This is a genomic window from Clostridium vincentii, assembly GCF_002995745.1.
Classification (GTDB): domain Bacteria; phylum Bacillota; class Clostridia; order Clostridiales; family Clostridiaceae; genus Clostridium; species Clostridium vincentii.
In genome coordinates, this window is record NZ_PVXQ01000003.1 from 1 (window position 1) to 57,671 (window position 57,671).

Genomic DNA, 57,671 nt, shown 5'->3' on the forward strand with positions numbered 1-57,671 from the left:
ATTCGTTAGCCTAACAAGCAAATATCAAAAGATACATTAATTTCTAATGAACCGCCGTGTACCGAACGGTATGCACGGTGGTGTGAGAGGACGCTAAATAAAATAATTATTTAGCTCCTACTCGATTAAATTAAATTTTTTCTTTTGTAGAAATCCATTCTTTAACTTGGGGAGTTAAACACTCAGTAGTTTCAGAATTAATCTGTGATACAAATAAAAAATCATCAGCATTCACAAAAACTTTAAGCTTTTCAAGAATTTTTGCTGAGGATAGTGCAGTATGTAAAAGAAAACTCTCAGGCATAAAGTGAGCCCAAGCGCCTAGAGAATGAATTTCTCCAATTAGTCTAGAATCATCACGACCACCACAACCACAATCTTCGTCATGTTCGTGTGTATTGTCCTCACAACCACAATTTTCATCGTGTTCATGTGCTTCTTCTTTTAAAAAGTAACTTACTAAATATACTGACATAGTGACACCGCCTTTTTGTTTATAAATCTAATAGTACAGGAATTGAGGGATAAATACAATTATTAAATTTGGCAGATATTTTAATTTCATAATTGCTTTAATAAGTAAGGTAATAATTAATTATTAGAAATAGAAAAGAGGAGAGTAGGTTCATAAAAAGAGAAAATGCATATTTATATATAGATAGGCTAAAATTAGGCTAGTAAAAATAAAAAATAAGGAGATTAATATGAGAGGTATAGATGTATCAAATCATAATGGAATAATTGATTTCACAAGGGTAAGAAATAGTGGAATTGAATTAGTTTATATGAAGGCAACAGAAGGAACCACTTATCAAGACTCCTTTCTAGATAGGAATTATAATGGTGCCATCGGAGCTAATATGATGGTAGGATTTTATCATTTTCTAGCAGGGACAAGCCTTCCAGAAACGCAGGCAGAAAATTTTTATAACCAGATAAAAAATAAGGTTAGTGCCTTAAAACCTTCACTTGATTTAGAAGTGAGTGGATTTGATGTGATTAATTATGCATTAAGATTCATAAAAAGATTTGAAGCGTTAAGCAATTTGCCAATAGTAATATATTCATCTCCATACTTTATAAATGCTAACCTTGACAGTAGGTTAGCAAAATACCCCTTGTGGGTTGCCCATTATGGAGTTATGACTCCAATGAAAAATAATATTTGGGGTACAAGTCATGTTGGACATCAATATACTGAGACAGGGCGAGTAGATGGTGTAAATGGATACTGTGATTTAAATAATTTTTATTCTGGGATTTTTGTGTCTGATACTAGAATAGAAAATCCATCAAAATCAGACTATAGTTCAATAGTGAGAGAGTTGCAAAATCAAATAAATTTACAAGGGTTTGGAAATGTTGCAGTAGATGGTATTGCTGGAAATGAGGCTTTAAGTCATGTACCTACATTAAGATTTGGAGCTCAAGGTGGTATAACAAAAGCAATGCAAATGCTTATTAATGAATATGGATATGCATTAATACCGGATGGTATTTTTGGACAGAACACAAGAAATGCAGTAATAGCTTTTCAGGGTAGTAAAGGCTTAATTCAGGATGGAATAGTGGGGCCAAATACTTGGAGTAAACTATTACAATTATAATAATAAAAAAACAACTCTGAAAAGAGTTGTTTTTTTAAAATAGAAATTATCTTCTTTTAGTAGCTACTTCTACATTAACTCGTCTGTTATTAATTTTGTTTCCAGAACAATTATCTAATACTGCATCAGAAACGTCATTAGAAACTGTAACAAATGAGAAGCTTTCAAGTATATCGATCTTTGTAACCTTATGGCCTTCGATATTAGCCTTTTCAGTAATGTAGTCAACTAAGTTTTTAGTAGTTAAGTCATCTCTCTTACCTATAGAGAAGAATAATCTTACATCGTCTATATTATCCTTATCCCTATCGCGACTATCCCTAGCATCTCTATCTCTGTTATCTCTATCTCTAGAATCTCTACTGAATCTATCTCTGCTACTTCTACTATCTCTATCTCTACTGTCTCTGTTATCTCTAAAATCTCTAGTAGGAGCTGGAGATTCCATTTGATCATGAGTATAATTAAAACTCATTTCTTTATCAAATTGCATCTTCATCATAGCTGCAACTACATCAACTGGAGCGTAGTTAACACAAATTTCATCAGCAAGTTTTGTATATTTTGAAAAATCGCCTTCTATTAAAACTTTTTCAATTTCATCAGTTTTTGAAGTAAATTTTGATTCCAAAATTTGTTCAACTGTTGGTATAGGCATTTTAGTAATTATACCTTTTGTAACATTTCTAATTTGTCTAAGCATTGATTGCTCTCTTGGAGTAATGAAAGAATAAGCAGTACCTTTTCTGTTAGCTCTACCAGTTCTACCAACTCTATGTACATAAGATTCAACATCTTGAGTAATGTCATAGTTTATAACATGAGTTATTCCTTCAACATCAATACCTCTAGCAGCAACATCAGTTGCAATTAAAAAGCTTAAAGAACCTTCTTTAAATCTTTTTAGAGTTCTCATTCTATGAAGTTGAGACATATCTCCATGCATACCTTCAGCTACATAATTTCTAGCTTGAAGTCCTTCAACTAATTCATCAACACCCTTTTTAGTTCTACAAAAGATAATTGCAGCATTTGGTGTATCATAGTCTAATACTCTACAAAGAGCCTCAAACTTATTTCTTTGATTAACTTCAAAGAAACCTTGAGTTATAGTTGAAACAGTCATTGAAACCTTTTTAATTGCAACTATTTTAGGATCTGGCTTCATGTATCTTTTAGCTAATTTTTGAATTTGTGGTGGCATTGTAGCAGAGAAAAGCATTGTTTGTCTTTCTTTAGGTAATTGCTTTATTACTTCTTCAATGTCTTCTATAAATCCCATGTTTAACATTTCATCAGCTTCGTCTAATACTAAGAATTGAGCATTTCCTAATAGGAGAGCCTTTCTTCTTATAAGGTCTAATATTCTACCAGGAGTACCGACAACTACGTCAACACCTCTTTTTAATTCTCTAAGTTGCTTTTGAATAGAGTCTCCGCCGTAGAATGGTAATACTGTAATCTTTTCATATTTAGAAAGTTTATTTAAATCTTCATAAACTTGAATTGCAAGTTCTCTAGTTGGAGCCAAGACGATTGCCCCTACATTACCAGTCTTAACTAGGTTGTTTAATAAAGAACAACCAAAAGCAGCTGTTTTACCAGTTCCGGTTTGAGCTTGAGCAATTAAATCATGGCCCTCTATAGCTAAAGGAATAGCCTCAGCTTGGATTTGTGACGGATACTCGAATCCTAAATCCTCGATTGCTCTTAATATTTCAGGTTTTAAATTTAAATCTTTGAATGTAATTTTTTCCATGTATAGTTCCCTTCGTTATGTATCTGCTAAAAAATTTATATATTAATATTAATATTAACATTTTCAATTAATATATATTCGCACTAACTGTATAAGTATATATCAATTTGAGGAATAATGCAAAGAATTTTAATTAGTTAAGCTTTTGTAATTAATAAGAATGCTGCTAAAATAGGCATTTATTTCCATGGAGAGGCATCTGAGGGCATTCTCCAATCTCCACGTGGTGATAGGGATATGCTTCCTACTTTAGGACCATCAGGAAGCGCACTTCTCTTAAATTGTTGAGTGAAAAATCTCCACATGAATTTATCAAGCCACTTTTCTATTTCTTCATTAGTATAGTCATCCTTAAAGGCTTCCTTAGATAAAAATAAAATTCTTTCCTTAGAAGAACCATGTTTAATAAAGTGATATAGGAAGAAATCATGAAGTTCGTATGGCCCTATGATATCCTCAGTTTTTTGAGTGATATTTCCTTTAGCATCCTTTGGAAGAAGCTCTGGACTTACAGGAGTATCTAAAATATCAAGCAATGTATCAGTAACTTCTTTAGAGGATTCTTTTTCAGCTACATATCTAACAAGATATCTAACTAAGCTTTTTGGAATAGAAGGATTCACAGAATACATGGACATATGGTCTCCGTTATATGTGCACCATCCAAGGGCAAGTTCTGATAAATCACCTGTCCCTATAAGCAGTCCACCCTCTTTATTAGCTAAATCCATAAGAATTTGAGTTCTTTCGCGAGCCTGAACATTTTCATAGGTTACATCATGGATATTCTTATCATGTCCAATATCCTCAAAGTGCAAAAGGGCAGCAGGAACAATGTTAATTTCTCTTAAATCACAGCCAAGTTCCCTGCAAAGTGCTAGGGCGTTATTATAAGTTCTATCAGTAGTTCCAAATCCAGGCATAGTAATTGCAATTATATTCTCCTTAGGATAATTTAAAAGTTTAAAGGTTTTAACAATTACAAGTAGTGCAAGAGTAGAATCAAGCCCCCCAGAGATTCCAATTACGGCCTTTTTAATACCAGTATGCTCAAATCTTTTAGCTAATGCAGAAGCTTGAATACTGAAAATTTCCCTGGACCGTAGCTCTCTTTCATGTTGATTTGATGGTACAAAGGGGTGTTTATCAATTATTCTGTCAAAGTTTTTAATTTTAGTGTCATCATAGGCAAAATTAATTATTTTAGGTTCCATATTAACCATTTTAGAAGAATCTCTAAAGCTTAGGTTTTTCATTCTTTCGGAATTTAGTTTAAATACATCTATTAAAGAATAGATTATTTCATTATCTCTTTGAAATCTTTCATTTTCTTTTAATATTCCACCATTCTCACTAATTAGCAAATGTCCGCTAAATAATAAATCAGTAGTAGATTCATGAACACCAGCAGAAGAATATATATAAGCAGAAATTGAACGAGCACTCTGATTTTTAATTAAATCACGTCTGTAATCTGCCTTACTTACGAGCTCATTTGAGGCAGAAAGGTTTCCAATTATATTAGCACCCATTAGAGATAAATAGGAACTAGGCGGTATAGTTACCCAAAGGTCTTCGCATAATTCAAAGCCGTAATTAAAGTCATTACAGGAGAAGATTAAGTTTGTTCCAAAATTTATATCTTTTTGAAATGAAAGGTTAACCAATTTATCTGTCATTCCTAACCCTTCTGTAAACCAGCGCTTTTCGTAAAATTCACTATAATTAGGTATATAGGACTTAGGAACTATTCCAAGAATCTTTCCTTTAAATAATATGTAAGCACAGTTATATAAGGTGCTTTTATGAAGAAGAGGTGCTCCTACAGCAATAAGTGTGTCTAAGTCCTTAGTTCTTAGAAGTAATTCTTCTATTCCTTCTGTTGAACGTTTTAGTAGTGTATCTTGTAAAAATAAATCGCTACATGTATAAGAGGTTATACATAGCTCAGGAAAAACTATAAGTTTTGCTCCGTTAGATGAAGCTTCTTTTGCACAGATTATTATATTTGAAAGATTATATTCAACGTCTGAAACCTTAGTTACAGGACAAGCAGATGCTACTTTTATAAAGTTCATAAATTATTTCAACTCCATTTTATATAATTTTAATTTTAGTATTTGATTTTAGTATGCTATATAAACATAATAAGATTAAAATATTAGAAAATCAATGAAAAGAAGAGATAGTTAATGATAAACTGGTTAAAGGGTGTATAATAACTCTTAATGACGTAATTTAAAACTTTTTTAATATGCAATATAATGGTAAAATGTATTTACAGTCAATAAAAGACTGAAAAGAATTTATTTTAAGTGGTATAATAACAATATATAACACATAAAAGAGAAATGAGGGGAGGGGATTTAGAATGGGAATACTTTTGTTTTGGTTAGTTTTATCAATAGGAGCTATACTTATTGATATATTTACAAGTGCTTTTCTTTTTGTATGGTTCGCTATTGGAGGTTTTGCAGCTATAGCTGGAGGTCTAGCAGGATTAGAATTTCCGGCACAGTTAGGGATATTCATTGTAGTTAGCATAATTTCAATCTCTATAGGTTATCCTTTAGCCAAGAAGAAATTTAAAAATACTATTAGCATACCTCTAATGGAAGAGACTTATATAGGAAAGATATTTTTAGCACAAGAGGATATAGATAAGACATTAAGGTTTAAAGTTGGAGGAGTCTATTGGACAGGAAAAAATGATGGAGCTAAGATAAACAAAGGAGAAAAATTTAAGGTACTAGGAATAGAAGGAAATAAATTGTTAATTGAAGGAATAAGGGAGGAATAAAAAATGGATACTAGTTTAGTTAAGTTAATTATTGGAGTAGTCGTAGTAATACTAATACTAATAATATTATTAGCTTCAGTAAAGGTTGTTAACACAGGAAATTTATATGTAGTAGAGCGTCTTGGAAAGTTTGATAGAATATTACAGCCAGGGTGGCATCTTATGATTCCTTTTGTGGATTTTGTAAGAAGAAAGATTTCAACTAAGCAACAAATAATGGACGTCCCACCACAATCAGTTATTACAAAAGATAATGTTAGAATTTCAGTAGATAACGTAATTTTCTTTAAACTTATGAACGCTAACGATGCTGTATATAATATTGAAGACTTTAGATCAGGTATTGTTTATTCAGCAACTACTAATGTAAGAAATATCATTGGTAACATGACTTTAGATGAAGTATTATCAGGAAGAGATACAATAAATAAAAATCTTTTAAATATTTTAGATGATGTTACAGATGCCTATGGTATTAAAATTCTTTCAGTAGAAATTAAAAATATAATACCACCAGGTGAAATACAACAAGCTATGGAAAAGCAAATGAGGGCAGAAAGAGATAAGAGAGCAATGATTCTTCAAGCTGAAGGTATAAGACAATCTCAAATAGAAAAAGCTGAAGGAGAAAAGAAATCAAAAATTCTTGAAGCTGAAGCTCAAAAAGAATCTCAAATAAGAAGATCAGAAGGATTAAAGGAAGCTCAATTACTTGAAGCTGAAGGTAAAGCAAAGGCTATAGAAGCAATTGCAATTGCAGAATCGGAAGCTATTAGAAAAATTAATAGAGCTATTATAGAATCTGGAACAGATGAAAGAGTTATAGCTTTAAAGCAAGTTGAAGCCTTGAAAGAAATGGCTAAAAACCCTGCGAATAAGCTTATATTACCTAATGAAACATTATCTTCACTTGGAAGTATTGCTGCTATTGCAGAAATGCTTAAGGGCAAAGTTTAATAGGAATACTTAACATGTTTTGGCCCTACAGAATTATCTGTAGGGCCAATTTTTAATTTAGTTGTCTATACAGATAAACAACAAAGTATTAGTATAATATATACTAATAAATATATATATATAATATCTAACAGAAAGGAAGATGAAAAACTATGTATCCAATTAAATTTGAAAACATATATTATGAAAAAATATGGGGTGGAAGAGATTTAGAGAGCTTTAGAAAAAACCTTCCAGATGGAGATATTGGAGAGAGCTGGGATATAGCATGTCATCCAAATGGCACAGGTATTGTAGCTAATGGAGAATTCAAAGGGAAAAATCTTAAGGAACTTATAGAGCAAGAGGGTAAGGCACTTTTAGGAAATAGTTATAATGGAGAAGATTTTCCATTATTAGTTAAGCTTATAAATTCTAAAGATAAATTATCAGTTCAAGTTCATCCAAATGATGAATATGCGAAAAAATATGAGAATTCCTTTGGTAAAACAGAGGCCTGGTATGTTGTGGATGCAAAACCTAGATCTTTTTTAATAGTAGGCACAAAGGATTGTAATAAAGAAACTTTTAAAAAGGCAATAGAAGAGGGAAAGACAGAGGATTATTTAAATAAGATAGAAGTTAAAAAAGGAGATTCTTTCCTAATAAATAGTGGGCTTGTTCATGCAATATGTGAAGGGGTAATTATAGCTGAAATTCAACAAAATAGTGATATTACTTATAGAATATATGATTATGGCAGACCAAGAGAAATTCATGTAGAGAAGTCTTTAGAGGTAATTGACTTTGATTTAAAAGCTATTAATTCTAGTAAGAAAGAATTAGAAAAGTTTGATGGCTATGATAAGGGTATATTATGCAAAAGTGATTATTTTAGTATAGAAAAATATGTTATTGCTAAGGACGTTGAAGAGGAAAGTGATAAGGATAGATTCTTTATATTTACTTGTGTTGATGGAGAAGGAGAGATAATCTCAAGTAATAACTTTAAGGAGAAAATATATAAAGGTGATAGTATACTGATACCTGCAACTTTGGGTAAATATACAATCAAGGGGAAGTTAACTTTGTTAAAAAGTTATGTTTAATATAAGAAGAAATAAAGATTAAAGCATGGGGTTTTGTTGCCCTATGCTTTATTTTTTTATTTCAAATTATTTCCTACAGGATCATGGACAACGGTTTTTACCTTCTTGAATAGTAATGTATATTATTTTCATGAGATTTACTTATGGAATATTCATATATTCTTCCATTTGTTAAATATCCAGTGTTCTCAAACTGCAAAACTAAAGGTTTACCTGACAGGTTTAATAATTTACTTTCCTCAAGAGTTAATTTTATAGCACTTATATTTTTTATTCCATGACTTATTTTAAAGTCATATTGAGATTCTATAAAGCTAAGAAGACTAGCTTCACAATCTGTTCTTGTAAGGTTAGGAAATAGAGAATAAGGCATATATATTTCTTCGATATGATAAGGAATGTTTTTAATATAACGTACCCTTAGTATAGACCATACATTAGCAGCTTTCTCTATTTTAAGAGTCTTAGTTAGTTTGTCCGAGGCTTTTATTAGATTTAGTTTAATAATCTTTGAGCTAATACTTTCAGAAGTATAGAAGTCAGAAAGGGAAGATAAAAAGAATATATCATTATCAAAGGAGGAAAAATCATTAACATAGGATGACCCATGACTATCTTTAATCAAATAACCTCTTTCTAATAAATATCCTATGACCTTTCTAATAGTATGTCTATTACATTCATATTTAGCTGATAATTGGGACTCAGATTGCATATAAGAATCTACTGGAATTTCTCCAGAAGTGATTTTTTCAATTAAGGTAGCAATAATTTCTTTGCTTTTCAACTTGGTTTTCCTCCCGCCTATAGATGATGATTTGAGTATATCATACAAAAAAATAATATTGTATAGACAGATAGTATCTTTTAAATTAAAGGATGTATAATAAGGAAGAGTGTATTAGGTTATTTATAAGGAGGAAGATAAAAATGGGAAATGTTATTGGTATAGATATTGGAGGAACAAACTTAAGAGCGGCAATTTTAGATGAAAAGCATAATTTAATTACTAAGTTTAAGATGGACAATGAAGTTGCAATGGGTCCTGAATATAATTTGGGTAAATTGATAGCAAAGATAGATAATGAGTGGAATGATTTTAAGGTTAAGGCTATAGGGATAGGATGCCCAGGACCTTTAGATATAAGAAATGGAATTATAATTAATCCACCAAATTTAAAGGGATGGGAAGGTTTTGAAATAAAAAAGTATTTTGAAAAACATTTTAAACTTCCAGTTGCAGTAAATAATGATGCTAATGTAGCGGCTTATAGTGAAGCTAAAGTAGGATCAGCTGCAGGGGCTGAAAGTGTATATTATATAACATTATCTACAGGGGTTGGGGGAGGATTCATTTATAAAGATGAAATAATAAGTGGATTTAATAGTATTGCTGCAGAAGTATGTAATATGATAATTAATGAAGATGACTATAGCCATTCAGGTTTAAATAAAGGTGGATTAGAAGGGCAATGTAGTGGCATAGCCATTGCTAGAGTTGCAAGTGAAAAATTGGGAGTAGCTGTTAGTACAAAATATGTTTTTGAAGAAGCTGAAAGAGGAAATAAGTTTTGTCAATATATCTTAAATAATTGGACAATTAATGTAGCAAAGGCCATTGCAAATATAATAGTTACAGTTGATCCAGAGGTAATAGTTTTAGGTGGATCAGTAATTTTAAACAATAGAAGTTATTTATCTAAAATAATTGAAGAAGTTAAGTTACGGGTATTTGAAGGTGCAAATATCCAGATAAAGATAGCTGAAATAGGTGAGGATACTGGACTTATTGGGGCAGGTCTTTTAGCTGCATCATTATAATGAAAATAATTATATAAGTATAAAATAGGCTCAACCAAAATTGGTTGAGCCTATTTTATTATTTCTCAAAAACAGAAATAACTTCACTTAAATCATTCATTTTCTTATAGACAAGCCCTAAAGTATCAACAGGTGCCTCTACTAAATCCTGAATAAAAATGACAGGTATATTAGCATTATGAGCTGCCAAAATTCCATTTATAGAATCCTCTAATACAAAAGCTTCGGTAGTTTTAGCACCAGCATTATCTAAAGCCTTTAAGAAAACATCTGGACTAGGCTTTCCGTTTTCAATTTCATCACCACAAACTGAATAATCAAAATAATGTAGTACATTAGATAGAGAAAGAAGATTCTCCATAACATTTCTGTGACTTGATGTAGCAACAGCCTTTTTTATTCCAGCCTTTGTTAAGTAATCAAGAAGATCAACAAGACCTTTTTTTACGGCAATACCTTCTACTGAGACTATCCTCGCCTTTTCTTTCTTTGCATCATTTAAAAAGTCTTTTATAGGAAAATCAGAACCATAAGTCTCAAGCATAATAGAGCTAATAGAAGCTTCTGTAGTTCCTATAAAATTTCTATAAAATTCAAAGTTAAAATCACAATTGTAATTCTTTTTAACAGCATCCCAAGCCTTCCATGCAATTATTTCTGAATCTAGCATTAGACCATCCATATCGAATATAACAAGTTTTATATTATTCATAGTAGTTGTATTCCTCCTCATTTGTATTTGTCTTTTAATTATAGCAGAAAAATCTTAATGAGTTGACAGAAATAAATAATAGAGTTATTATAATTTTAATAAATTGAATTGAATGCAATTAAATAAAAATATATACATATGAGAAGAGTTTAATTATAAATGTTTATAACTTATGATAAGAAGGAGATGAATATATGAGTAAATATGAGTCGATAAAATTAGAAAATCAAATGTGTTTTTCTCTTTATGCAGCATCAAGAGAAATAATAAAATTGTATAAACCAATCTTAGATAAGTACAATCTTACATATACCCAATACATAGCAATGCTTGTCCTTTGGGAGAGGGAGAAGGCATCAGTAAAGGATATAGGTAAGTACCTACATTTAGATTCTGGAACATTGACACCACTTTTAAAAAAACTTGAAGTTATGGAGTTAATCAAAAGATATAGAGATGTAAATGATGATAGAGTAGTAATCGCTGAAGTCACAGAAAAGGGCTTTAGATTAAAAGATAAAATATTAGAAGTTCCAGAAGAAATTTTTTGCAAAGTAAATTTTCCTATGGAAAAAGCTATTGAACTTAAAAAATTATTAGATGAATTATTAGAACTACAATAATATTCATTTTTAATGGTATGCGAGAATAATATAAATATTTTATTATAAATGAAAAGAGAGTGATAGTATGCCAAAGGTAGGAATGAGAATTATAAAATCTGCAATAGTAGTTTTTATTTGTTTTTTGATATATTTTATACGTGAAGACGGAATGCCGTTTTATTCGGCTATTGCAGGAATATTATGTATGCAACAATATTTATCCAATAGTTTAAAAGCAGCTGGGAATAGAACTATTGGTACAATAATTGGAGGAGCCTTTGGAATGTTGATTTTAGTAATTGAAAGGACATTTATTCCAGAGGGAATGCCTATAGTAGAATATTTTCTGATTTCTATAGCTATTATTCCATTAATCTATCTAACTATATTAATTGAAAAACAGGCGATTTCATATATTGCATGTGTAGTATTCTTGAGTGTAACTGTAATTCATGGAGTAGATGTTAGTCCCTTTTTCTTTACAATAAACAGAATTCTTGATACTCTTATTGGTATTTTTGTATCCTTAGGAGTTAATAGCTTTCAATTTCCTAAGAAAAAAAATCCTAATATATTATTTGTTAGTGATCTAGACGATACATTATTAAATTCTAAGGGAGAAATAAGCCCATACTCAAAAGTTAAATTAAATCAGATGATAAGAAAAGGTGCACAGATTACCATATCTTCTACAAGAACAGCAGCAACGCTAATACCTCTAATGAAAGATGTAGATATTAAATTGCCTCTTATTACAATGAATGGGGCAGCTTTATATAATATTAAAAAAAAGATTTATATTAATTGTAAAAATATAAATTCTCTAGTAGCACGAAAAGTTCTTGATATATTTAAACAGTATGGATTAAATGTATTTGTTCATTCAATTATTAATGATATCGTACATATATATTATGATGATTTTACTAATTCAGTTGAGGAGGAATATTATCATTTAGTTAAAACTTTGCCACTTAAGAATTATATTTATGGGGAATTGCCTAAAAATAAAAAAATAGTTTATTTTAGAGCTATAGACAAAGAAGATATTATTAAAAAATTATATGATGAGTTAATATTTTTAGATAATGATTCAAATCTTAATATTAATTACTATAAAGATGCTAAAAATCCAGGGTATTATTACTTAGATATCTATAGTTCAGAGGCTTCAAGAAAAAATGCTATATTAGATATTAAAAAGAAATTAACTGTTGATAGAATAGTTACCTTTGGTAATAGTGAAAGAGATATAGATATGATAAAGACTGCGGATAATGGATATATTGTGGAAAATGCAGAGGAAAAGCTCAGAGCAATAGCTATTAATGAAATAGAAAAATCCACCTACATGCCTTCCATGGGTAAGTTCAATGAGCCAAATATAAAATTTGGAATTTCACTTATAGGAAGTAATGATACTGATTCTGTAGCTAAAACAATAGAAAAATTATTCTATTCAAGGATACAGTAGACTATTCTAATGATGAATAAATTCATTGCCTTTTGATAAAACTAGACTTGAAACTAATAGTTTAGGAGGGATATGCAATGCAAAATAACGAATGTATTAAATGTTCAGTAGAAAAATGTAAGTTTAACAGCAGTAAAGAATATTGTACATTATCACAAATTTCAGTTGGAACACATGAATCTGATCCAAATGAAATTCAATGTACTGACTGTGAATCATTTATAGTAGGCTAATCTAGTAAAGAAAAGGGCTGTCTTAAAGTAGAATTTTAATTCTATTTTAAGACAGCTCAATTTTTTGTAAAAACTGATATAGTCTATATGAAAACTTTCAATTGTTTTTACTTGAAAGAGAATAATAGAGGCTTTTATGATATATAATAATATTATATAAACGGAGGGATAATTATGGAATTAAATTGGGATTTAAAAGAAATATACAAATCATTTAAGAGTGATGAATTTAAAAAAGATATGGAAAAGCTTATAGAAAATATAAATAATTTTAATCTTTGGGCACAGGAAATTGGTAAGGATGATGAAAATATAGTTAGAAAGCTTGAAGAGTACATAAAGAGTGTTTCAAGGATAGAGGAGTTGAAAAGCAGACTTGGAATGTTTGTTGAGCTTTCTTTAAGTGTAAATACAAAAGATGAAGTAGCACTTAAATTTTCAGATGTTTTGGATAAAAATTTAACTTATTTAGTAGAAGCCTCAACTAAAGTAGAACGATGGATTAGTAAAATTAAAGATATAGATATTATAATAAATGGCTCAAAAGAACTTAAAGAACATGAATTTATATTAAATGAAATTATTAGAAATAGTAAATATTTATTAAGTGAAAAGGAAGAGTTGATTTTATCAAATATGCAAAATACAGGCTCAAAGGCTTGGCTTAGGATGAAGGATACACTAATTTCTAACTTAACAGTAGAAGTTGAGAAAGACGGTGAAATTAAAAGCTTGCTTCTTACTGAAGTACTTAATATGGCCTATGATAAAGATAGGTCAGTTAGAAAGAATGCATATGAGGCTGAAATTAAATCCTATAAAAAGGTAGAAGAGTCATTGGCAGCGGCCCTTAATGGGATAAAAGGGGAAGTTTTGACATCCTGTGAACTTAGAGGTTATAAGTCTCCTCTTGAAATGACACTTTTTGAATCTAGAATGGATGAAAAAACTTTGAATGTAATGATTTCAGCCATGGAGGAAAGCATGCCTGTATTTAGAAAATATTTAAGAAAGAAAGGGGAAATGTTAGGACATAAGAATGGTTTACCATTTTATGATTTATATGCACCGGTTTCAGATGCTGAAATGAAGTTTACCTATGAAGAGGGAACTAAGTTTGTAGAGGATAATTTTAGAACCTTTAGCGATAATCTTGCTAATTTTGCTAGAAAGGCAATAGATAATTCTTGGATTGATGTTATGCCAAAAGCTGGTAAGGTAGGTGGAGCTTTTTGCGAAAATCTTCATTTTATAGGACAAAGTAGATTTTTATTGAACTATGGAGATAACTTTAGTGATGTTATAACTCTTGCACATGAATTAGGCCATGGTTTTCATGGAGATTGTTTAAATAATGAAACAACCTTAAATTCTGATTATCCAATGCCAATAGCAGAAACTGCATCAACATTTTGTGAAACTATAATTAAAAACGCAGCTCTTAAAAATGCTTCAAAGGAAGAATCTCTAGCAATTTTGGAGACTGAAATTTCAGATTGTACACAAGTTATTGTAGATATTTATTCAAGATTTCTTTTTGAAAAATGGTTTTTTGAAAAAAGAAATGAAAGTGCTTTAAGTGTTGAAGAGATAAAAGACCTTATGATAAAATCTCAAAAAGAAGCCTATGGGGATGGCTTAGATCCAGAATATTTACATCCGTATATGTGGACTTGGAAACCTCATTATTATTATGCAGAAAGTAATTTTTATAATTTCCCTTATGCCTTTGGGTTATTATTTGCTAAGGGCCTTTATGCAGAGTATTTAAAGACAGGAAAGGCTTTTTCCAAAGATTATGAAAAACTTCTTTCAATGACAGGTAAGAATAATCTTATAGATATAACAAAGGTAATGGGAATAGATATTAATTCTAAAGATTTCTGGAGAAGTTCTTTAAGAGTTATAGAAAAGGATATAGAAAAATTTATTAATATTTGAATTTAAATTCCCCAATAAGAAATTAGTTGGGGAAATTTATCATTATTAGGATAATGATAATAAAATATGGTAAAATAGTAAGATCGGTACAAGCATTATATTAGTTATTATTTTAAAAATGAAATATTCTAGGGGGTAAAATAATGAAAAAATCAAAAAAACTTATTACGGTATTAATGACTGCTATATTAGGATCAGCTTTATTTCTTACAGGATGTGCTGGGAAACCAGCAGCAGCAGATGTTACAGTGAAAGCCTTTTATAATCTTTATATATTAGGTGATTCAACTGATATTGAAAAAATAGCTTTAACTAAGGAAGAGGTTGCTGAAAAATTTGAAGAAGTAAAAACTTTAACTCAATCTGAAATTAAAGCTAATTTTGCAGCAGGGGGATTGTCAATATCAGATGACCAATTGGATGCTATTTACAATTCGGAAATGGAAGCTTTAAAGAAATTAACTGTTACAACTGAAATAGTTTCAGAAGATGACGAGAAAGCGACTGTTAAGTTAACTACAACTTATTTCGATATAACAGCAATAGATATTAAAGCTGCTACAGAAACTAGCGACGAAGTTAGTGCAATGCAACTAACAAGCCAGTCAGAATTAGATAATAAAATTGTAGAAATATATTCAAATAAACTTGTAGAAGGTTTTAAATCAGCAGAACCATCTACTGAAACTAAAGAAGAATATTTTGAATGTGTAAAAACGACTTATTCTGTGAATGGAAAGAATAAAGATATATATACTCCAGAAGATATGGAAAAGTTTACTACAGATATTAATATGATGGTAACAAATCAACAATAATTAAGGAGGCAAAACAATGAAAAAATCAAAAAAACTTATGGCAGTATTAATGACTGCTATATTAGGATCAGCTCTATTACTTACAGGATGTGGTGGAAAAATAGCAACGGCAGATGTTACAGCTAAGGCCTTTTATAATCTTTATATATTAGGAGATTCAACCGAAATAGAAAAGATAGCTTTAACTAATGATGAGTCAAACCAGATACTTGATAAATTAAAAAGTACAAGCCAAGATGCAACTAAAAACCTAATTACAAGTGGAGGATTGCAAATATCAGATGAACAATTGGATTCTATTTACAATGCGGAAATGGAAGCCCTAAAGAAATTAACGGTTACAACTGAAATAGTATCAGCGGAAAAAGATAATGCAACTATTAAGTTAACTACAACTTATATAGATTTATTAACAATTGATACCAAAGCTGCTGAAGAGGCTGCAAATGAAGCCAATGCAATGAGCCTAACAGACCAGACAGAATTGAACAATAAGATTGTAGAATTATATGTAAACAATCTTATAGAAGGATTTAAAGCAGCACAACCCTCTATTGAGACCAAGGAAGCAACTTTCGAATGCCAAAAACAAGTATATATTGTGGATGGAAAGAATAAAGATGTATGGTTTCCAGTAGATATGGAGACTTTTGGTGGTAATATTGCTAAGATGGCAACAAATCAACAATAATTTATTCTAAGCATTATTAGAAATTAATAGAAGGATACCCCAAATAGAACTTGTTCTATTTGTGGTATCCTTCTATTTGGTATTTTCAAATTTAATTGCGTTGAATAATATAATTGATTTTATGCAAAGACATCAATTATATTAGTACTATTTACTGATGCTGAGTTACTAGAATTAGATGCGCTACTGGATTCATTTTTATCACTTATTTTAGTACTATCAGAACTTATTGATTTTTGATCTATAGTATTTTGCTTTTGATCACTTTTTTCTGATCTCATCTGGGCAATTTGCGCATCTATTAGTTGTATTTGAGATTGTATCTGTGTAGATTTTGCTTGCTTGGTTTTCTCATCATCTGTACCTTGAGTAACTTGACTTAGTTCTGTTTGTAGAGTTGCTTTTTGCTTTTCAAGCTGTGCTATTTCACTCTTGTTACTAACAGGAGAATAGCTGTTGGTTGTTGAAACTGAAGAAATATTCATATTACATTACACTCCTTTAATGGTATTTTTATTTTAGATAGATCTAATAATAAATATAGGTAAAATATTTTAAGCTCCGATTAAGTCCTCTTCACTTAAAATATTGTTACTTGAATCTAATTGGCTTGAATCATATCCATCAGAGAATATTCTAGTAAGCATTGAAGTCAGGTTTAGACCATCCATCATTTGGCTGTCACTCTCATTTTCTTGAATATTTTTAAGAAAATCTCGCATTTCTGTTTCAGTCATAGTATCTATACCGATTTCATAAGGCTCATCTGATTCATCACTAGAAACTTGAGTTTGATCATAAACTGATTTCATGTCTGTAATCAAATCCATTAATATTTCCTTCAACTCATTAAGTGATAAAGTATCGATATCCACTGCTTTTATATTCTCTATGTCTTCATTTAAATTAGTTAATGAATCTGTTGATTCACTAACTTCATTTTGAGCAGATACATTATTAGCACTATTTTGAATCTTTTGAAGCATGTCCCTCATATCGGACTCTGATATGGCATCTAGGTTTACCTGAGTGGTATTATTATATCCTCCAGTTGGCCTTTTTATAGAGTCCATATCTGTTATTAGGTTAGCTAATGTTGACTTTATATCATCAAGAGACATACTATCTATATCAGCTACTTTTATAGATTCCATATCTGATACTAGCTTACTTACTTCATCATCAAAAGAGGATTTTTGTGTATGTTCCGGCTCATTAATAGATCTCTGTTGAATAACTTTTAGCATATCCCTCATATCTGATTCTGAAATGATATCTAAGTCTACTTCAGGAGCATTATCTGAATTTTTGTCTGTTTTTTGTATAGATTGCATATCTGCCAGAAGATTGCTAAAGGTAGTCTTTAAATCCTCTGCAGTCATATTATCTATATCTGCAGTTTTCAAAGCCTCCATATCTGAGTTGATAGCACTAGTAGCTTCAGATTCTTCTGAGGTATCGGTATTTAGCATTTTCATAGTATGCATCAGCTTCCTTGAACTTAGTTCAAGGTCATCAATATTTCCACTTTCTTGAAAGGGAACAACCTTTTTCTTAGTGGAGCTTAGGGAATCGATGGTACTCTTTGATGAAGTTGAATCATCTGAGCTTACTGAGTTTGCACCTTGTTTTTGGATAGAATTTGCTGAATAAAGCTGTCTATAATAACTGGAATAGTCTGTTGAAATCATAGTTCTGTTACCTCCTAATTTCTAATCTGCATCCTTGCAATAAATATTCTCTTTTTACTTATCGGCAAGTAACCTTACTAATTTAGAGCAGCATGGTGGCAGTTTTGTGGCAAAATGAAATAGATAATTACTTGGAAAGGATATTAGAAGTACTTTATGGTAAAATGTCATAGAGGTGAGCTGACTTATATGGATAGTAAATTAATATATATAGCAGATGATGAAGTTAATATTCGTAATATTATAAAATCCTTCCTAATCAAAGAGGGGTTTGAAGTAGAGACTTTTAGTGATGGCAATTCTATTTTTCAGACTTTTAGTGAAAAGCCTGCAGATATGCTTATTATAGATATAATGATGCCTGGGATAGATGGATATTCTCTTTGTTCATTAATTCGCAAAAAAAGTAATGTACCTATAATTTTTGTATCAGCTAAAGATACAGAATCGGATAAGATTGCAGGATTGACATTAGGTGGTGATGATTACTTGACCAAACCCTTTAGTCCTATGGAACTTATCGCTAGGATGAAAAGTATATTTAGAAGAATTGAGGCTGCTAAAATAGAGGTTTTAAGCAATGAAATAATTAATATAGCCGATATTTCAATAAATAATGATATGAAGCAAGCTATGATTGCTGATAAGAACATTGGACTTACAGGAATGGAGTTTTCATTGCTTAACTATCTTATAAAAAATAGAAATAGGGCAGTTGGGCGAAGTGAACTATTAGAGAATGTATGGGGATTTGATATAGAAGTAAGTACAAGAGCTACAGATGATATGATAAAAAGAATGAGAAAAAAGCTTCTGGATTCCGGTTCGATTTTGAAAATTGATACAGTACGAGGTTTCGGATTTACAATACAACAGAAGGAATGATGTTATGAAAAGGAACTCTATTAAGTGGAAAATTCTTAAATACAATATTATTATAGTAATGCTACTAATTACTTTAACAACAATAATTTTCAATATTTCTGTCCGTCTGTATTTTGAAAAAGATATTATTAAGCAATTGGATAAAGTAGCAGGACATATTGAGGATACGGCACTAAAGCAAGGCCCGGATTTTTTTCCTGAACCTGGGAAAGAACCTCCTAAAATAGAGGATAACGATAATGAAATGTATAGATATTATTTTATGTTAGATCGTTCATCAAGGGAATATACTAGTGTGCTAAATGCTGAATATGTTTTGCTTGATAAAAACAAAGAGATTATTACTCCTTTCCCAGAGAAAACTAAGGTGTCAACTGCTAATATATTAAGTGAAATTAATGGTAAAATCGGTGATTTTCAAAATATCCAAGATGAAAAGTATGTGGATTTTTCGCTATCTGATGGTAGGTACACAGCTATTATCAAACCTGTATCTGATAAAAATTCTTTTGGATTAGGATGGATAATAATATATTCGAGCCTGGAAGAAGTGAATCAGCTGCAAATGGGGATAAATATTATTCTTTTTATTATTGTTGTTCTCTCTGCGGTAATTATTATAATATTCTCCTCCTTTTTGTCTAAAAAACTATCTGCTCCATTTTCTTCACTTAATCAACATATAAGATCTATTGCGGAAAGAAAGTTTGGGGCTAAAATTGATATTCCTGTATATGATGAGCTTCGTGAAGTTATTAATAGTATTAACTTAATGTCAGATAAACTTGAAATACACAATAAAGCACAGAAGACATTTTTGCAGAATGTGTCTCATGAATTTAGAACACCCTTAATGTCTATTCAAGGTTATGCAGAAGGTATAAAATATGATGTTATAGAAAGTGGAGTTGCTGCTGATATTATTATGGGAGAAACCAAGCGAATGACAGATTTAGTAGAAGATTTGTTGTACTTATCAAGACTTGATGCTATAGAGGAGACTTATAACTGTGATGTTTTAAACCTTACTCAGTTAGTAGATAAGACTATTGAACGAATAAATGGAATTGCAATCAGCAGCAATATAGAAATCAGGATAGATAATATTAATGAGATGGTGAAAGTATATGGAGATGAGGAAAAGCTTTCCCGGGCAATTGCAAATGTGGTTAGTAACTGCATTAGATATGCGAGTAATTTTGTTGAAATACATATGAGTATTAATTGCTCTAACCTAGTTAAATTAACTATATCTGATGACGGGCCGGGGTTTGAGGATAATGATATTCCACATATATTTGATAGGTTCTATAAAGGAAAGAAAGGTCATTTTGGTCTAGGATTAGCCATAAGTAAAAATATTATTGAGCGACATAATGGGAAAATAACAGCTGAGAACTCTACATCAGGGGCTATTTTTATTGTTAAGTTACCATTAGCCAATGAGTGTTAGATTTGCTTTTTCATTATATGAAAGAAGAGAGTGTCCCAAAAGATAGTTTTTGGGACATATTTTTTTGTAATCATAATTTTGTATGGTATTAATATAGTGTTGTGAATTTAAATTATAGAATAACTATAGTCAATTATGTAATAATACGGTAAAATGTAAATAATAGTGTTTAGGGGGGAATCATGGCGGATAATAATTTATACTTTGGTGCTAATGAGAGACTTAGCATAGAAGGCAGAGAATATATAGTCCAGGGGTTTATTACTTTTTTAAATGATGCAGATAGCTATAAATGGACTGAATATAAGATTAAGCTAGAAATGACTAATGAAATAAAGTGGCTTAGTATTGATAGAACATATAATGAATATGCTTTATATACTCAATGTAAATTTAGTAGTGACTTTAAAGAGAAAAATATAATATTACAGGGTTATAAGGAATCTGATTATGGACAGGCTAGAGTAACTGCAGCTAGTGGCGCTGTAGATGTGGTTATGGGAGATAGGGTTAGCTATAGAGAATTTGAAGATTTAGCGGAAGAAAAAATAATGGCAATAGAAACATGGGAGGAAGAAGAAGAATATTCAAGAGGATATTACTTAAATGCAGATGATATAAAAAAAGTTGGAAATTCATCAGTAAATTATGTTGCTCAAAATACTAATACCTCAAAGAATCCTGCTAAGATATCAATTGTAGTAGTAGCTGCAATAATAGTTGCAGCTTGTGTGGCTGGTATATGTATATATAATTTTATTAAAGGCGCTTCAGTTCCAATTAGTAATTATATTGGGAGTAGTTCTTCATTTTCTTATTATACATCTATAACTTCTGATAATAACAACGATGAAAAAGCTGATATATATAAAACTTCATTAAGTGTTGAAGATGCAGTAAAGCTTATATTAGATAAGGTTGAAGGAAATGTTGAGGATGTTCAGGAAAATACAGAAGACAAAACTGTAGGAATAATTACAAAAAAAGAGTATTGTCTAGTATACACAAGTACAGATAATAAAACTTTAGTACAGATAAGTACTAGAAAATATGCGTATTCAAGTAATAATAACCCTTATCACTCCAATATGTATGCAGGTGGTTTCTATAGAAGATATTATTATTCTAGAGGATATACTGCAGATAGTAAGACTTATGGAGATTCTACTAGCAGCTATGCTGATTATAATGATGGTACTGTTAACAATAATACAAGTGATAAATATAAAACATATTCAAATAGTGTAAGACAATCTAGTATAAGTTCAAGAACTTCCTCAGGTGGAGGAACAAGTTCAGGTAAATAAAAGGAGGAAAATAAATAATGCAAGAAATAATTAGTACAGCAATTTATTCAGTTTTAGGAATAATATTAATGATGGTTGGAACATTTTTAGTGGATTTAATTATTCCATGTGACTTTCCAATAGAAATAAAGAAAAGGAATGTTGCGGTAGGGTATATAACAGCTGGTTCATCAATAGGAGTTGGAATAATTTTAAAAAGCGCAATAGTTTCACCTGTAGGAACTCAAATATCTGAAACTTTGATTCAAGGAGTAGGTAGTACAGTTTTATATGCTCTAATAGGAATTGCCTTTTTTATGCTAGGTTATCTAGTTATGAAGGTAGCTAATAGGAAATATGATTTAAATAAAGAAATTGGAGATGGAAATCCAGCAGCAGGTCTTATGGTTATGGGAATGTTTATTGGATTATCAATATTAATAAGTGGAGTTATATATTAAAGGGGACATTTAGCCCCCTTTCTATATAAGTAAAAGGAGTAGTAAACTGAGATGCCAGAAGAGAAGGAATTTAAGTATAAATTACTAATGATGACTACCTTAATAATTTCAGGGTGTTCAATAATATATGAGGTGCTAATAAGTTCAGTTAGCTCCTATTTAGTTGGTGATAGTATCAAGCAATTTTCAATAACCATAGGACTTTATATGAGTGCTATGGGAATTGGATCATATATATCAAAGTATATAAAAAAGAATTTATTTGATTGGTTTGTATTTGTAGAAATTGGTGTAGGGATTCTGGGAGGAATAAGCTCCTTAGTTTTATTCTTATCTAATGTGTACATAAACTCTTATGAATTAGTCATGTATATACAGATAATATTAATAGGAACTTTAGTCGGTCTTGAAATACCATTATTAACTAGGATTATAGAGGGAAATACAAAAAATCTAAGGGTAACACTATCTAGTATATTCACATTTGATTATATTGGAGGATTAGTTGGATCTATTGCATTTCCATTGATTCTTTTACCTAAGTTTGGATATTTTACAACTGCTTTTTTAACGGGAACTTTAAATATAATAATTTCTATTATAATAATTTATAATTATAAAGATTATATTAAAAATATAATTACTTTTAAGATAATAGCAAGTGTAGCACTTATATTAATGATCTTTGGAGCAGTTTACTCAGAGAACATTGCAAAAAATATTGAAGGAAAGTTGTATAGAGATAAGATTGTAATATCAAAACAAACTTCCTACCAAAATATTGTAGTTACTAAGCATAAAGATGATTTAAGGTTATTTCTGAATGGAAATATTCAATTTTCCACAGTGGATGAGTATAGGTACCATGAAAGTTTAGTTCATATTCCAATGGCAGCTTCAGCTAATAAAAAGAAAGTCTTAATTTTAGGTGGAGGGGATGGATTAGCTCTTCGAGAAGTACTAAAATATGATGATGTTGAAAATGTAACCTTAGTTGATTTAGATGAGGAAATGGTGGAGCTTTGCAAAACTAATAAAGATATTGTTAATTCAAATGAAGATTCGTTAAAGAGTGAAAAACTTAACTTGGTTTATGAGGACGCTTTTAAGTATCTTCAAGAAAGTGAAGAATTATTCAATGTGATTTTAGTAGATTTACCAGATCCCAATGATGAAAATTTAAATAAGTTATATACAAATGTATTTTATAGATTAGCAACAAACCATTTAGCAGAAAAAGGGACTATGGCTGTCCAGTCAACAAGTCCTTATTATGCTAAGGATGCTTTTTGGTGTATAAATAAAACATTAGAGGAGGAGGGCCTAAATGTAATTCCTTATCATGTTCAGGTTCCATCCTTTGGAGATTGGGGATTTCAGCTGGTTTCTAAAAATCCTATAGATATAAAGTCTTTGGATGTAGGCGTGAATACTAAGTTTTTAAATAAGGAAACTTTGGGCGGATTATTTACTTTCAGTGAAGATGAGAGGGCAGATAAAGACATTTTAATTACAAATACATTAGCTAGACCACAGCTTATAACTTATTATTTAAAGGCAGTAGAAAATTGGAGATAAGTTTATTAGCAAAAAGCCATATTGAAATGGAAAGGAATTTCCATTCCAATATGGCCTTTTATTTGTATTTTTTTAAGATTAATTCACCACAAATTTTAGACGATTTTAGCACCATAGCAACTCCATTACCAGGATGAACAGATGATCCCGTAAAGAATAAATTTTCAACATTCGGAAGTTCACATTGCGGCCTAAAAACAGTACTTTGCTTTAAAAGGTGACTTAACCCAAAGGCAGATCCCATATGATTATTAAATCTATCTCTTAAATCTAATGGACTTAGATAGCTATCAAATAATATATGTTCCTTAACATCTTCAAGACCTCTGATATTGGATAAGATATTTAAAAGTTTTTTCTTAATGCTAGTAATAGTCTCTAAATCCCAATTTATCTTAGTGGACAAAAGATTTGGTACTCTTACCATTATATTAATACACTCAGCTCCCTTAGGGCACAAGGTGGAGTCTATGGAGCTAGGACAGTAAATATATATAGATGGGTCTTTCGAAAAAACCCCTTTAAAGGGAGCATTAGTATTCTTCTTAAAGTTTTTATTTATGTAGATATTATGTATATTCAGCAGAGGATATTTTTTATCTAAGGCTAAATATAAAATAAAGGTAGAGCAGGAATAATTCAAATTATTTAAAGGCTTAATTAAGCTTCCAACTTCTCTATCTTTGAGTAGAGTCTTAATAGCATAGGTGTAATCACAACTACAAACAACGTCATCACATAAAATCTTCTTGCCATTTACCATAATTCCAATAGCTTTATTATCCCTAAATAGAATTTTATCAACAGGGTAGTCGGGTTTAATGACTCCTCCCATTTCTAATATTAATTTCTCTAGTGCTTTTATATAAGAGTACATGCCGCCTTTTATGTGATAGAGTCCTTTCATTTGGGTAAATCCAGGGATTAAATTATATATATTAGGGGAAGCATATGGAGATGCTCCCACAAACATAGTTTGAAATAATAAATAGTGAATTAACTTTTCATTGGAAATATATTTTCTGCAGTCTCTGTAACTTGAATTAAGAGGATTTAAAGACAGAGCTTTCATTAATACTCTAGGATTAAAAATGGCATAACCCTTTTCAAAGGGTTTGTTTAAAAAACTCTTTTCTGCAACTAAATATTTCTTATAATTAGAAGTTATAAAATCAAAAAAACCCGATATATTATCTAAGTTACCTTCTGTAATGTTATTTAAGGTAGAGCACAGAGAGGGCAAATCATTATGAAAGGAAAAGGTCTTTCCATCTGAATAGAAAACTTTGTATAAAGGATTAATGGTAATAAGAGAAAAGTAGTCCATATAATTTCTATTACAATATTTAAAGACATCAATATAATCTTTAATAAACATAGAAATAGTGGCTGTTAAGTCAAATTTGAAATTACCACTTTCTAAAATATTGGTCGCTCCACCTATTGAATGATTTTTCTCATAAATCTCAACCTTAAAACCTTTTGATTGAAGACGGGCCCCTAGGGATAGACCCCCGATCCCTGCACCTATGATAATTACTTTTTTGTTCATAATAATTACTCCAATACTTTTATTATATAAGTATTTCCATTTATGCAATAAAAATTCACATAAAGTTGAAAAATCTATAGTTTTATATTGCAGAAAGTTTATAGATAATTAATTTACATAAAGTTAACAAAAGTAGGTATGTAAATTAACATGTAAATATTACCATGAAAATAAGAAGTTTTTTAATCCACTTTAACCTAATATAACTAATAGGAGGTGAAATCTATGGAAAATACATTATTTGAGAAACAGTATATGGACTATAGGTTTGAAGAGTTTAGCAATGTATTAAAGACAGGAAGTATAAAGTCTGTTTTTCAACCAATAGTATCTCTTAAAGACTCTAGTATACTTGGATATGAAGCCTTAAGTAGAGGACCTGAAGATTCACATATGCAAAATCCTGAGGTACTCCTAGAAATGGCTAAGGAATACGATAAGCTTTGGGAACTTGAACTTTTATTTAGATCGAAATCTATAGAGACTCTATATAAACATAAGGTTAATGCTAAATTATTTTTAAATATAAATCCTTCAATATTAGATAGTATGAAATTTAAGGATTCCTTTACAGATGAATATTTAGAAAAATATGACCTATGCTGTGAAGATGTCATATTTGAGATAACGGAAAGAACTAAAATAAAAGATATTGATAGCTTTAAGAAAACGCTAGATTATTGTAAAAATAAAAATTATAAAATAGCAATAGATGATGCAGGATCAGGATATTCTGGGCTTAATAGAATTTGTAATATTAAACCTGATTATATAAAATTAGATATTGAATTAGTTAGGGACATAGATAAGGATTCTACTAAAATGGCATTAGTTAAGAGTATGTGTGAATTTTCAAAACTAGTAGGTTCTTTTCTAATTGCGGAAGGAATAGAAACTGAAAAAGAGCTTAAGGTATTAATAGAACTTGGAGTTGATTTCGGTCAAGGATATTTTATTCAAAGACCTAAACCTCATATAATACCAATTAAAAATGATGTTGTAGAATTAATAAAAAACTTGAACATAAAGGAAAAAAATCAATATGGGCACAATATATCTGACATTTGTATTAGCACTATCTCTAAAAAAATACAAACTTTAAGACCTGATGTATTAGTATCTGATGTAGATAGTATATTTAAAGAAAATGCAAATCTGTTTGGTATTTGTATAGTTGAAGATGAAAGAGTTCTTGGGGTTGTAACTAGAAATTCATTTTATAGTAAACTTGGATGGCAGTTTGGATATAGCCTTTATTCATCAAAGCCTATTTCACTTATAATGCAAGAGGATTATTTAAATGTGGATTGTGATATGCCCATAGATATGGTAATAAAAGTTGCTATGTCAAGGTCAAAGGAAAGTTTATATGATCATGTTACTGTATTAAAGAATTCTAAATACTATGGTATAGTAACAATTAAGGATTTAATTGAAAAGACTATTGAGATTAAAGTGAATAATGCAAGGCATTCTAATCCATTAACAGGGTTACCTGGAAATATAGTTATTGAACAAAATATTGAAAAAGCTATATGCTCGAATGAAAATTATTGTGTCTTATATTTTGATATTGATAATTTTAAAGCATATAATGATGCTTATGGGTTTGAAAATGGAGATGTCATAATAAAAGCTTTATCAAAGGCAATAAGCAGCAATCTTAGGTCAAAAGAATTTATTGGACACATAGGTGGAGATGATTTTATTGCAATACTGCCTCATTGGGAGGTAGACAATAGTTGTGATAATATTATCAAGGATTTTGAAAGTCTAGCCCATGAGTGCTACGATGAAAAAGATTTGAAAAATGGATATATAACATCCCACAATAGACATGGAGTCGTGGAAAGATTTCCTTTGGTTTCTGTATCTATTGCTGGGGTAACAAATAGAAATAAAGAATATCAAAATGTGTATGAAGTCGCAAAAGAGTCAAGCTGTATTAAGAAAGAATGTAAACAAAAGAATGGAAGTTGCTACAGTATAAATTAACATATAAATAGTAAATCCTGTTATCTATAAGATAACAGGATTTATTTTTAGAGTAGGTGCGGGAATAGTGTTTATTGCAAGAATTGTAAAGAAGTATTATTATATACAAATAGGGGGATATTAAAATGAACTTACTAAAAAATAGAAACTTTAAGATAGTTTATGAAATAGGGATGGCGTTACTGGCTATAGGTGTTGTTGTAATTCTTGTAATTGATTTATCATATAATTTACCTCAAAATATAGCTATTATATTTTCAATTATCGATAATATGATATTAGGTATTTTCGCTATAGACTATTTCACAAGATTATTTTTAGCTAAAGATAAAGCAAAGTTTGTTAAGAGCAACATTATTGATTTAATTTCTATTATCCCGTTTAATTTTGCATTTCAGTCAATTAGAATATTAAGATTATCAAAATTACTAAAGTTTGTTAAGCTATTTAGGGCGGTATCATTGATTTTAAAATTCAAAAGCTATATTGATAAATTTTTAAAAACCAATAATTTTAATTATGTTATTTGGATAACTTTATTCACATTATTCCTGGGAGCCATTGGAATACATTTTGCAGAAGATATCTCAATTGGAAATGCACTATGGTGGAGCTTTGTTACCATCACAACAGTAGGATATGGGGATATTTCTCCCGGCACTACAAGTGGAAGAATTATTGCGGGAATAATAATGATTGTTGGTATAGGATTCTTGGGTATGTTAACTGCTACTATAGCTACATTTTTTCTTAACAGGAATAATAGTACAAACTTTAAAAATCAAACAATTGAAGATATTAAAACGAGATTAGATAATTTTGATGAATTAAATATTGAAGATATAGATGATATATATAATGTACTTAGAGCACTAAAAAAATAGAAGAGAAGGTAGAATGAAGCATATGAAAAAAGAGGATATATCAAATGTTTTGATATATCCTCATTTTGATTATAACCATGAAGAGTCTTAAGTAATATCTTTTATTTCAAAAACACAACTTGCGAAAGGTGCTAAATCAATAGAAATAGAATTAGATTTATTATTAAAAGCAATTTCTTGAGTTACGATCTCATTAGGATTAGTTATATTACATCCTCCGTAGATATCTTTCTCACTATTTAAAATTTCCATTAAACTTCCCTCGAAATTAAGGCCTAATTTAAAATGGCTATACCTATTAGGAGACATATTTAGAACAATTAATAATTGTTCATTATCAGTGCATCTAATATAGGAATAAACATTTTCATCTATATTATCAGCATCTACCCACTTAAAGTTAGATTCATTAAATTCCTCTAAATATAGAGCTTGGTGACTCTTATATAAATGATTAAGCTTTTTAAAATATAGATTAAAGGAATCATGGGAAGGGTATTTCAAAAGAAACCAATCATTTTCAATATCTTCATCCCATTCCCTAAATTGAGCAATCTCATTTCCCATAAAATTAAGTTTTTTACCTGGATGAGTTATCATATAGGTATATAAGGTTCTACATTGAGACAACTTTTGCTCATATGTTCCCCAAATCTTATCTATTATTGTTTTTTTGCCATGTACTACTTCATCATGAGATAGTGGTAATAAATAATTTTCATTATAAAAATAGTTCATGGAAAAGGTCAACAAATTATGATGATATTTACGGTAAACTGGATTTAATTCAAAATATTTTAATGTATCATGCATCCATCCTAAATCCCATTTGTAATCAAAGCCTAGTCCATCATATTTAACAGGGGCAGTAACTTTAGGATAATTACTTGAATCCTCAGCAATTAACATAACACTAGGATACCTTTTTCCTAAACCGGAGTTCATCCTTTGTAGGAAAGTAATTCCTCCAGAATTTACCCCTCGTTCACTGTCACCTTGCCAGTAGATAGCATTGGACATTGCATCCATTCTTAAACCATCAATGTGATAAATATCTAGCCAAAATGTAGCTGCCGACATTAAAAAGCTTATAACTTCATTCTTATAATAATCAAAGTTACAGGTGCCCCATTCACTATCTGCAATATCTTTGTACTCATACTCATATAGTGCAGTTCCATCAAACATAGCTAAAGAAAAGTTATCTCGCACAAAATGAACAGGTACAAAATCTAGAATAATTCCTATATTACTTTCATGACATTTGTTAATTAGAATCATTAACTCTTTAACGGTTCCATATCTTGAAGTTGCACTAAAATACCCACTACTTTGATAGCCCCAAGAACCATCGAAGGGATGTTCATTAAGGGGCATAATTTCAATGTGTGTAAAGCCATTATCAAGAATATAGTTAATTAGTTCAAGACAAAGTTCATCATAATGATACCACTCATCATTTTTATGTTTACGCCAAGAACCTAGATGCAACTCATAAATACTAACAGGTTTATTAAAGTTTTTTGAACGATTTATCATCCATTCATTGTCTTGAAAGAGGTTATTATCAATATTTGTTATAATTGAAGCTGTATTTGGCCGAAGTTCACTATAAAAGGCATAAGGATCAGCCTTGTCACATATTGTACCAGGTGCTTGATATATCCTATACTTGTACATCATTCCTTCAGTCATATCTTGAATAAACAAGCTATAAGTACCTTTCATATCAACCATATTCATAACATGTGCTTCACCAGTCCAACCATTAAAATCTCCAATAACTTGTACACTTGATGCATTTGGTGCATAAACACTAAATCGCACACCATCTACCTTGTTTTCATTGGTTATATGAGCTCCAAAATATTTATAGGCCTGGAAGCATTCACCAGCATAAAAACTTTTTAAAATTTTATTCTTCATTGTTAAACACCTTCTTCCTTGCCATAAGTGATAATTAACTTTTATGTTCTTAAATATATTATAAACTGTTGTTATATTAAAAGTAAATAAGGAAAAACATATATAAATTACAGAAATAATAAGATAATAATTAACATACTATGAACTATGTAGGAAGCTAATTGAATTAAAATTAATTGTTTATAAATGCTAAATTTAAATATTACTTTCCATAAGGTCAGATCTTTTGAAAGCAGCTTCAGTAATTTCCTTAGGATAGCCTACAAATTCAAGAAGCTTAATAGCATTTCTAGTTTTAGAGACACCGTTCTTAAGCTTATAATCGAAGCTTAAACCACTATCGTTGTTAACATCTTCACTAAAATAATAAAATTTATAGCTATCCTTTAGCATATCGCAAAGTTCTCTATCATGGGTTGCTACAATGCAAATAGCATCTCTTTTGTTTATGTAATTTAAAATTTCAGCTGAAGAAGCTATTCTTTCTAGAGGATTTGTCCCTCTAAAAATCTCATCAATAGGGCAAAAAACTGGTATATCATCTTCAAGAGAATTTAAAATTCTTAAAATAGATTCAGCTTCGGCCATGTAATAGCTTTTACCGCTTTTAATATCATCCTTAGGACTTATTGAAGAGACTATATTAAAAAAGCAAGCTTCATACTCATCGGCAAATACAAAATCAAAGCATTGTGCCAATAAAATATTAAGACTTATCATTCTTATAAAAGTGGATTTTCCTGACATGTTAGTTCCAGTTAAGACTATACCTTTAGTTGATATTTCTATTGAATTCGCAACTGGAATATCAAGAAGAGGATGTATTCCCTCTACCATATTCAACGAGGTGACCTGGGTAAACTTAGGTGTACACCATTTAGTGAAGCTAGTTTTATAACTTGCAATAGATATAAAAGCATCAATTTCTCCAACTAAGTAATATAATTCTAGAATTTGAGCCTCTTTTTCTATTAATTGACCGCTTATTTTGTAATAGATTGTTTCTTCAATTAAAAATGGAACTGAAAAGAATTGAAGGAACCCACCAAGTCCATTCAGAACCTTAATTAGACGGGTACTCTTATCAATTAATTTTAGTTCCCTTAAAAGTAAATCAATTCTGGATTTATAACTTTGAAGATTTTCATTTTCAATCTTTGAAATTTTTTTGCTAGCTGTTAATAAATTTCTAAGATAAATAAGACCGGTTGCTTTAACAGTAGTGATTTCTTTTTGATTTATAACTATATTAATATATACTAGACCTGTAAAAGGAAACATAAAATAAGGTTCTTTAAATATAATTGCTAAAAATATCATAAGAGGAGGTAGGACTTGTCCAAGTAAAGTATATAAATAACATTTTACTTTACTTACAGACAGTAATCCTTCAATCATTTCTATTAATCTATTTTTAGAATCAAATCCCATATTAAAAAGTATAATTCTTAAGTCTCCACTTAAAGAAGTATTTTTCTTAAATAAAGATATAATTTTACTTCTCTCATTTAGTTTAGCCTCATCCATTAAAGGATTTCTAAGGACACTATATAAAGAAGCCTCTCCTGCGCTTGAATAGGTTCTATCTATTTTAGAAAATATATCATCCATCATCAAATCATCCCAGGTTAAATCATCTATAGTATATTTCGATTTATAGGATAAATCGAATAAAGCTCTTATATTATTAAAGTTCCTAACTTTATCTTTAGGTTCTAAAAAAGATCGCCTTATATAATCTTTCACTATATTCGTTGGTAAAGATTTCAATATATTCATTGGTAAACACATCCTTTTTTATGATAAATATAACATAAAAAGAATAAATTCGCAATTTAATAGTGTGGATAGGTTAATTATAAAAAAGCATCTTTAATGGATGCTTTTTTGTTTCTATAAACCTTATAAAATATAAGGATAGTGCAGAATATGTTACTTAATTATATAAAAGTCTAATATATTACAATTATTTAATGTAACAATATATATATAAATACATAGTATTAAAATATAACAATTAATAATTGGAGGATTAAAATGGGAGAAGAAAGCATAACGCTTCCTGAGATTATAGATGCATTAAGAAAAAGATGGAAGATAATAGTTTTAACAACACTTATTATTACTACTTTCACTATTTTTGTAAGTTTATATTTAATTAAACCTAAATATGAGGCTAGTACAAAAGTATTTGTGGGAAAGGAAAGTAGTAATAATATTCAAGAGTATACCAGTAGCGATATTCAGATGTATCAACAGCTATTAAAGACATATTCAAATGTAATAATGACAAAGAATTTTGTCGAAAGTGCAATAGAAGGTGGAAATATAACATCAACAAAAGAAGAAATCTTAAGCAATCTAAATGTTGCTCCAAAAACAGATACACAGATACTAGAAATAAAATATTCAAGTTATGATAAGGCTGAGGCAAAGCAGGTTGCAGAAGAATTAACTAATGAGTTTATAATTGTATCTACTAAACTAATTCCAAATGCCAATGTACAAATTATTGAAAAGGCCAGCTTACCAGAAAATCCAGTTAGCCCTAATAAGATACTTAATATTTCAATTGGTCTATTATTAGGAATTATTACAGGACTGGGAGTGGCTATTATTTTAGATTTTAAGGATACTACTTTTTCATACAAGGAAGAACTTGAAAAAGAAATAAAATTGCCCGTTTTAGGAGTGATTCCAAAATTTAACGGTATTAGGAGGCGATAAGGCATGTTTGAATTAGAAGAAAAGCCTAAGTCAATAGCCTCTGAAGCTTATAGGAGCATACGAACTAATATACAATATTCATCTTTAGATAATGAGATAAGAAGCATGGTTGTTACAAGTACAGAGCCGGGAGAAGGTAAGACTATAACTGTTTGTAATCTCGCTTTTGCATTTGCACAATCAGAAAAGAAGACAATAATTATTGATTGCGATTTAAGAAAATCATCTATACACAAAGAATTTAAGTTATCCAATTTAATAGGACTTTCAGATGTATTAGTTGGAAATAAAGAATTAGATGAGGCAGTTAACAATTATTCAGAGAACTTAAGCATATTAACAGCAGGGAAAATATCTCCAAATCCATCAGAAATGTTAGATTCTAAAGCCATGGAACTTTTACTGGGAATAACAAAGTCTAAGTATGATGTAATAATTATAGATTCACCTCCACTCCAACTTGTTACTGATGCGCAAATACTTTCAACTAAAGTAGATGGGGTAATTCTAGTGGTAAAAGCAGGATCTACTAAGAGGAAATCCTTGCTTCAAGCAAAAGATTTATTAAATAAGGTTAGAGGTAATATTCTAGGAGTTATATTAAATAAAGTAGAAAATAAAAAAGATAAATATTATTACTATTATAGTGATGATGAGGAGAATAAGAATGAAGCAAAAAATAATAAGGATCAATAGTAGAAGTAAGGCGCAATAGTGAGAGCTAATAAGAGAACACAGATTACTATACTGCTATTTATGGATTCTTTCCTAATACATGTAGCCTACTTTCTTGCATTATGCTTTAGATTTAAATTTATAAATGTAAATATGAAGGAAATAATTAATAGCTATAGTGAGAATTTCTTAAGAATATGTGGAATAGTTTTGATTTATATATTTCTTTTTGCTATTTATAAACAATATAGGAGTATTTGGACTATAGCAAGCATCGAAGAATTTTCTTTAGGAGTTTTAGCAACAATTTCAGCATTATTTATTGTTGTTGTTTTGTCATTATTAGATGAAAATAGAATTCCTATAATGGTAACAGTTATGGCTGGGGTAATTATTATATTGGAATGTAATGGAATGAGAATAGGTTTAAGGATAGTAAAAAGAATATTTTCATATCTTAAGATAGAAAGAGATGTAGATGTAAAAAGAGTTCTTGTTGTAGGAGCTGGAAGTGCTGGATCGATGGTAATAAATGAATGTAAGAAGAATTCGAAATGGAAGAAAAAAATTATTGTTTTAGTTGATGACAACAAAGAAAAATTAGGGACATTTGTTGCTGGAATTAAGGTTGAAGGAAATAGAGAAATGATACCTGAACTTGTGAAAACAAAAAATATACAGGAAATTATAATTACAATTTCACTGTTAAAAGAAAAAGATTTAAAAGAAATAATTTATTATTGCAAAAAAACTAGTGCACAAATCAAGATAATGCCAGGGGTTTCTGAAATCATAGATGGTAAGTTTAACTTAAGTAAGATAAGGGATGTGGATGTGGAAGATCTACTGGGAAGAGAACCAATTGAATTAGATTTGGATGGAATTGCTGATTATATAGAAGATAAAGTGATTTTGGTTACTGGGGGAGGTGGCTCTATAGGTTCAGAGTTATGTAGGCAGATAGTTAAATTTAATCCGAGAGAACTTATTATATTAGATATTTACGAAAACAATGCTTATAACATTCAAAATGAACTTTTAGAATATAAAGAAGACTTAAATTTAAAGACCTTAATTGGATCGGTAAGAGATAGAGAAAGATTAAGATATATTTATTCAAAATACAAACCTCAGGTTATATTTCATGCAGCAGCCCATAAACATGTTCCTTTAATGGAGGAGAATCCAACGGAGGCTATAAAAAACAATGTTATAGGGACTTTAAATGTAGCGGAGTTTGCAAGTGAGTTTAAAGTGGAAAAATTCATTCTGATCTCTACGGATAAAGCAGTTAACCCTACTAATATAATGGGGGCTACAAAAAGAATATGTGAAATGATAATACAGGCTATTGACGAAGAAAGTGAAACAGAATTTGTTGCGGTTAGATTTGGTAATGTTTTAGGCTCAAACGGTTCAGTAGTTCCACTCTTTAAAAGACAAATTGCAAAGGGTGGTCCTATAACCTTAACCCATATGGATATTACTAGATATTTTATGACTATCCCTGAAGCTTCTCAGCTTGTACTTCAAGCTGTAGATTATGCAAAAGGTGGAGAAATTTTTGTTTTAGATATGGGAAGTCCAGTTAAAATATATGATTTAGCTGAAAATCTAATTAGACTTTCAGGTTATGAACCGGGTAAAGATATTAAGTTAAATATTATTGGATTAAGACCTGGAGAAAAACTTTATGAGGAACTTTTAATGAAGGAAGAAGGATTAATAAATACAGAGCATGAGAGAATTTTTATAGAAAAACTAAGTACAGTTAGTTTTAAGGTGCTGAAAGGACAGATTAATGAGCTTATGGACACTGTAATAGTAGGAAATGAGGATATGTTAAGGGTGAAATTAAAGGAATTAGTTCCAGGATATAAAAGGGGAAATAATTAAAAGATGGCAGTAAGAAAAAAGGAATGATATTCCACCAGGACTTATAGGGTGGGCTCAAATCAATGGTAGGGATGAACTGCCATTTGAAGTAATGGCAGAGTTTGATGGTGAATATGTGGAAAGAATGAGCTTTGGAATGGATGTTAAATATTTTTTTGAACTATTGCTTCTGTGTTAAAACACGATGAAATTGTTCAAGGTGGCTGGAGTGAGTTGGAGAAAATAAGGGCAGAAGCTGTTGCTACCCATGAATCTACATATGAGGAAAATACGAAGTTATGAAAATACTAGTTGTCTGTCAATATTAGTATCCACAACAAACAACATATGTGAGCAACTTGTAAAGGAGCGACTACATTTGTATTTTCAAAAACAAGAATCATGGTTCGTATTATACGTAAATGTAAACCAAGAAGAAAAAGTAAAAAAAATCCTTGAAAAAGAAATTGGAGATGAGTATAAATTCATTATTCCAACAAGAGAACTTAGAGAAAGAAAAAATGGAAAATGGCATAATGTAAAAAGAAAGCTGTTTCCAGGTTATGTTTTGACGAAGGGTATCATAAATATAGAAGTTTATTACAAAATTAGAAAAGTATATGGTGTAATAAAGTTACTGAGAAATGAAAATGAAGTTTTAACAATAGATGAAAAAGAACTAAAAGTACTAAAGATACTTATAGATAATCAGGATAATAATATAGGTGTTTCTACATTATATAAAGAAAATGATAGTATAAGAATACTTGCAGGACCTTTAGTGGGATTCAAAGGTCAAATTGTAAAAGTAGATTCTCGAAAAGGTAGAGCAAAGGTGAATATTAGTTTTATGAATGAAGAAAGAATAGTAGAACTTGGTATTGAATTAGTGGACAAAATCTGAAGCTGACTTGGGTGTTTCGGCCCCATAGAAAGATTAAGAGGTCATAGTAAGTCTGGTGGTAGCATGATGGATATTATGTGAATGGGCGAAGCTATGGCCTGGGGGTAGTTGAGAGCTGAGAGTATAGGAGTATTGAATGATGGGATTAGGTGAGGAGTGGGAAGGATAAAACTATTCATAAACGTTGATGGATTACTTTATATAAATTAAAAAGTGAGGGGAATTAAATGAACTATATTAAAGTAAGAAATATTCCATTTTCTCCACCTGACATTACAGATGCGGAGATTGAAGAAGTTATAAAAGCGATGAAGTCTGGTTGGATTACAACTGGCCCTAGAACAAAAGAATTTGAAAGAAAAATAGCTGAATATATAGGCGTAAATAAAGCTGTATGCCTTAATTCTGCAACTGCAGCTATGGAGCTTACACTTCGTATTTTAGGAATAGGACCTGGGGATGAAGTTATTACTTCAGCTTATACCTATACCGCATCTGCTTCAATAATAGATCATGTAGGAGCTAAAATCATACTCGTTGATACAGCTCCTGATTCTTTTGAGATGGATTATTCAAAACTTGCTGATGCTATTACAGACAAGACTAAAGCTATTATTCCTGTTGATATAGCAGGGAAGATGTGTGATTACGATACAATATATAAAGTTGTAGAGCGCAAGAAAGAACTGTTCAAAACAAATAATGAAATTCAAGGGTTATTTAATAGAATAATCGTAATGGCTGATGCAGCTCATGCTTTTGGGGCTGAAAGAAAAGGTATGAAATGTGGACAGGTTGCAGACTTTACTTCATTTTCATTTCATGCAGTAAAAAATCTTACAACAGCAGAAGGTGGAGCTGTTGTTTGGAGAAATGACTTAGGATTAGATGATGAGTGGCTTTACAAGCAGTTCATGTTATACAGTCTTCATGGACAATCAAAGGATGCACTAGCAAAGACTCAAATAGGTTCATGGGAGTATGACATTGTTTATCCCGCTTATAAATGCAATATGACAGATATTTTAGCCAGCCTTGGATTAATACAGCTAAGTAGATATGAAGGTCAGATGGAAAGACGTAAAGGGATTATAAAAGCCTATGACAAAGCATTTATAGAATTAGGGATTAAAAATTTAAAACACTACGGTGAGGACTTTGCGTCTACAGGCCATCTTTATTTAGCTAGGATACCTGGAATAGGTGAAACTGAGCGAAATGAAACCATTATAAATATGGCAGAAGCTGGCATTGCAACAAATGTGCATTACAAACCACTTCCTATGTTTACAGCTTATAAGAATTTAGGATTTGATATAAAGGATTATCCAAATGCTTATAAACAGTATGTAAATGAAATTACACTTCCACTTCATACTTTATTAAGTGATGAGGATGTGGAGCATGTATGTGAAAGTTTGAAGATGGCAATAGGGGAAGTTTTAAATAGAGGGGCTACTGTAGCACAATAGGGGTGAGTGTATGTATAAAAGATTTTTCAAAAGAATATTTGATCTAATTTTATCGATAATAGCTCTGCCATTCTGGTTTATTATATTGATTATTATTGGGCCAATTATTTATTTCCAAGATAAAGGGTCAATTTTCTATAATGCACCTCGTCTTGGTAAGGATGGAGAAATATTTAAAATGTATAAGTTCCGTTCGATGAAAATAAGTGCTCCGGACATAAGAAATGAAGATGGGTCTACCTTTAACGGAGAGGATGATTCAAGGTTAACTAAGATAGGGAAGTTTATTCGTAAGACAAGTCTTGATGAGACTCCACAACTTTTAAATATTATCAAAGGTGATATGAGCATTATCGGTCCAAGGCCAGACTTGCCAGAGCACAAAGAACTCTATGAAGGCAATGAAGAACGCAAGTTAGAGATTAGACCAGGGGTTAGTGGGTTTAACCAAGCTTATCATAGGAATACAATACCGTGGAAAGAAAGGATTAAACACGATATTTACTATATTGATGAGTTATCTTTATGCCTTGATATAAAGATATTTTTTAAAACGGCTGCATCTGTCTTGAAACGTGAGGATATATACGTAACTGATAATAGTACTAAGGATAGCAGTAAGTTTTGAGTGGACGTGTGGGAGGTGGAATTATCAATGAAAAATAACAACATAGAGAGTTCAGTTACCTTCTATGAGTTACAATGGGATACAGATTATTTTGGCGTAAATTGCTCCAAAGCTATAATTCATAAACCTCTGACACTAGTGGAATGGTATGAATTAAAAGGGAGATTCAAAGATTATCAGTTTGTTACAATTGAGAATCGCAATTCGGAATCTACTAATGCACAATTGATTGGAAAGGATACATCAGCTTTTTTGGCAGATGTTAATATACAGTTCAAAAAGAATTTACATGACACGTATGATAAGGCACAGAATATTACAATTCATCAAGCATTAGAGCGGAATGAACAGGTTATTGAAATAGCAGAATTTCTATATTCAAAGTTTAAAGAAGACCCTGAATTAGTTAAACGAGGCGGGCATCAAGTTTATCATCAGTGGTTGATAAATTCATTCGGAAAGCTAGATAAATATTTTGCTTTATCAAAAAATGAAAATGGTGAGATTAATGGTTTTTTGCTACATTCATATTCAGATAATGCCTGTATAGTAGAACTTGTTGCTGTGTCAAAAAATGTGGTTCAAGGTGGCATTGGTACAAGTTTATTTAGAGCAGTAGAGTATGCAGCATATGAACGTGATTGTGATGAAATAAGAGTTGGTACTCAAGTGAGAAATATGGGGGCAATTAACTTTTATCATAAAGTTGGATGTAAACAAGTAGGGTGCCATCAAGTTTATCATTTGTGGAAATAAAGTAGTTATAGAAGATATATTTTAACTGTATCAATGAAGTTATTTAAAAATTTTAAAGGAGAATTTGAAATATGACTAATATATTAATCACAGGTGGTGCCGGATTTATTGGGAGTGACTTAGCATTAAAACTAAAAAACAAAGGATATAGAGTAACCGTTCTTGATAATCTTAGTCCGCAAATTCATGGTGAAAACCCAGATGATTCATATACATATAACTTGATTAAAGGAAAAGTGAATATTATTAAGGGGAGTGTTGCTAATGCGAATGATTGGAGAAAAGCATTAATTGACATTGATGTTGTTGTTCATTTGGCTGCCGAGACTGGTACTGGTCAATCTATGTATGAGATTGATAAATACGTTTCAACTAATATTGAAGGATCTGCTAAACTTCTTGAAGTACTTACTAATGAAAAAAATCAAGTCAAAAAACTCGTTGTAGCTTCTTCGCGTGCTGTATATGGTGAAGGAAAATTTGAATGTGAAAAGCATGGCATTGTTTATCCTGAATCTCGAATTGATGAAGATATGTCAAAAGGGGATTATGAAGTTAAATGCCCAATCTGTAAAAAAACAGTTACTATGCTTCCGACGGATGAATTATCGGAATTGCATCCAACGTCTGTATATGGCTTTACGAAACAGGCGCAAGAACAGTTATGCATGATTGTAGGAAAATCAATCGGTATTCCGGTTGTAGCTTATCGATTCCAAAATGTATATGGGCCTGGACAGTCATTGAAAAATCCTTATACTGGTATCTTATCGATTTTTTCGACTAGAATTAAAAATGGAAATGACATTAATATTTTTGAAGATGGATTGGAAACAAGAGATTTTGTATATATTGATGATATTACTGATGCGGTTATTTTAGGAATTGAAAAGGATGATGCTAATTACCATACGTTTAATGTTGGTTCTGGAGAGCAGACGGATGTATTAACGGTAGCCAATACGCTGAAAGAAAAATATAATTCTGACGTCCAGATTAAAGTATCCGGAAATTATCGACTTGGGGATATAAGGCATAATCTAGGGGATTTGAATCAGATTAATTCTTTACTTGGCTATAAGTCAAAGATTTCTTTTAAACAGGGGATTTCTAATTTCGTTGAATGGGTAGAAGGTCAAAAAGCGGAAATAGATAATTATGAAGCTTCTATAGAAGAGATGAAGAAGAAGGGGTTATATAAATAATGAATAAGGTTGATACAATTAAAGGAAAAAGAATATTGTTTATGACACCTCCATTTTTTGGATATGAAAAGATTATTCCAAATAAAATGAGAGAACTCGGTGCTATCGTAGATTATTATGATGCAAGAAGTATAACAAAAGCATTTGACAGAGCTTTGCTTAAAGTATCACCTAATATTTTTTCAGGAAAGACAAATAAATATTTCGAGAATATGTTGAATGAATTTAAGGGAAAAGATTATAATTATATATTAATACAAAATTGTGAGATGATAACTGGTGAAATACTAACTAAATTTAGAAAAGCATTTCCTAATGCAAAATTAATATTATATTTATGTGATACCGTTAAGAATATTAAAGGGATAACTAAAAAAAATAATTATTTTGATAATATATTATCTTTTGATTTAGGGGATACAAAGAAATATAATGATATGATATTCCGACCTTTGTTTTATGCGGATTGTTATCGTCAGGATATTAAATCAGATAATAAATATAAATATGATTTATGCTTTATAGGAACAATTCATTCAGATAGATATAAAGTAATTAAAAATGTAAAAAAAATTTGTGATCAATATAAAATGAAGTGTTTTATGCACTGCTATTTGCAAAGTGATTTTATATACATTTATTATAAATTAACAAAAAAAGAATTTTTCAATGCAAAGAAAAGTGAATTTACACATGAAAAGTTATCAAGTACTGATATTGCAAGGATAGTAAACGATTCAAGGGTAGTTCTAGATATTCAACACCCAAAACAAGCAGGATTAACAATGCGAACGATAGAGATGCTCGGAATGAATAAGAAACTTATTACAACAAATAAAAGTATTAAAGACCACGAGTTTTATAATGAGAATAATATATTAGTTATTGATAGGAAAAATGTAAGAATTGATAAATCATTCTTTAATAGCCCATATCAAAAAAATGATGATGATATTTACAATAAATACTCAATAGAATCGTGGTTGAGAGAAATTTTATTATGATAAGTGGGGATATGTTTATGAAAAATCAATATTCATTTTTAGAGTTTGTTTCAACAATATTTTCACTATTATGTACAAAACTGTTCTATAGACCAGCTCGTTTAATAAGGCGACCAATATATATAAGGGGAAAATCAAGTCTACAGATTAGGGAAGGGTTAACTACAGGTTACGCATGTAGATTTGATTTAAAAGGCCATAATCTCAAAACTCTTATAATTGGACAATATTGTAAAATGGGAGATAATGTTCATATAGTAGCCCTTGAAAAAGTAACCATTGGTAATAATTGTTTGTTAGCTTCTAAGATTTTTATTAGTGATACAAATCATGGTGATTATTCAATGCAAGGTCAGGATTCTGCACCATCAATTGCACCTAAAGATAGGCCGTTATATACAAAATCCGTATCAATAGGGAATAATGTTTGGATTGGTGAAAATGTATGTATTTTACCTGGTGTACGGATTGGAAATGGAAGTATTATTGGTGCTAATTCTTTTGTTAATAAGGATATTCCAGATAAGTGCATAGCTGTTGGTAGTCCTGCAAGAGTTATTAAAAGATATAATCTTGTTTCAGAAAGGTGGGAAAAGATTAACCATGAGAATTTTTCAGATTAATAGCCACTATAATCAAAGTGGAGCAGGGAAAATTGTAGCTTGTATACATAGAGAACTTAAAAGGCATGGATATGGTTCAATGGTAGCTTATGGTAGAGGCAAGGTTACTAATGAAGATGGTATTTATAGAATTGGTTCAAAGTTTGAATTAGCCTTTGAGGGTTTTAATACAAGATTTATTGGAATTAATGGTTTTACTTCATGGAACGCAACTAAAAAACTAGTGATGGAAATTGATAAATTTTGCCCAGATGTAATACATTTACACGGATTGCATGGCTACTATCTAAACTATAAAATATTATTTGACTACATTAATAGAAAAAATATTCCTTGTGTTTGGACTTTTCACGATTGCCATGCTTTTTCTGGAAATTGTGGATACCATTATGAGTGCGATAAATGGAAAACAAGCTGTTATGAGTGTCAGCATTTAAGAGAGTACCCTACTAGCTATTGGCTTGATCACACAAACTGGATGTGGGAACAGAAGAAAAATTTATTTACACAGACAGACAACAAAATAATAGTTTCACCATCTGAATGGATGACAGATGATGCAAAACAGTCGTTTTTTGGTAAATATAACTGCATCACAGTAAATAATGGAGTTGATACGGAAAATGTTTTTTATAAAAGAGACAAGAATGAGTGCAGAAAAAAATATGGTTTTTCTGTTAATGATAAAATAATATTGGGAATAGCATTTGGGTTTGATGATCCAAGAAAAGGTGTTAAGTATATTATACAAATGGCACATGATTTCAAAGACCAAAATATAAAATTTATCCTTATTGGATGGAATAAAAAGAATAACTATTTAATAGATAAATTATCAAATATTTTAACAATTCCATTTACAAATAATCAAGATGAGTTGGCTGAGTATTATTCGTTAGCTGATGCTTTTTTACTACCTTCATTGGCTGAAAATTATGCTACAGTAGCAATTGAATCTATGGCATGTGGAACACCTGTAGTTGGTTTTGATGTTGGTGGAGTTGCTGAACAGTTAACAGGTAGAAAAGGTATTACTGTTCCTGCTGCAGACCAATTGAAATTTAATGCTGCTGTTTTAAGTATTCTTGATGGAACAGCTCAATTATGTAATGATACTGAGATTGAAGACTATACAAAAGGAAACAATTCAATTTTAGGAATGGTTGAAAAATATTTGGAAATATACTATAAGGCTAGTCATATAGGAGGAAATTAAATATATGAACAAAATCAGAAAGATATTTTCGGTTATACAAAGATGGTTAGTTAAAAAGTTAGTGTACGTTGATGATGGTTTGTATATGAAGTATTATACAAATTACTTAAGAAAAATCGGAGTTGTAATTCATGGAACTCCTAAATTTATTAGTCCAGATGCATATTTTGATGGAACTGATTATTCTAAAATTGTTATTGGTGATAATGTCACAATCTCTAGAGAGGTTATGTTTTTGACACATGATTATTCAATTACATCAGCTTTGGCTTCAATTGGAGAGAAAATTCCAAGGGGTGGTGGAGAAGTATTTTTCCTTAAAGATATAACTATAGGTGAAAATTGTTTTATTGGTGCTAGAGTATCAATATTACCAGGAACAAGTATTGGAGACAATGTGATAATTGGTACATGTAGTGTAGTGAAAGGGAAGATTCCAAACAATAGTATAGTTGTTGGGAATCCGTATGAAATTATCGGGAAAACTGATGCGTATGCTATGCTCCACAAGAAAAAAAATGATTATCTTATAGAGAAATGATGGAGAGGTTAATGATGAATAAGATATTAGTAATGGTAGATAATTTGGAGATAGGTGGAGTAGCAAGAGTAGTACGTAATTTTTGTGATGCATGTTCTAAAAATTCTAATCTAATCTTTGATTATGTTATATATATAGAACCTAGTGAGGAAACATTAAATGAATTATCTAAGGCGAAAAGTAAATACTTTGTTATTCCAAGAGTAAGTGAGACTACAATATTTAAATATATAAATAATATAAGGTCAATCATAAGAAATAATGGAAAATATTCTGCAATTCATGCACACACAACATATTTTATATGGCTGGCTTGTTATGCAGCGAAAAAGGAGAAAATACCGGTAAGAGTAGGGCATGCTCATGGTTCGGAGGGGCCGTATAAGTCTTTAATAAGTAAAGTAGTTGAAAGTAGTGGAAGATTTTTAAATAGAAAATACTGTACGCATATGTTAGCCTGTGCTGAAACATCAGGTGAATACACGTTTGGATCTAGATTTGAATTTATTCCTAATATTATTAAGTACGATAATATTAAAAGGCTCACTAGTAAACAACGAAGTGATTATTATGAAGAATTCAATATACCAAAAGATGGAATTATTTTAGGGTACTTAGGTGTAATAGGCATGGTTAAAAATACAAAGTTCTTGATTCCACTAATGAAAAAAATTGTAGAGTCACATAAAAAATATTATATGATTTTAGCAGGTAGTGGACCAGATGAAGAAGTTATTAAAGATATGATAGATAAAGAAAACCTTACATCTTACGTTAAGCTTATAGGGCAACGCTCAGATAATTATGAATTATTGCAAATATTTGATGTATTGTTGATGCCTTCATTTTCAGAAGGAATGTCACTATCTATACTTGAATCCCAATTGTGTAGCACTCCGTGTGTTGTTTCTCCGGGGGTTCCAAAAACTAATAACATTCATATGAATTTATTTTATCAATGTAATTCCTATAATTATGACGATTGGGAGAAAAATATAAGGTTAGCTTATAAGAATAAGTGTAAAACTTCACTAGAACAAAGAATTAATATATTGGAGAATATTAAATATGATAAAGAAAGCATAGCAAAGAAATTAGTAGAAATATATAATGTTGTGAAAAAATGAGGTTATTATGGAAAATAGAAAATCAACTATTTCATCAAAGAAATTAATAGCATTAATGACGTATTTAGTAATAAGTACTTTACTGATTATAAAAATTAATACAACCAATATTGATACCATCACATATCTGTCATTGATTCAACTAGTTATAAATATAATGATAATGAAATTATTTGGCTTTAATGTATTCTCTTTGCCTGTATTGTTTGTCATATTTTCCTATATATTTCACTGCGGACAATTGCCATTAATAACCTTTAATATTGAGGCAGACAGACCATTTGATGTTATTAATTTGGTTGGTAATTCACTTTTTATTAAATCAATTTGGTTTTTTATGTCATCCCAAGTTTTTTTGGTTACTGGCATAATGCTTTCAAATATTAAGAAGGTTAAAAATATAGATAGGAATCAATTACCAGCAAGTAACCAAAAAACAGTTGCATATAGAATAGGAATAACTTTATTAATTATTGGAATTATACCAAGATTATATATTGACATTAAGCAATTTTCATTATATTTGGCTGGAACATATCTTGATGTATATGATATTGGTGTAGCAGGAATAACTGATGTTATTGCTTATTGTGCTCAGATTGGTGTTTTAATGATTATTATAGGGAAACAGGATAGGCCTAAATTTTGTAGAAAGGTTCTTATTCTAACATTAATATATGAGATTTTCACAATGATAAAAGGTGGACGCGGAACACAAGTAACATATATATTAGCACTTATTTTTATATATATGAATTTAGTTGAAAAAATAAAATTAAAGAGTTTAGTAACAAGTTTAGCTTTTTCTTATGTTGGGTTAGTGTTCATTAATTTTATTAGTGCAACTAGAAATTTAACCAATAAGAGTGTAAAAATTATGTGGAATAGTTTTCTAGATTTATTTATCCAATCTCCATTATTTAACGCTTTAGGTGAGTTTGGTGGAACAATGATCTCATTAGCATATAGCGTCAGTTTTATGCCGTCATATACAAATTTTAATTATGGCAAGACATATATATTATCATTATTAGCAGTAATACCAAATGTAGGAGGAATATTGGAACCAGCTAGAAATAGTTGGATTTTTGTAAAAAATTTTCCGCCAGGATACAGTTCATCTCTCGGAGGGTCGTATTTAGGAGAACTATATTTTAATTTCGGAAACTATGGAATTATATTTTCATTGTTAGTTGGAATATTAATCGGTGTGACAACATTTAGAATAGAATCTAGTATAAGAGAAAAAAACTGGATACGACTCTCAATATATATGATTCTCTTTCCTATAATGTTGTTGTGGACTAGAGGTTATTTTTCAGATATGGTTCGACGATTCGCATGGATTGGTCTACTAATTAGAGTCTTAAATTATGGTTATAGAAAAGAACAAGGAAAGGAATAAGATATGGAAATTAGCATCGTTGTACCAGTTTATAATGCAAAAAAGTATATAAATGAATGTATAGAATCAATTCTAAATCAGACAATCAATAATCTAGAAATTATATTAGTAGATGACGGATCAACTGATGAATCTGGTAAAATTTGTGATTATTATGCTGACTTAGATAAAAGAGTTATAGTTATTCATAAGAGGAATGAAGGGGTTTCTGCTGCACGAAATAGTGGTATATTATGTGCTTCAGGAGACTATATTCAATTCGTTGATAGTGATGACTATCTTGAAAGTGATATGTGTGAAATATTACTTTCAACTATTAAAAAGGATGAAAGTGATTTTGTTATTTGTGGATATAAAACTATTTCAGGTAAAAATGTATCTGAAAGTTATAGATTTGATTGCAAGAAAATTGATACACAAGAACTTTCACAATTGTTCTCATCATTATACGTTAATGTTTATTTAAATTCACCTTGGAATAAATTATACAAAAAGAGCTTAATTAAGACGTACTACAATACTACTGCTAAATTAGGAGAAGATATTTTATTTAATTTAGAATATATGAAGAATATAAAAAGCTTATCGATTATTCCAAATGCATTGTATTGCTATCGTGTAGACAATAATGTAAGCAGTGCATCTACCTTAAATAGAGAAAATATATTTGAAATTATTTTTCGTACCTATAATGCTATTTTAGATTTTTGTTATTTCAAATTTACTGAAAAAATAGAAATGAATGAAATAAGTAACTTTACTTTTGGCAAAATTTGCAAAGGAATGAAATTGCTTATAGCAAATAAGAATAAATTAAAGTTAGAAAAAATTGATTTGCTTAATATTTGGTGTGAATCAGATAATATGAACTTGGTTTATGAAAATTTAGATTGTAAAACACTCGTTTTACAAAATAAAATTTTATATAGTTTGATTAAAAAAAAGGCAATTAATAAAATTTATTTATACTGTTATGCTAATAATTTTATTAAAGACCATGCACGTAATGTAGTTAGATTTTTAGGGGAATGACTAAAAAATTACAAGGGAGGAAGATAGAATGAAAATTAAAACTATAACTTGTCATTTTGTGCATAACTACGGAGCTATATTACAAGCATATGCTCTTTCAAAACACATCTCAAACATTCTTCCTGATAGTGAAGTTGAAATTATTGATTATAGACCACCATATTTAGAAAATCCACATAAAATATTTAATGTTGGAGATAGTAGATATAGGAAAAATATTGTATTGAAAACTCTGTATAGAGTAAGAGTATTTCCTTATAGATATGCGACTACAAAGAATTTTAAAGATTTTATAAAAAAATATTTACCACTAACAGATAATAGATATCACACATATAAAGAATTATTAAACAATCCACCAATTGCTGATAAATATATATGTGGTAGTGATCAAATATGGAATTATAGAGAAGAAAATGGAAAGGATCCAGCATTTTATCTAAATTTCGTGAAAACAGGTAAAAAAATAGCGTATGCTCCTAGCTTCGCAGTATCAGAAATTAACGAAGATGAGACAAATATGGTTAAAAGATACTTGAAAGATTTTAAAGATTTGTCTATTAGAGAACAAGCTGGGGTAGAAATATTGAATTCATTAGGATATAAAAATGTACCTAGAGTTATTGATCCTGTATATTTATTGAATGCTTCTGAGTGGAGGGAAATAGAAAGCCCCTTAAGCTACAAGGATTATATACTTATATATAAAATTGAAAACAATAATGCAATATATGAATGTGCTAGGAAACTAGCTAGGAAGCACAATTTAAAAATAATTGAGGTAGGTTTTTCAGCAAAAATTGATGTAGATATAGATAAGTATCTATGTGGAGTTTCTCCTTCAGAATTTTTGTATCTATTAGATAATGCAAGGTATGTTGTTACCAATTCATTCCATGGTGTTTCATTCTCAATTATTTTTGAAAAGCAATTTATTACGATAAAAAGAAGTAAAACTAATTCAAGAATAGAAGGTATATTAAAAATTTGCAACTTAGAAAATAGAACTTATGATGAAAACAATGATATTAATGAATTTGAAGATATAATAAATTATTCAGAAGTGAATGATGGTTTACAAAAGGAAATTAACTATTCAAGAGAATATTTGATGAAAGTGTTGAAATAACATGAGAATAGATAGTAATAACATTAAGTGTTTTGGATGCAGTGCATGCTCACAAAAATGCCCAAAGAAATGTATAGAAATGGTTTTAAATTCTGAAGGTTTTTTATATCCAATTATTGATGAGAGCGAATGTATTGATTGCGGGATGTGTCAATCAGTATGTCCGATTGATAAGGGATATGATTCTAGCAGGAGCAAATGCTATGCAGCATATTCTAAAGACAATAGTTTGATTGAGAACAGCTCATCTGGTGGTTTATTCAAGGAACTTGCAGAAACTGTTCTTCAAAAAGAAGGCATGGTATATGGAGCTGCATTCGATAATCAGCTATGTTTAAAGCACTTTTCAGTTGAGAACAGAGATGAGATTCAAAGATTTATTGGATCAAAATATGTACAAAGTGATATAAATGAAACATACATTTCGGTTAAGAAAAATTTAAAGTATGGTAGGGATGTATTGTTTTGCGGAACACCATGCCAAATACATGGGTTGAAATTATTCCTAAAGAAAGATTATGACAACTTGGTGTTAGTTGATTTAGTATGCCATGGAGTACCAAGCCCTAAAATTTTCAAAGACTATATAAACAATATAGAAAAGAAAAAGCATATTAAAATAATGGACTTTAAATTTAGAAAGAAGAATAAATTTGGTGAATGTTATGGATTTGAGTACAGTGGTAAGAAAAAGAATAAAATTATTAGTAACTGCAGCATGGGAGCATTTACACCTTATGGAGTTGGTTTTTTTCAAGGCTTATGTATGCGAAAATCATGTTATCAATGTCCTTATAGTAGTATAAAAAGGAGTTCAGATATTACTTTAGGAGATTATTGGGGGATTAAAAAAATTCACTCACAATTTGCTAATATATGTGGGACATCATTAATTCTAGTTAATACAGTAAAAGGTGAAAAAGCTATAAGTGAAATTAAATCAAAAATTAATTTTATAGTTTCAGATATTAATCGAGCTAAAAAGTTTAATCATAATCTGCAGAAAGCTACGATCGAACCATTACAGAGAAAAGAGTTTTTTCAAGACTACAGTAAATACGGTTATGTTCATGTGGAAAATAAGTATTTAAAATCATTTAAAATACAACTTTGGCATTTTCGAAGTTGGTTGGGTCAAATTATAAGGAGTATATTAGGGAAATAGTATGAAGTCATTACTTATGTCGATAAGAAGAATAAATAACAGACAAAATTATCAATAGGCAATATACGGTACAACAAAGACCTTGATTTTAAATATAAATAAGAGGCATAAGTATGAGGGGGAGTAAATGAACATATATATCTACAATTGTTCTAATACATTTAACTATGGTTCCATGATGATGGGAGAGAACTTTATAAGTTATTTTAATAAAATAACAGGAACAAAAAATAATTATTATCTAGAAACTGTAGAGGAAATAAATATAAAGAGAATAATAGAGGCTACTGGTATTAATGAGATATACTCTGTGGGTATGAATTCCCTATTTAAAGAAGAATTAAATAAATATGATTATATGTTTTCTTATATGAAATTTAAAAAAGTAATATCTGGTTTTGCAAATGGAATTGATTTAGTAATTGTTTTAGGTGGAGATGATTTTACTGAATATTATGGTTGGAAAAGTCCCATAGTGAATGGAATAAAACTCAATTTATTAAAAAAAGAAGGTCTAAAAGTAGTTATGTTTGGACAAACCATGGGACCATATCATTCTTTTAGAAAGCCAATTATGAAACAATTACTAAGCAAAATAGATAAAATATATCCTAGGGATCCAATAACATATAATTATTTAAAAGAATTTGGATTAAAAAACATTTCAATTACAGATGATTTAGCGTTATTGCCACTTTCAAAGCAAGAGTTGAAAGAAAAAACTAAAAAATATATAACATATTGTCCAAGTGAGTTAATTTATAGATATTCAAAGGAAGGGAATAGACAGGATTGGATTGATTTTAATTTATTTATGATAGATAAAATAATGAACAAATATAAAGATAAAAAGTTAGTTCTTTTAGCACATGTTTTAAAGCCAGAGCATGTTGATGATAGAATTATTGTAAATGAACTTTATGGGTTAGTTAAGCATAAATATATGGATAGGATTATTATTGAAAATAATGAGATGTATCCTTATGGAGTAAGAAACTATATACAACAATCTTTATTTACGATATCGAGCAGAATGCATCCAGTGGTTTCATCAATACAATGTGAAATACCAGCTATAGCATTATCGTATAGTTCTAAATATTGGGGCATTATTGATGAAAGGTATGGGTTAGGAGAATATATTATAGATGTAAGATACCTAAGTTATGATGAAATGAAAGAAAAGTTTGTTTGTTTGATGGATAAAATAGAATTAGAATATGAACCAATACAACAAAAAATAAAAAACAAAAATAAATTAGCGAATGAGAATATTATGCAAACTTTAAGAGAGATAGTTGATTTAGATGATGGAAAATAAAGGGGTATGCAGTAAAAGCTAAAGATATTTTCGGTGAATATTACAGTTAGGTAGTAGGCTTGAATGTGAATGTGAATGTGAATGTGAATGTGAATGTGAATGTGAATGTGAATGAGACTCGTAATAAGTATAAATTTGTGAAGGCTGACGGTGTCGGTTCTCTGGAAAGTAATATTATAGTAGCTGATAATGACGAGTCTACTATAACTTCCTCGGGGTCAAAGAGAGGGAAGGTTCGTGAGGGCTTTCTCTACTCGACTACAGTCTTTGCAAAATGAATATGATTTGACAAAAGAATTCCAATGGCTTTGTGACCATGAGAACAAAATAACAACATATTTAAAAAAACTTATGCCTTCTTACATTGAAAAATCGTAGCAGGCTGGTGATGAAGTAATGAAACTAAAGGGAGAATAATGTTGAGTGTAAAATGTGTGAAAATTATTTAATTAAAATATATCATTAAATTTGTTTATGAGCTAAGTTTGAATAAATTTAAAGTGCTTTAAGTGATGAAAAATTAAGGAATATATAAGAGAGCATTTGAAAATAGTTATACATTTAGATAAATAAAAAGCTAGATTAAATGTGATTGACTCAAAAAACTTCTTGAAAGCAGGTAAAAAATTTTGAAAATAAATCAACTTAAAGCAGGTATTATATTATCATATTTACTGATTTTTTCAAACACTATTATCGGCATTTTACTTACTCCATTCATGCTAAGAACACTGGGACAATCTCAATATGGATTGTATCAGTTAATCGGTGCATTTGTTGGATATATGACTGTTCTTGACTTTGGACTTGGAAATGCTGTAATTAGATATGTCGCACAATATAGACATCAAAAGGATAGGAAAAGCGAAAGCAATTTTTTAGCAATGACTTTAATTATGTACAGTACTATTTCTATTTTAGCAGTAGTTATTGGTATTATATTATATTTTAATTTAGATAATATTTTTGCAAAAACTTTTACAACTATTGAATTAGGTCAAGCCAAAATAATGTTTACTATTTTGCTTATCAATTTAGTAATATCCTTGTTAGGCAATGCTTTTAATGCAATAATAAATGCTTATGAAAAATTTGTTTTTAATCGAGGATTTACTTTATTCAGATTAGTATTTAGGGTATTATTACTAATTTTATTGTTAAAAATGGGGTGCAATGCAATATCAATTGTTGTTTTAGATACTGCGATTAATATATTCACAATTCTTGCTAATATATATGTTTGTAAAAAGTATTTAAGAATTACAATAAAACTAATAAAATTTGATAAAAAATTACTTGTAGAAGTTTTTAAGTATTCAATTTTTATATTTTTAAATATGATATTTGACCAGTTAATTTGGCGAGTTCCACCAACCATAATAGGAATTAAAATGTCAACAATAGCTGTTGCAATTTTTTCTGTTGGCATGCAATTCTCAGCCTTATTTATGCAATTTTCAACGGCGATTTCTGGAGTATTTCTACCTAAGGTTACAAAAATGGTTATAGCAGGTGAAAGTAATAAAGCTTTGACTGATTTTATGATTAGGGTTGGGCGACTTCAAGGAATTATACTTTTATACATATACATAGCATTTGTAATTTTGGGGAGACAGTTCATTTTTTTGTGGGTAGGTGATGGATATAAGGAAGCTTGGATTACTGCACTTATGGTTATGACAGGACTACTTATACCACTTATGGAAAATGCAGGGTTATCCATTTTACAGGCTATGAAAAAACATCAATTTTATGTTATAACATATCTAATTATTTGCACATTCAACGTAATTACCACTATTTTCATAATTGATTATACTGGAATTTCCGGTGCAACAATGATGACAATGTTAGGCTTATTTGTTGGGCATGGTGTATTTATTAACTGGTATTATCATTGTAAGATAGGTCTTGATATGCTGAGATTCTTTAAAGAGTTATTTAACGGTATTTTTCCTGTTTCAATTATTAGCGGTGTAATAATGTATTTCATAACGGGCTATATGCAGATAAATTCATGGATAATGTTTATAATAGGCGGTGTAATATTTACTTTAATTTATTTTAGTAACATGTGGTTTTTTGGTACTAATAAGTATGAGAAAAATCTTGTGGCTGAACCAATTAAAAACATCTATAGAAGAAGAAATGGTAGATGAAAAACTATTAAAACAATAAAATTAATAAAACATATGTTAAATTGCATTCCGAATATATTAATAAGGAGCGATAAAGATTTATGAAAAAAATATTAATCCAGTTAGCTATGGGAATAAGAAATTTCATTAAATACATAAAATATGGAGGCATAGTATATGTTAATATATCTCAAATTAACTATAATGGAATTTTAGAAGGAAAAAAGGTATTAGTGACCGGAGGTAGTAGTGGAATTGGTTATGCAATCGCAAAAAAGTGTTTAAATGAAGGAGCAAGAGTTGTTATTACAGGAAGAAATATCCAGAAACTTAATGCCATTAGTAAAGAATTTGATAGTAATAATTTATTAGTACTTGAATGGGATGTTAGCGATTCAAAACTTGCAAGAAAAAATGTAGAAGAAATTGATAATATTTTAGGCGGATTAGACATAGTTTTTAATAATGCAGGTATTTATACTTCTAAATCATTTTTAGAGATTGAAGAAAAAGACTGGGATGCTGTATTAGACATAAATGCAAAAGGTTTGTTTTTTGTTTGTCAAGCAGTATCAGAATATTTTCTTGAAAAAAGTAAAGGTGGAAAAATAATCAACATTGCTTCTAATAGAGGTATTCTAGGAGACTATGGTCCATATGGAATGTCAAAATGGGGAGTAATTGGATTGACAAGGGGATTAGGACGTGATCTTATATCTAAAGGTATTATAGTAAATGGTATTGCACCTGGAATAACTGCGACTAATATAAATGGGATAAAAGTTGAAGAAAATGCATTCTCAGCTGAACCGCGTAATAAACGAGTTGGATTACCTGAAGAAATTGCAGAGTTGGCATTATTTTTAGCAAGTGATGCAGCGAATAATATTATTGGTGAAGTTATTGTTTGTGACGGAGGTACTTCATTGCATTAATAACTAAAAATGGAGGTATTATGATATATATAACAGGATTATTATTTGTTATAATTTGTTATAATTTAAACATGCGTTATAAGAATACGAATTATTTTAGAAATCAGTTTAAACAAGTCAAAAAATTTAAAAATGTACCTAATAACTTAGAAATTATAAATACGGGAAGTAGCTATGCTAAGTATGGTTTTGATTATGATCATACATCATTAAAAGGTTTTAACTTTGGTTTGCAACCTCAATCCTTGTCATATGATTTTAAAATATTAAAGCAATACACACCGAATTTAAAAAAAGACTGCATAATACTGATAACACTTCCCAATTTAGTTTTTGGATTGTTGGATTATGATTACGACAATGCTAATACAAAGTATTATTATTTTTTAGATCCCAAAAACATAATTCATTATAGTAAATTTAAATATTTTATAAGATGTAAATTACCTATTCTAAGAGCAAAAAAAGCACTTCGCTATATTATAAAGGATGTTACAAGCGATGATCCATGTAATCAATCAGAAAATTTAATGACTAAAGAGCAAGTAGAAAGAGCGGCATTTTCAAGAGTGGAGGGATGGAAAAAACAGTTTGGACTAGATAGTACTATAACTTGTAATTATCCTGAAGAACTAAAAAATATATTTTTAGATACAACAGAACTGGTAGCTAAAATGGTTGATTATTGTTTGGAAAACGACTTTAAGCCAGTTATGATTATTCCACCTGTATCAAAAGTTCTAAATAAAATGTTATCAAAAAAGTTTATGCATGATTGTTTATATAATAATATAAATAGGTCAAATGAAAAAGTGGTACCAGTTTTAGACTATTTATATGATGAAAGATTTCAAGATTATAAATTATACATAAACTCAGATTTTTTAAATAAGACAGGAAGTGAAAAGTTTACAAAAACAGTAATTAATGATCTTGAAAAACTAGGGTTAATTGGAGGAAAACAATAATGCTAAATTTGAAAAAATTAAAAAGTTTACAAATGTTTTCTTTGATTTTTTATAATATGTTAAGTAGTAAAGTGTTTCGAAAGGGTGGAAAACTAATACCATATAAGAAAAGTTATTTTATATTACACAAAACAGCAAAAGTTATTTTAAAAGGCAATTTAACAACCAATGATAATTGCATTAAACTCAATGGAAGATCTACAATTGTTAGAATGGATACTAACTCTGAGATTAATGTGAATGGTGGCTTTTCAATATGTTATGGCGGTGATATAATTTGCTTTGAAAATAGCAAATTAACTTTAGGTAGTGGATTTTCCAATTCCAATTTAAAGATTAGATGTACTAATAGCATTACTATTGGTAACAATGTTGCTATTTCACATGATGTAACAATTATGGATTCGGATGCACATAATATTGATTATGATGGTTATCAAATGACAAATCCAGTTATAATAGGTAATAATGTATGGATTGGAAGTAGGGCTATTATATTAAAAGGTGTTAAAATTGGTGATGGAGCCATAATTGCTGCTGGGGCTGTTGTGACAAAAGATATTCCGGAGAATACTGTTGTTGCTGGTTGTCCCGCAAAAATAATAAAGAATAGCATTAAGTGGGGTAACAAGATATGATTGATACGATAAAGAAAGAATTGTGTACAGGTTGTAATGCTTGTTCAAATATATGTCCACAAAATTGCATAGAAATGAAGGACGATAAGTTTGGATTTCGTTATCCTACAGTGGAATATGATAAATGCATAAAATGTCAACTGTGTATAAAAACTTGTCCATCATTGAATAAGGTATCATTAAATGGAAAATGGACAATTCCTAAAATTTTTGCTGCGTGGTCTTTGGATGAAGAAATTAGATTTAATAGCACTTCTGGTGGGGTGTTTTCTGAATTAGCTAAACAAATAATAAATAATACAGGAATTGTTGTAGCAGTCAGATATAATGAAAAAAATCTTGTTGAACATTGTATGATTGAAACTGAAGATGAAATAAAGATAATTAGACAGTCTAAATATATACAGAGCGATATAGGTTTTATTTATAAGGTAATTAAGACAAAACTACTTGAAGAAAAATTGGTTGGTTTTTGTGGCTCACCATGCCAAGTAGCCGGGTTATTAAACTTTTTAGGCAAACCATTTGATAATTTAATTACTTTTGATTTTGTCTGTAGAGGAACAAATTCACCAGAGGCCTATTTAAAATACATAGATATGCTTGAAAAGCAATATGAGAGCAAGGTTAAAAAGGTTTGGTTTAAAAATAAGACTTATGGATGGAATAGGTTTAGTACTCGAATAGATTTTGAAAATGGAAAAACATACATAAAAGACCGATATACAGATTTATTTATGAGAGGATATATTGAGGAAAATCTATATATGAGGCCATGTTGCTTTGATTGTAAATACAAATCATTTCCACGAGTGTCTGATTTAACATTAGCTGACTTCTGGGGAGTTAGAGCAATTGATCCGGTACTTGATCCAGATAAGGGGACATCACTTATAATGATCAATTCGGAAAAAGGAAATAAGATATTTAACTCAATAAGAAAAAATATCCTATACAGAGAAAGTACACTCGAAGCGGCATTTTCGGGAAATGGTTGTATTGCTAAATCAGCTATAAAAAATCTTAAAAGTGATATTTTTTTGGAAATGTTGCATACTTATTCTTTTGACGTTTGCTTTAAGAAGTGTGTGAAAAGTAATATATTGAAGAGAATTAAAAGAAAATTTTATATGACAGCTAGCAAAGTAAAAAGAACATTGATATCTTTTAAAAAATAATAAGTAAGTTTTATTCCCAAATAGATAGAGATCAAAGAAATGCCTTCAATACAACACAGAGATTTTTGATAAGGTTAAATAACATGCTAATGTTTGTACTCAACAGAAATGAGGTAACCACAATGAATATATTAGTAAACGGAGGTGCCGAATATATAGGCTTACACACCTATGTGGCTTTGATTGAAGCAGGGGACATAGTCATCGTTGCCGATAATCTTTGCAACAGCAAAGTTGAAACTATAGATAAAATAAAATATATAACAAATAAAGAAGTAACTTTCTACAAAATAGATGTAACTGATGAGAAAGCTTTGGATTCCATCTTTTCAAACCACACATTTGATGGAGTTATTCATTTTGCAGGTCTTAAAGCATCTGTAGAAAAGCCTTTGGAATGCTATTATAATGAATATTTATTACTTTAAAAGGGTGGAAATTGATGTAATTAAATTCTGGAAAGAGATATTGAATATTAGTATTCCTGTATTTGTAACAGTTTTTATAGGCTTTTTTATAAAGCACATTAAGGTGGAGTCGGAAATTATGTCCCTTGTATGTAAAATCATTATATATTTAATTCTTTATATTGCGTTAATATGGAAATTAGCTATGAATGATTAATAAAAGGAATTAATAATAGGTATTTTTAAGAGAATTTTTATAACAAAACAAACAAACGATTAATCTTAATATATTAACAATGGAACGGAAGAGATGCATAGCTAGTCATATCGCTGTAATACTTTCAAGTGATGTTAGTATAAAAAAGTATCTACAAAACCTATTGCT

The 57,671-nt window shown here is 29.9% G+C and carries 53 protein-coding genes; 43 read left to right on the top strand and 10 right to left on the bottom strand.

Annotated features, from left to right (window positions below; all coding sequences use genetic code 11):
- Window positions 1–130 precede the first annotated feature (130 nt).
- Window positions 131–475 carry a hypothetical protein gene (locus CLVI_RS01715; protein WP_106058388.1) on the bottom strand — a complete coding sequence of 115 codons (345 nt, stop codon included), beginning with the start codon at window positions 473–475 and terminating at the stop codon, window positions 131–133.
- A 229-nt stretch (window positions 476–704) separates the two neighbouring features.
- On the opposite strand from CLVI_RS01715, the gene CLVI_RS01720 reads away from it, so the two are divergent.
- Entirely contained in the window at window positions 705–1,607 is a 903-nt protein-coding gene (locus CLVI_RS01720; protein ID WP_106058389.1) for a GH25 family lysozyme, read from the top strand.
- 46 nt (window positions 1,608–1,653) lie between these two features.
- On the opposite strand, the gene CLVI_RS01725 is transcribed toward CLVI_RS01720, so the two are convergent.
- Together CLVI_RS01725 and CLVI_RS01730 are read right to left on the bottom strand one after the other, a co-directional pair.
- Entirely contained in the window at window positions 1,654–3,366 is a 1,713-nt protein-coding gene (locus tag CLVI_RS01725; protein ID WP_242980518.1) for a DEAD/DEAH box helicase, read from the bottom strand.
- A 179-nt stretch (window positions 3,367–3,545) separates the two neighbouring features.
- Window positions 3,546–5,444, bottom strand: a complete 1,899-nt coding sequence (locus CLVI_RS01730) for an NAD(+) synthase (RefSeq protein ID WP_106058390.1) — start codon at window positions 5,442–5,444, stop codon at window positions 3,546–3,548.
- A gap of 293 nt (window positions 5,445–5,737) precedes the next feature.
- Between CLVI_RS01730 and CLVI_RS01735 the strand changes: the two genes are divergently transcribed.
- The 3 genes from CLVI_RS01735 to CLVI_RS01745 all read left to right on the top strand — a co-directional run bounded on the left by CLVI_RS01735 (window position 5,738) and on the right by CLVI_RS01745 (window position 8,211).
- Entirely contained in the window at window positions 5,738–6,166 is a 429-nt protein-coding gene (locus CLVI_RS01735; protein WP_106058391.1) for an NfeD family protein, read from the top strand.
- Between the two features lie 3 nt (window positions 6,167–6,169).
- Window positions 6,170–7,123, top strand: coding sequence for an SPFH domain-containing protein (locus tag CLVI_RS01740; protein ID WP_106058392.1), 954 nt, complete (start codon window positions 6,170–6,172; stop codon window positions 7,121–7,123).
- A 152-nt stretch (window positions 7,124–7,275) separates the two neighbouring features.
- The gene (locus CLVI_RS01745) at window positions 7,276–8,211 is read left to right on the top strand and encodes a type I phosphomannose isomerase catalytic subunit (RefSeq protein ID WP_106058393.1); all 936 of its coding nucleotides are present in this window, start codon (window positions 7,276–7,278) and stop codon (window positions 8,209–8,211) included.
- A gap of 97 nt (window positions 8,212–8,308) precedes the next feature.
- On the opposite strand, the gene CLVI_RS01750 is transcribed toward CLVI_RS01745, so the two are convergent.
- The gene (locus CLVI_RS01750; RefSeq protein WP_106058394.1) at window positions 8,309–8,998 is read right to left on the bottom strand and encodes a GntR family transcriptional regulator; all 690 of its coding nucleotides are present in this window, start codon (window positions 8,996–8,998) and stop codon (window positions 8,309–8,311) included.
- 143 nt (window positions 8,999–9,141) lie between these two features.
- On the opposite strand from CLVI_RS01750, the gene CLVI_RS01755 reads away from it, so the two are divergent.
- Entirely contained in the window at window positions 9,142–10,032 is an 891-nt protein-coding gene (locus tag CLVI_RS01755; protein WP_106058395.1) for an ROK family protein, read from the top strand.
- A 58-nt stretch (window positions 10,033–10,090) separates the two neighbouring features.
- On the opposite strand, the gene CLVI_RS01760 is transcribed toward CLVI_RS01755, so the two are convergent.
- Window positions 10,091–10,744 carry an HAD family hydrolase gene (locus tag CLVI_RS01760; protein WP_170065568.1) on the bottom strand — a complete coding sequence of 218 codons (654 nt, stop codon included), beginning with the start codon at window positions 10,742–10,744 and terminating at the stop codon, window positions 10,091–10,093.
- A gap of 194 nt (window positions 10,745–10,938) precedes the next feature.
- Between CLVI_RS01760 and CLVI_RS01765 the strand changes: the two genes are divergently transcribed.
- From CLVI_RS01765 to CLVI_RS01790, 6 genes are all read left to right on the top strand, one after another.
- Window positions 10,939–11,367, top strand: a complete 429-nt coding sequence (locus tag CLVI_RS01765; protein WP_106058397.1) for a MarR family winged helix-turn-helix transcriptional regulator — start codon at window positions 10,939–10,941, stop codon at window positions 11,365–11,367.
- Between the two features lie 67 nt (window positions 11,368–11,434).
- Window positions 11,435–12,823, top strand: coding sequence for an HAD-IIB family hydrolase (locus CLVI_RS01770; protein ID WP_242980519.1), 1,389 nt, complete (start codon window positions 11,435–11,437; stop codon window positions 12,821–12,823).
- Between the two features lie 77 nt (window positions 12,824–12,900).
- Complete coding sequence (locus CLVI_RS01775; RefSeq protein WP_106058398.1) at window positions 12,901–13,056, top strand: DUF1540 domain-containing protein; 156 nt, start codon at window positions 12,901–12,903, stop codon at window positions 13,054–13,056.
- A 174-nt stretch (window positions 13,057–13,230) separates the two neighbouring features.
- Complete coding sequence (locus CLVI_RS01780; RefSeq protein WP_106058399.1) at window positions 13,231–14,997, top strand: M3 family oligoendopeptidase; 1,767 nt, start codon at window positions 13,231–13,233, stop codon at window positions 14,995–14,997.
- Between the two features lie 143 nt (window positions 14,998–15,140).
- Window positions 15,141–15,815, top strand: coding sequence for a hypothetical protein (locus CLVI_RS01785; RefSeq protein ID WP_106058400.1), 675 nt, complete (start codon window positions 15,141–15,143; stop codon window positions 15,813–15,815).
- A 16-nt stretch (window positions 15,816–15,831) separates the two neighbouring features.
- Entirely contained in the window at window positions 15,832–16,506 is a 675-nt protein-coding gene (locus tag CLVI_RS01790; protein WP_106058401.1) for a DUF5105 domain-containing protein, read from the top strand.
- Between the two features lie 119 nt (window positions 16,507–16,625).
- Here the strand turns inward: CLVI_RS01790 and CLVI_RS01795 are convergent, their stop codons facing one another.
- Window positions 16,626–16,991: a FlxA-like family protein gene (locus tag CLVI_RS01795; protein WP_106058402.1), complete on the bottom strand. Its 366-nt coding sequence runs from the start codon at window positions 16,989–16,991 to the stop codon at window positions 16,626–16,628.
- A 69-nt stretch (window positions 16,992–17,060) separates the two neighbouring features.
- Window positions 17,061–18,197, bottom strand: a complete 1,137-nt coding sequence (locus CLVI_RS01800) for a hypothetical protein (RefSeq protein ID WP_106058403.1) — start codon at window positions 18,195–18,197, stop codon at window positions 17,061–17,063.
- A 189-nt stretch (window positions 18,198–18,386) separates the two neighbouring features.
- Here CLVI_RS01800 and CLVI_RS01805 point away from each other — a divergent pair, with 189 nt between their 5' ends.
- The 5 genes from CLVI_RS01805 to CLVI_RS01825 all read left to right on the top strand — a co-directional run bounded on the left by CLVI_RS01805 (window position 18,387) and on the right by CLVI_RS01825 (window position 23,860).
- Window positions 18,387–19,082, top strand: coding sequence for a response regulator transcription factor (locus CLVI_RS01805; protein WP_106058404.1), 696 nt, complete (start codon window positions 18,387–18,389; stop codon window positions 19,080–19,082).
- A 4-nt stretch (window positions 19,083–19,086) separates the two neighbouring features.
- Window positions 19,087–20,535 (top strand): sensor histidine kinase, encoded by a 1,449-nt coding sequence (locus CLVI_RS01810; RefSeq protein ID WP_106058405.1) that lies wholly within the window; start codon window positions 19,087–19,089, stop codon window positions 20,533–20,535.
- A gap of 182 nt (window positions 20,536–20,717) precedes the next feature.
- Window positions 20,718–21,842: a DUF4178 domain-containing protein gene (locus CLVI_RS01815; RefSeq protein WP_106058406.1), complete on the top strand. Its 1,125-nt coding sequence runs from the start codon at window positions 20,718–20,720 to the stop codon at window positions 21,840–21,842.
- A 17-nt stretch (window positions 21,843–21,859) separates the two neighbouring features.
- On the top strand, window positions 21,860–22,282 hold the full coding sequence (locus CLVI_RS01820; RefSeq protein WP_106058407.1) for a DUF350 domain-containing protein: 423 nt from the start codon (window positions 21,860–21,862) through the stop codon (window positions 22,280–22,282).
- 51 nt (window positions 22,283–22,333) lie between these two features.
- A complete protein-coding gene (locus CLVI_RS01825; RefSeq protein ID WP_106058408.1) occupies window positions 22,334–23,860 on the top strand; it encodes a polyamine aminopropyltransferase in 1,527 nt (508 codons plus the stop codon).
- 58 nt (window positions 23,861–23,918) lie between these two features.
- Here the strand turns inward: CLVI_RS01825 and CLVI_RS01830 are convergent, their stop codons facing one another.
- Window positions 23,919–25,412 carry a phytoene desaturase family protein gene (locus CLVI_RS01830; protein WP_106058409.1) on the bottom strand — a complete coding sequence of 498 codons (1,494 nt, stop codon included), beginning with the start codon at window positions 25,410–25,412 and terminating at the stop codon, window positions 23,919–23,921.
- Between the two features lie 225 nt (window positions 25,413–25,637).
- On the opposite strand from CLVI_RS01830, the gene CLVI_RS01835 reads away from it, so the two are divergent.
- Window positions 25,638–27,407: a GGDEF domain-containing protein gene (locus CLVI_RS01835; protein ID WP_242980521.1), complete on the top strand. Its 1,770-nt coding sequence runs from the start codon at window positions 25,638–25,640 to the stop codon at window positions 27,405–27,407.
- Window positions 27,408–27,532: 125 nt separating this feature from the next.
- Entirely contained in the window at window positions 27,533–28,291 is a 759-nt protein-coding gene (locus CLVI_RS01840) for a potassium channel family protein (protein WP_106058410.1), read from the top strand.
- 87 nt (window positions 28,292–28,378) lie between these two features.
- On the opposite strand, the gene glgB is transcribed toward CLVI_RS01840, so the two are convergent.
- Together glgB and CLVI_RS01850 are read right to left on the bottom strand one after the other, a co-directional pair.
- Complete coding sequence (glgB, locus tag CLVI_RS01845) at window positions 28,379–30,217, bottom strand: 1,4-alpha-glucan branching protein GlgB (RefSeq protein ID WP_106058411.1); 1,839 nt, start codon at window positions 30,215–30,217, stop codon at window positions 28,379–28,381.
- Between the two features lie 195 nt (window positions 30,218–30,412).
- Window positions 30,413–31,996, bottom strand: coding sequence for a MutS-related protein (locus CLVI_RS01850; RefSeq protein WP_106058412.1), 1,584 nt, complete (start codon window positions 31,994–31,996; stop codon window positions 30,413–30,415).
- Between the two features lie 258 nt (window positions 31,997–32,254).
- Here CLVI_RS01850 and CLVI_RS01855 point away from each other — a divergent pair, with 258 nt between their 5' ends.
- The 25 genes from CLVI_RS01855 (at window position 32,255) to CLVI_RS01980 (ending at window position 57,307) form a co-directional block, all read left to right on the top strand.
- Window positions 32,255–32,944 (top strand): YveK family protein, encoded by a 690-nt coding sequence (locus CLVI_RS01855; protein ID WP_106058413.1) that lies wholly within the window; start codon window positions 32,255–32,257, stop codon window positions 32,942–32,944.
- Window positions 32,945–32,947: 3 nt separating this feature from the next.
- Window positions 32,948–33,640: a CpsD/CapB family tyrosine-protein kinase gene (locus tag CLVI_RS01860; protein ID WP_106058414.1), complete on the top strand. Its 693-nt coding sequence runs from the start codon at window positions 32,948–32,950 to the stop codon at window positions 33,638–33,640.
- Window positions 33,641–33,700: 60 nt separating this feature from the next.
- The gene (locus CLVI_RS01865) at window positions 33,701–35,515 is read left to right on the top strand and encodes a polysaccharide biosynthesis protein (RefSeq protein WP_106058415.1); all 1,815 of its coding nucleotides are present in this window, start codon (window positions 33,701–33,703) and stop codon (window positions 35,513–35,515) included.
- Between the two features lie 76 nt (window positions 35,516–35,591).
- On the top strand, window positions 35,592–35,693 hold the full coding sequence (locus CLVI_RS18045) for a hypothetical protein (RefSeq protein ID WP_341458730.1): 102 nt from the start codon (window positions 35,592–35,594) through the stop codon (window positions 35,691–35,693).
- A gap of 180 nt (window positions 35,694–35,873) precedes the next feature.
- Window positions 35,874–36,398: an antiterminator LoaP gene (gene loaP, locus CLVI_RS01875; RefSeq protein WP_106058416.1), complete on the top strand. Its 525-nt coding sequence runs from the start codon at window positions 35,874–35,876 to the stop codon at window positions 36,396–36,398.
- Between the two features lie 227 nt (window positions 36,399–36,625).
- Window positions 36,626–37,870 carry a DegT/DnrJ/EryC1/StrS family aminotransferase gene (locus CLVI_RS01880; protein WP_106058417.1) on the top strand — a complete coding sequence of 415 codons (1,245 nt, stop codon included), beginning with the start codon at window positions 36,626–36,628 and terminating at the stop codon, window positions 37,868–37,870.
- A gap of 10 nt (window positions 37,871–37,880) precedes the next feature.
- Window positions 37,881–38,498, top strand: coding sequence for a sugar transferase (locus CLVI_RS01885; RefSeq protein ID WP_106058418.1), 618 nt, complete (start codon window positions 37,881–37,883; stop codon window positions 38,496–38,498).
- Between the two features lie 27 nt (window positions 38,499–38,525).
- Window positions 38,526–39,254 carry a GNAT family N-acetyltransferase gene (locus tag CLVI_RS01890; protein ID WP_106058419.1) on the top strand — a complete coding sequence of 243 codons (729 nt, stop codon included), beginning with the start codon at window positions 38,526–38,528 and terminating at the stop codon, window positions 39,252–39,254.
- Between the two features lie 71 nt (window positions 39,255–39,325).
- The gene (locus tag CLVI_RS01895) at window positions 39,326–40,459 is read left to right on the top strand and encodes an NAD-dependent epimerase/dehydratase family protein (protein ID WP_106058420.1); all 1,134 of its coding nucleotides are present in this window, start codon (window positions 39,326–39,328) and stop codon (window positions 40,457–40,459) included.
- Window positions 40,459–41,463: a WaaS/CpsH family glycosyltransferase gene (locus CLVI_RS01900; protein WP_106058421.1), complete on the top strand. Its 1,005-nt coding sequence runs from the start codon at window positions 40,459–40,461 to the stop codon at window positions 41,461–41,463. Before CLVI_RS01895 ends, CLVI_RS01900 begins: the two co-directional genes overlap by 1 nt.
- A 17-nt stretch (window positions 41,464–41,480) precedes the next feature.
- The gene (locus CLVI_RS01905) at window positions 41,481–42,086 is read left to right on the top strand and encodes a DapH/DapD/GlmU-related protein (protein ID WP_106058535.1); all 606 of its coding nucleotides are present in this window, start codon (window positions 41,481–41,483) and stop codon (window positions 42,084–42,086) included.
- Window positions 42,067–43,302, top strand: a complete 1,236-nt coding sequence (locus CLVI_RS01910) for a glycosyltransferase (protein WP_106058422.1) — start codon at window positions 42,067–42,069, stop codon at window positions 43,300–43,302. The genes CLVI_RS01905 and CLVI_RS01910 overlap by 20 nt, the downstream gene beginning before the upstream one ends.
- A 4-nt stretch (window positions 43,303–43,306) precedes the next feature.
- Window positions 43,307–43,843 (top strand): acyltransferase, encoded by a 537-nt coding sequence (locus CLVI_RS01915; RefSeq protein WP_106058423.1) that lies wholly within the window; start codon window positions 43,307–43,309, stop codon window positions 43,841–43,843.
- Between the two features lie 11 nt (window positions 43,844–43,854).
- Window positions 43,855–44,970, top strand: a complete 1,116-nt coding sequence (locus CLVI_RS01920) for a glycosyltransferase (RefSeq protein ID WP_170065569.1) — start codon at window positions 43,855–43,857, stop codon at window positions 44,968–44,970.
- Between the two features lie 7 nt (window positions 44,971–44,977).
- Complete coding sequence (gene wzy / locus CLVI_RS01925) at window positions 44,978–46,375, top strand: O-antigen polysaccharide polymerase Wzy (RefSeq protein ID WP_106058425.1); 1,398 nt, start codon at window positions 44,978–44,980, stop codon at window positions 46,373–46,375.
- A gap of 3 nt (window positions 46,376–46,378) precedes the next feature.
- Window positions 46,379–47,407 (top strand): glycosyltransferase family 2 protein, encoded by a 1,029-nt coding sequence (locus CLVI_RS01930; protein ID WP_106058426.1) that lies wholly within the window; start codon window positions 46,379–46,381, stop codon window positions 47,405–47,407.
- A 28-nt stretch (window positions 47,408–47,435) separates the two neighbouring features.
- The gene (locus tag CLVI_RS01935) at window positions 47,436–48,536 is read left to right on the top strand and encodes a polysaccharide pyruvyl transferase family protein (RefSeq protein ID WP_106058427.1); all 1,101 of its coding nucleotides are present in this window, start codon (window positions 47,436–47,438) and stop codon (window positions 48,534–48,536) included.
- A gap of 1 nt (window position 48,537) precedes the next feature.
- On the top strand, window positions 48,538–49,701 hold the full coding sequence (locus CLVI_RS01940; protein WP_106058428.1) for a Coenzyme F420 hydrogenase/dehydrogenase, beta subunit C-terminal domain: 1,164 nt from the start codon (window positions 48,538–48,540) through the stop codon (window positions 49,699–49,701).
- Between the two features lie 127 nt (window positions 49,702–49,828).
- Window positions 49,829–51,022 carry a polysaccharide pyruvyl transferase family protein gene (locus CLVI_RS01945; RefSeq protein WP_106058429.1) on the top strand — a complete coding sequence of 398 codons (1,194 nt, stop codon included), beginning with the start codon at window positions 49,829–49,831 and terminating at the stop codon, window positions 51,020–51,022.
- A gap of 629 nt (window positions 51,023–51,651) precedes the next feature.
- Window positions 51,652–53,181, top strand: a complete 1,530-nt coding sequence (locus tag CLVI_RS01955; protein ID WP_106058430.1) for an oligosaccharide flippase family protein — start codon at window positions 51,652–51,654, stop codon at window positions 53,179–53,181.
- Window positions 53,182–53,261: 80 nt separating this feature from the next.
- Window positions 53,262–54,095, top strand: coding sequence for an SDR family NAD(P)-dependent oxidoreductase (locus CLVI_RS01960; RefSeq protein WP_207655310.1), 834 nt, complete (start codon window positions 53,262–53,264; stop codon window positions 54,093–54,095).
- Window positions 54,096–54,115: 20 nt separating this feature from the next.
- Window positions 54,116–55,063 carry a hypothetical protein gene (locus tag CLVI_RS01965; protein ID WP_106058431.1) on the top strand — a complete coding sequence of 316 codons (948 nt, stop codon included), beginning with the start codon at window positions 54,116–54,118 and terminating at the stop codon, window positions 55,061–55,063.
- Entirely contained in the window at window positions 55,063–55,701 is a 639-nt protein-coding gene (locus tag CLVI_RS17945) for an acyltransferase (RefSeq protein ID WP_106058432.1), read from the top strand. The genes CLVI_RS01965 and CLVI_RS17945 overlap by 1 nt, the downstream gene beginning before the upstream one ends.
- Window positions 55,698–56,879, top strand: a complete 1,182-nt coding sequence (locus CLVI_RS01975) for a Coenzyme F420 hydrogenase/dehydrogenase, beta subunit C-terminal domain (protein ID WP_106058433.1) — start codon at window positions 55,698–55,700, stop codon at window positions 56,877–56,879. Before CLVI_RS17945 ends, CLVI_RS01975 begins: the two co-directional genes overlap by 4 nt.
- 122 nt (window positions 56,880–57,001) lie before the next feature.
- Window positions 57,002–57,307, top strand: coding sequence for a GDP-mannose 4,6-dehydratase (locus CLVI_RS01980; protein WP_106058434.1), 306 nt, complete (start codon window positions 57,002–57,004; stop codon window positions 57,305–57,307).
- Window positions 57,308–57,671 lie beyond the last annotated feature (364 nt).

Bases quoted from the DNA above. Each gene is read 5' to 3' on its own strand.
- CLVI_RS01830 (WP_106058409.1), bottom strand. From the start codon at position 25,412: ATGAACAAAAAAGTAATTATCATAGGTGCAGGGATCGGGGGTCTATCC.
- CLVI_RS01835 (WP_242980521.1), top strand. From the start codon at position 25,638: ATGGAAAATACATTATTTGAGAAACAGTATATGGACTATAGGTTTGAA.
- CLVI_RS01715 (WP_106058388.1), bottom strand. From the start codon at position 475: ATGTCAGTATATTTAGTAAGTTACTTTTTAAAAGAAGAAGCACATGAA.
- CLVI_RS01885 (WP_106058418.1), top strand. From the start codon at position 37,881: ATGTATAAAAGATTTTTCAAAAGAATATTTGATCTAATTTTATCGATA.
- CLVI_RS01840 (WP_106058410.1), top strand. From the start codon at position 27,533: ATGAACTTACTAAAAAATAGAAACTTTAAGATAGTTTATGAAATAGGG.
- CLVI_RS01815 (WP_106058406.1), top strand. From the start codon at position 20,718: ATGGCGGATAATAATTTATACTTTGGTGCTAATGAGAGACTTAGCATA.
- CLVI_RS01865 (WP_106058415.1), top strand. From the start codon at position 33,701: ATGGATTCTTTCCTAATACATGTAGCCTACTTTCTTGCATTATGCTTT.
- glgB (WP_106058411.1), bottom strand. From the start codon at position 30,217: ATGAAGAATAAAATTTTAAAAAGTTTTTATGCTGGTGAATGCTTCCAG.
- CLVI_RS17945 (WP_106058432.1), top strand. From the start codon at position 55,063: ATGCTAAATTTGAAAAAATTAAAAAGTTTACAAATGTTTTCTTTGATT.
- wzy (WP_106058425.1), top strand. From the start codon at position 44,978: ATGGAAAATAGAAAATCAACTATTTCATCAAAGAAATTAATAGCATTA.
- CLVI_RS01895 (WP_106058420.1), top strand. From the start codon at position 39,326: ATGACTAATATATTAATCACAGGTGGTGCCGGATTTATTGGGAGTGAC.
- CLVI_RS01765 (WP_106058397.1), top strand. From the start codon at position 10,939: ATGAGTAAATATGAGTCGATAAAATTAGAAAATCAAATGTGTTTTTCT.
- CLVI_RS01805 (WP_106058404.1), top strand. From the start codon at position 18,387: ATGGATAGTAAATTAATATATATAGCAGATGATGAAGTTAATATTCGT.
- CLVI_RS01930 (WP_106058426.1), top strand. From the start codon at position 46,379: ATGGAAATTAGCATCGTTGTACCAGTTTATAATGCAAAAAAGTATATA.
- CLVI_RS01945 (WP_106058429.1), top strand. From the start codon at position 49,829: ATGAACATATATATCTACAATTGTTCTAATACATTTAACTATGGTTCC.
- CLVI_RS01940 (WP_106058428.1), top strand. From the start codon at position 48,538: ATGAGAATAGATAGTAATAACATTAAGTGTTTTGGATGCAGTGCATGC.
- CLVI_RS01725 (WP_242980518.1), bottom strand. From the start codon at position 3,366: ATGGAAAAAATTACATTCAAAGATTTAAATTTAAAACCTGAAATATTA.
- CLVI_RS01905 (WP_106058535.1), top strand. From the start codon at position 41,481: ATGAAAAATCAATATTCATTTTTAGAGTTTGTTTCAACAATATTTTCA.
- CLVI_RS01800 (WP_106058403.1), bottom strand. From the start codon at position 18,197: ATGATTTCAACAGACTATTCCAGTTATTATAGACAGCTTTATTCAGCA.
- CLVI_RS01855 (WP_106058413.1), top strand. From the start codon at position 32,255: ATGGGAGAAGAAAGCATAACGCTTCCTGAGATTATAGATGCATTAAGA.
- CLVI_RS01960 (WP_207655310.1), top strand. From the start codon at position 53,262: ATGAAAAAAATATTAATCCAGTTAGCTATGGGAATAAGAAATTTCATT.
- CLVI_RS01720 (WP_106058389.1), top strand. From the start codon at position 705: ATGAGAGGTATAGATGTATCAAATCATAATGGAATAATTGATTTCACA.
- CLVI_RS01900 (WP_106058421.1), top strand. From the start codon at position 40,459: ATGAATAAGGTTGATACAATTAAAGGAAAAAGAATATTGTTTATGACA.
- CLVI_RS01850 (WP_106058412.1), bottom strand. From the start codon at position 31,996: ATGAATATATTGAAATCTTTACCAACGAATATAGTGAAAGATTATATA.
- CLVI_RS01770 (WP_242980519.1), top strand. From the start codon at position 11,435: ATGCCAAAGGTAGGAATGAGAATTATAAAATCTGCAATAGTAGTTTTT.
- CLVI_RS01810 (WP_106058405.1), top strand. From the start codon at position 19,087: ATGAAAAGGAACTCTATTAAGTGGAAAATTCTTAAATACAATATTATT.
- CLVI_RS01820 (WP_106058407.1), top strand. From the start codon at position 21,860: ATGCAAGAAATAATTAGTACAGCAATTTATTCAGTTTTAGGAATAATA.
- CLVI_RS01780 (WP_106058399.1), top strand. From the start codon at position 13,231: ATGGAATTAAATTGGGATTTAAAAGAAATATACAAATCATTTAAGAGT.
- CLVI_RS01980 (WP_106058434.1), top strand. From the start codon at position 57,002: ATGAATATATTAGTAAACGGAGGTGCCGAATATATAGGCTTACACACC.
- CLVI_RS01745 (WP_106058393.1), top strand. From the start codon at position 7,276: ATGTATCCAATTAAATTTGAAAACATATATTATGAAAAAATATGGGGT.
- CLVI_RS01785 (WP_106058400.1), top strand. From the start codon at position 15,141: ATGAAAAAATCAAAAAAACTTATTACGGTATTAATGACTGCTATATTA.
- CLVI_RS01760 (WP_170065568.1), bottom strand. From the start codon at position 10,744: ATGAATAATATAAAACTTGTTATATTCGATATGGATGGTCTAATGCTA.
- CLVI_RS01920 (WP_170065569.1), top strand. From the start codon at position 43,855: ATGATGAATAAGATATTAGTAATGGTAGATAATTTGGAGATAGGTGGA.
- CLVI_RS01755 (WP_106058395.1), top strand. From the start codon at position 9,142: ATGGGAAATGTTATTGGTATAGATATTGGAGGAACAAACTTAAGAGCG.
- CLVI_RS01790 (WP_106058401.1), top strand. From the start codon at position 15,832: ATGAAAAAATCAAAAAAACTTATGGCAGTATTAATGACTGCTATATTA.
- CLVI_RS01730 (WP_106058390.1), bottom strand. From the start codon at position 5,444: ATGAACTTTATAAAAGTAGCATCTGCTTGTCCTGTAACTAAGGTTTCA.
- CLVI_RS01880 (WP_106058417.1), top strand. From the start codon at position 36,626: ATGAACTATATTAAAGTAAGAAATATTCCATTTTCTCCACCTGACATT.
- CLVI_RS01890 (WP_106058419.1), top strand. From the start codon at position 38,526: ATGAAAAATAACAACATAGAGAGTTCAGTTACCTTCTATGAGTTACAA.
- CLVI_RS01860 (WP_106058414.1), top strand. From the start codon at position 32,948: ATGTTTGAATTAGAAGAAAAGCCTAAGTCAATAGCCTCTGAAGCTTAT.
- CLVI_RS01825 (WP_106058408.1), top strand. From the start codon at position 22,334: ATGCCAGAAGAGAAGGAATTTAAGTATAAATTACTAATGATGACTACC.
- CLVI_RS01735 (WP_106058391.1), top strand. From the start codon at position 5,738: ATGGGAATACTTTTGTTTTGGTTAGTTTTATCAATAGGAGCTATACTT.
- CLVI_RS01775 (WP_106058398.1), top strand. From the start codon at position 12,901: ATGCAAAATAACGAATGTATTAAATGTTCAGTAGAAAAATGTAAGTTT.
- CLVI_RS01935 (WP_106058427.1), top strand. From the start codon at position 47,436: ATGAAAATTAAAACTATAACTTGTCATTTTGTGCATAACTACGGAGCT.
- CLVI_RS01910 (WP_106058422.1), top strand. From the start codon at position 42,067: ATGAGAATTTTTCAGATTAATAGCCACTATAATCAAAGTGGAGCAGGG.
- CLVI_RS01965 (WP_106058431.1), top strand. From the start codon at position 54,116: ATGATATATATAACAGGATTATTATTTGTTATAATTTGTTATAATTTA.
- CLVI_RS01795 (WP_106058402.1), bottom strand. From the start codon at position 16,991: ATGAATATTTCTTCAGTTTCAACAACCAACAGCTATTCTCCTGTTAGT.
- CLVI_RS01740 (WP_106058392.1), top strand. From the start codon at position 6,170: ATGGATACTAGTTTAGTTAAGTTAATTATTGGAGTAGTCGTAGTAATA.
- CLVI_RS01975 (WP_106058433.1), top strand. From the start codon at position 55,698: ATGATTGATACGATAAAGAAAGAATTGTGTACAGGTTGTAATGCTTGT.
- CLVI_RS01915 (WP_106058423.1), top strand. From the start codon at position 43,307: ATGAACAAAATCAGAAAGATATTTTCGGTTATACAAAGATGGTTAGTT.